The following is a 43,137-nucleotide window of genomic DNA, read 5'->3' as shown; positions in this document are numbered from 1 at the left end:
TTCTCCTCGCTTTTTGTTTTTTCTCTCCAATTTTACATAAAAATCGCCCCTAAACCCGCTATTATCCACAAAACTCCCCCCGCGCGCGGGGGGGCCGGGGGGCGCCCGCGGCAATGATTGCCGCGCTCGATGCCGCCGCCAACCCGTCGTCGGTCCATGCCGAGGGCCGCGCCGCACGGCGGCTGATCGAGAATGCACGGCGCGATGTGGCGGCGCTGGTCAACGCCAGCCCCGAGCATGTCGTGTTCACCTCCGGTGCGACGGAAGCCGCCTCGACGCTGCTGACGCCGGATTGGCAGATGGGGCGCGGCACTGTCCGCATGAGCCGGCTTTATGTCTGCGAGGCCGATCATCCTTGTGTGCTGAGTGGCGGGCGATTTCCGGCGGCCCTGGTGACACGCATCGGCGTCGATGCCGACGGCATAGTCAGGCTGGACACGTTGGCGGCGGCACTTGGCCGTCATGACAAGGCAGACGGCCTGCCGCTGGTGGCGATCCACGCCGCCAATAATGAGACCGGCATCATCCAGCCGGTCGAGCGCATCGCCGAAATCGTCAAGGCGGCGGGCGGCATTCTGATCGTCGACGCCGTGCAGGCGGCCGGTCGCATTCCGCTCGATATGTCAGAGGGTTACGCCGATTACCTGATTCTGTCTTCGCACAAGATCGGCGGTCCCAAGGGCGTTGGCGCCATCGTCGCCGCCTCGGACCTGATGATGCCTAGGCCCTTGATCGCCGGCGGCGGCCAGGAAAAGGGTCATCGTGGCGGCACCGAAAATCTGGCCGCGATCGCCGGTTTTGGCGCGGCGGCGCGGGAGGCCCTGATCGGGTTGATGAGCATCGATGCGGTCGGCAGCCGCCGCGACGAGATCGAGGCCATCGTGAAAACGCAGGCGCCGGATGCGAAAATCTTCGGAACCGGCGCGCCGAGGCTTGCCAATACGACATTCTTCGCTATTGCGGGCATCAAGGCCGAGACAGCGCAGATCGCCTTCGATCTGGCGGGCGTGGCGCTGTCGGCCGGATCCGCCTGTTCGTCGGGCAAGGTCGGCCCGAGCCATGTGCTGAAAGCCATGGGTTACAATGACAGCCTTGGCGCTTTGCGCGTGTCCATCGGCCACGCAACGAGCGCCGAGGACATCGAACTGTTCCGCACTGCGCTGGCAGGTATTGCCTCACGCCGCGCAGGCAGGGAAGAAGCCGCCTGAGCGCGGCAAACAAACGCAGGCTTTTGGCCTGGTAGAGCCGTGCGTTTCATGGTGGCCGGGTGAATTTCCGGCAGGGACGCACTATATGGAACTTACGCCGCCTCGGGTGCCTCGCGGGTACTCGTTTCGCGGTGCCATAGTTTGAAAACTGCCGGGCCTTGACCCCGGCGTGGATGGAGAACGCTAATGCCTGCTGTGCAGGACACGATCGATCGGGTTCGAAAGATCGACGTCGACCAATACAAATACGGATTCCAGACCGAAATCGCGATGGACAAGGCCCCAAAGGGTCTGAGCGAAGACATTATCCGCTTCATTTCGGCGAAAAAGGACGAGCCGTCCTGGATGCTGGAATGGCGTCTGGAAGCCTATCGGCGCTGGGTGACGCTGGACGAGCCGAAATGGGCGCGCGTCCATTATCCGAAGATCGATTTCCAGGACCTCTACTATTACGCGGCGCCCAAGAGCACGCCGGGACCGACATCGCTGAGCGACGTCGATCCTGAACTGTTGAGGGTCTATGAAAAGCTCGGTATCCCGCTGAGGGAACAGGAAATCCTCGCCGGCGTGCAGAAGACCGATGCGTCGGAACTCGAGGAGCCCAGCGACAATGTCTACAAGTCGGGCCGCGTCGCCGTCGATGCCGTGTTCGATTCGGTGTCCGTCGTCACCACCTTTAAAAAGGAGCTGGCGCAGGCCGGCGTCATCTTCTGCTCGATCTCGGAAGCCATCCGCGAGCACCCGGAGTTGGTGAAGAAGTATCTCGGCTCGGTCGTGCCGACCTCCGACAATTTTTACGCCACGCTGAATTCGGCGGTATTCACCGACGGCTCCTTCGTCTTCGTGCCCAAGGGCGTGCGCTGCCCGATGGAACTGTCGACCTATTTCCGCATGAACGAGAAGAACACGGGCCAGTTCGAGCGCACGCTGATCATCGCCGAGGAGGGGGCTTACGTCTCCTATCTCGAAGGCTGCACGGCGCCGCAGCGCGACGAGAACCAGCTTCACGCCGCCGTGGTCGAGCTGATCGCGCTCGACGATGCCGAGATCAAATACTCGACGGTGCAGAACTGGTACCCCGGCGACGCCGAGGGCAAGGGCGGCATCTATAATTTCGTCACCAAGCGCGGCGACTGCCGTGGCGACCGTTCGAAGATTTCGTGGACGCAGGTCGAGACCGGCTCGGCGATTACCTGGAAATATCCGAGTTGCATCCTGCGCGGCGACGATTCCAGCGGCGAGTTCTATTCGATCGCCGTGTCGAACGGCTATCAGCAGGTCGACAGCGGCACCAAGATGATCCATCTCGGCAAGAACACGTCGAGCCGCATCATCTCCAAGGGCATCGCCGCCGGTTACTCGCAGAACACCTATCGCGGTCAGGTCTCGGCGCACCGCAAGGCAACCAATGCCCGCAACTTCACCAACTGTGACTCGCTGCTGATCGGCGACCAGTGCGGCGCGCACACCGTGCCATACATGGAAGCCAAGAACGCGACGGCACAGTTCGAGCATGAGGCGACCACCTCGAAGATCTCCGAGGACCAGAAGTTCTACGTCATGCAGCGCGGCATTCCGGAAGAAGAGGCGATCGCGCTGATCGTCAACGGCTTCGTCAAGGACGTCATCCAGCAGCTGCCGATGGAATTCGCGGTCGAGGCGCAGAAGCTGATCGGCATTTCGCTTGAGGGGAGCGTGGGGTGAGTCAATCTCAACTGAAAGCCTCATTCGACGCCGCCTTCGCAGAAGGAAAGGAACTCGCACTCAAGCAGACTCCTAGCTATTCGGAGGTCCGAAACCGGTTGATCGAAAGCAATGATCGATTCCGGTCGGTGCTTTCGGCGGCGCTGTCGGACAATACGGCTTTCGCGGTCGTCCCTGCGGAGGTGTCGATTGGCACGTCCGTGTCTTTCAACAACAAGGTTGTGCTCACGGTGTTCCCAGCCAAGCACGGGGATACGGAGTACGTTGTGGGCGTAGACGATCGTCTGCTCGCCGAGAATGCCGGCATGGAGACAGATGCCATCCTCCAGAAAGACCTGCCTGGTGCGGTGAAGCTTGTTGGCTGGTACTTGGGCATCATTTCTACCGGAGCACAGGTCAGTCCAGATTGCCCGATGAAGCGGTAGAGAGAAAGTAAAACTGGTGGATTCTTGATATTGGAACGAAAAATGCTTGAAATCAGAAACCTTCATGCTCGCATCGTCGATGACGGCACCGAGATCATCCGCGGCCTGAACCTGACGGTCAGAGCCGGCGAGGTCGCCGCCATCATGGGCCCCAACGGCTCGGGAAAATCGACGCTGTCCTACATCCTCGCCGGGCGCGAGGATTATGAGGTCACAGAAGGCGACATCCTCTACAACGGCCAATCGATCCTCGAAATGGACCCGGCCGAACGCGCCACATCAGGCATTTTTCTCGCTTTCCAGTATCCGATGGAGATACCGGGTGTGGCGACGATGGAATTCCTGAAAGTGGCGATGAACGAGCAGCGCAAGGCGCGCGGCGAGGAGCCGCTGAAGATCCCCGAATTCCTGAAGCGCGTGAAGGACGCCGCCGCCTTGCTCGACATGGACATGGCGATGCTGAAGCGGCCGCTCAATGTCGGCTTCTCCGGCGGCGAGAAGAAGCGTGCCGAGATCCTGCAGATGAAGCTTTTGGAGCCAAAACTGTGCGTGCTCGACGAGACTGATTCCGGCCTCGACATCGATGCGCTGAAGATCGTCTCGGAAGGCGTCAATGCATTGCGCGCGCCAGACCGCGCTATCGTCATCATCACCCATTACCAGCGCCTGCTTCAGTACATCGTGCCGGATAGTGTGCACGTGCTCTACAGAGGTCAGGTGGTCAAATCGGGCGACAAGTCGCTGGCGCTCGATCTCGAGGCCAATGGCTATGCCGGCGTGATCGGCCAAGCCGCGTGAGATGCCAGAAGGCCCAGAAGGCAAGCCAAGCAAGGCGAGACTGATGAACATACACACGACACCCCAGCGGACGCCGGCCGAAACGGCGCTGATCGACATCTTCAGTGACCGGTTGTCGCTGCTGCCCGGCGACGGCACAGTGATGCTGAAGCGCGACGACGCCATCGAGGCGATCAAGAGCGGCTTGCCGACGCGGCGCATCGAATCGTGGCACTACACCGACCTGCGCCGCCTGCTGACTTCGGTTCCGGACTTCGATCCCGCAGCTGCCGCGAAAGCCATTGCGCCGATCGTTGAGGGCTCCGTCATTTTGCCGGTGCTGAACGGCGTGTCGAGCGCGAAAGTGCCTGTCATCGATGGCGTTGTTGTCCAGCGCCTGTCGGAGAAACTGACCGACGGCAGCATCGCACCTGGGCTCGATCCCTACGGCAGCGACGATGCCATCGGCGCGCTGAATACCGCTTTCGTTGCCGACGGCTATTTTGTCGACATCGCCGACGGCACCGAACTGGACAAGCCGATCGAACTTCAGAACCTGCAGGCCGGTGGCCAGACGCATGTGCGCCTGGCCGTCCGCGTCGGCGCCGGCGCCAAGGCTGTGATCGTCGAGCGCCAGGCGGGCGAGGGCGCCGCACTCGTCAGCTCGGTCAGCCAGCTTCTGCTCGACGAGGGTGCCGACGTGACGTGGCTGATTGTGCAGGAGCAGCCGGATACCGCGACGCATCTTGCCCAGTTCAAGGCGCATCTCGGCAAGAATGCGAAGCTGACGCTATTCGTGATGAATGCCGGCGGCAAGCTGGTGCGCCAGGAGGTCGTGGTCAGAACGACCGGGGAAGGCGCCGATTTCACGCTGCGCGGCATCAACCTGCTTGCGGGCGACACCCATACCGACGTGACCATGGTGCTCGACCATGCCGTGCCGCACACGGCCTCGACCGAGGTGATCCGCAACGTGGTGACGGGAAGAGCGCGCGGTGTCTTTCAGGGGCGCATCAACGTCCACCAATATGCGCAGAAGACCAACGCCAAGATGGCCTGCAACACACTGCTTCTGTCGGATGACGGCGAGTTCTCGACCAAGCCTGAGCTCGAAATCTTCGCCGACGACGTCGTCTGCGGCCATGGCGCCACCGTCACCGAGATCGACCATAGCCACCTGTTCTACCTGATGGCGCGCGGCATCGACGAGAAGTCGGCCCGTGGCCTGTTGGTGAAGGCGTTCGTCGCCGAGGTGATCGAGGAACTGGACGACGAGGCGATCGTCGAGGCGCTGGAAGCAAGGCTCGACGGCTGGTTCGTGGCGCACGGGTAAAAGTGGGTGAGGGTTTGGCGCTTCGGCCAACACCCCTCATCCGTCGCCTTCGGCGACACCTTCTCCCACAAGGGGAGAAGGAGGGCGCCTCTCCTTCTCCCCTTGTGGGAGAAGGTGGATTGGCGCGAAGCGCCAAGACCGATGAGGGGTGCTGGAAGGAACGCGGCGTCGAGCGGCAAGGACTTGGAAATGGACCAGAAAGTCGAAAACATCCCCTACGACGTCGAGGCGATCCGCCGCGACTTCCCGATCCTGTCGCGGGAAGTCTACGGAAAACCGCTGGTCTATCTCGACAATGGCGCCTCGGCGCAGAAGCCGCAGGCCGTGCTCGACGCCATCCAGCACGCTTATTCCCAGGAATATGCCAACGTCCATCGCGGGCTGCATTTCCTGTCGAATGCCGCGACCGATGCCTATGAGAAAGCGCGTGAGACGGTACGCCGTTTCCTCAACGCGCCAAGCACCGACAACATCGTCTTCACCTCGAACACGACCGCGGCGATCAACACCGTCGCCTACGGCTTCGGTATGCCCAATATCGGCGAGGGCGGCGAGATCGTGCTGTCGATCATGGAGCACCATTCCAACATCGTCCCGTGGCATTTTATCCGCGAGCGCCAGGGCGCCAAGCTGGTCTGGGTGCCGGTCGACGATCTCGGTGTCTTCCACATCGAGGAGTTCGAGAGGCGGCTGACGGACCGCACCAAGCTCGTCGCCATCACGCACATGTCGAATGCGCTGGGCACGGTGACGCCGATCAAGGAGATCGTCCGCATCGCGCATGCGCGCGGCATTCCGGTGCTGGTCGACGGCAGCCAGAGCGCCGTGCACATGCCGATCGACGTGCAGGATCTCGATTGCGATTTCTTCGTCTTCACCGGCCACAAGGTCTATGGGCCCTCGGGCATCGGCGTGCTCTATGGCAAGAAGGACATGCTGGAGCGCATGCGTCCGTTCATGGGCGGCGGCGAGATGATCGAGGAGGTGACGCAAGACTTTGTCACCTACAACGACCCGCCGCACCGCTTCGAGGCCGGCACGCCGCCGATCGTCCAGGCGATCGGGCTGGGTGCTGCTCTCGAATACATGGAAAAGATCGGCCGCGAGCGCATTGCCGCCCACGAGGCGGATCTGAAGGATTATGCCCATCAGCGGCTGCGCGCCATCAACTCGCTGCGCATCTTCGGCGATGCGCCGGATAAGGGCGCCATCATCTCCTTCGAGTTGCAGGGCATTCATGCCCACGACGTGTCGATGGTCATCGATAGGCAAGGCGTGGCCGTGCGCGCCGGCACGCACTGCGCCCAGCCGCTGTTGAAACGCTTCGGCGTAACCTCCACATGCAGGGCATCGTTCGGCATGTATAATACCAGGGCCGAAGTCGACGCTTTGGCCGATGCGCTCGAAAAAGCGCGCAAGTTCTTCGGATGACGATCATGGATGATGCAGGCCGCACCGCTGAGACCACTTCGGAAACGACTGCCAACGGTCTGGTTTCCGCCTCGGCCATTCCCGCCGACGAACTGGCGCGGCTGACCGACGACATCGTCTCGGCGCTGAAGACGGTCTACGACCCGGAAATCCCGGCAGACATCTACGAGCTCGGCCTGATCTACAAGATCGACATCGAGGACGACCGCTCGGTCAAGATCGACATGACGCTGACCGCGCCCGGCTGCCCGGTGGCCGGCGAAATGCCGGGCTGGGTGGAGAACGCCGTCGGCGCCGTCGAAGGCGTGTCCGGCGTCGAGGTCAATATGACCTTCGACCCACCCTGGTCGCCCGACCGCATGTCGGAAGAGGCCCAGGTCGCGGTGGGCTGGTACTAGCACTGGATATGACAAAGATTGGCGCACTTGCGCCAGGCAGAAAATTTCACCATTTTAGGTGAGGAATCATTCGGCAGGCCTTGAACCTGCACGCAATGGAGAAAGAAAAGATGGGACGCTTCGCCGTCATCACGATGACCGAAAAGGCTGCCGACCGGGTGTGCGAGATCGTCGCGACCCGTGAGAATGCGCATGGCATTCGCCTTGGCATCAAGAAGGGCGGCTGCGCCGGCATGGAATATACGGTCGACCTGGTGACCGAGCCCAACACCAAGGACGATCATATCGAGCGCGACGGCGCCCACGTCTATGTCGCGCCTGAGGCAGCGCTTTTCCTGTTCGGCACCGAGATGGATTTTGAGCAGACGACGCTGCGCACCGGCTTCACCTTCCGCAACCCGAACCAGAGCTCGGCCTGCGGCTGCGGCGAATCGGTTGAGCTGAAACCGGCCGATCTGAAGGCACTGGCCGAGGCGCGCGCGTCGGCCTGATTTTCCCTTCTCCCCGTTTACGGGGAGAAGGTGGCCCGAAGGGCCGGATGAGGGGCAGAGCCGGCTTCTGTGATGTTTGCGCCCCCCTCATCTGCCTGCCGGCATCTTCTCCCCGTAAACGGGGCGAAGAAATGCTAATCCACCCACATTCCCGTCCGCTTGTGCCAGTCGGCGATCGATTCCTCGGGATAGACGTCGAAGGTCTTGTCGTCCTTGCCGATCTCGGGCTCGACCCAGTTCGCCTTGTATTTCAGCATGAGGTGCACCTTTTCAGGCGGTTTCGGCAGGTCTGTGTCGATCGCCGAGGCGAAGGGGTGGACCAACTCCGGCCAGGTCGGATCGTAGAGCCAGAGTGCCGATCCGCATTTCCGGCAAAAATTCCGCTCGCCTGACGAGATCTCGCATTGCGGATGCTCGTCGTCCTCGATCTCGGCTTGGTAGACGCCAAGATTGCGCTTGCCCTTGATTTTCAGCGTCTCGAAATCGGCGCCGAGATTGATGGCAAAGCCACCGCCGCCCTGCTGCTTGCGGCAGATCGAGCAGTAGCAGAGCATGAACGGCACCGGCGTGTGGCTTTCCACCTCGAAGCGGACAGCATTGCACCGGCAGGACCCTTTGAGCAGAAGCGGCATGAAAAACTCCGACGAAATTGGCTTTCAACTTGTCAGGATGGTGCCGGTTGCGGCGATGACAAGGGGAAATCCGGGTGACATGATCGCGGCATGGACAATGAACGCATTGCCGAACTTTTCGAAGGCCTCGGCCCGGTCAGCATTCGCAAGATGTTCGGTGGCAAGGGCATCTATTTTGACGGCGTTATCGTCGCCATCGTGGTGCGTGGCGAATTGATGCTGAAGGCCGACGCGGAAAGCACGCCAGAATTCGAGGCCGCCGGCTGCCGGCAATGGACCTATACGGGATCGCGGCACGGCAAGCTAGTGTCCATGCCGTATTGGAGCATTCCCGACAGTGCTTTCGATGATCCGGATGAAATGGCGATCTGGGCACGCCGGGCCTACGAGGCGGGGCTGCGGGCCGGCAAATAGGCTGCCTCTCCGCTGGTCATCATCTCATGCCAATTTTCTGCGGCTCGGGCACAAGGGCCAGCGCGTCGGCAAAGTCTGCCGCCGTTAAGACCGGCACAAGCCCGGCACTTTCGATCGCGAGCATTGCTGCGGCAACGCCGTGACGCAGCGCCGCGCGCAGCGTCAGGCCGCGCAGCAGGGCGGCGACCGTTGCGCCCGCCAGCGCATCGGCGGCACCGTCCGCGACCTTTCTTGGCGGCAGGATCGAGAAGGCGCCGGCTTTGTCGAAACCCAGCACCGGACCGTCATCCGCCGTCACCACGCCGCCTTTGAGGCCGGCGCGCCTCAGGCAGTCGATGATATCTCGCTCCGCCGTGTCGATACCGACATCGGCGAGTGCGAAGGCCTCATGCCGGTTCATGAAGACCATCGCCAGACTGCCGAGCACCGGCGCGAGCCGCACCGCCTTGTCTGGTGAAGCGGCGAGGGCGAAGACCGGCTTGCCGGCCGCAAGCGCCACCAGCCGCTCCAGCGCCGTCGACGGCAGGTTGGCATCGCACAGGACCGCATCGGCGGTGCTGATCGCCTCGCGCACCTTGGCACGGCGGATTTGCTTGGGAAGCGCCAGGTCATAGAGCGCCATGTCGGCAAGGCCGACGATCAGCCCGCCGTCGCCGTCGACCAGCACCGTATTGCTCGGCGTTGTGCGATCGAGGAACACCACGGACAGATCGGCAATACCGGCCGCAGTGATGGCGCGCGAGACCGTATCGGCCAGAACATCGCCGCCGCGCACCGAAAGCAGCGAACCGGAGACGCCGCGGCGCACGGCGCTGCGCAGCGCGTTGAAGACGGCACCGCCGACAGCCTCGCGCATCGTGCCGGGATTTGACGCCGCCGGCACGAAGGCGCCCGAAACCTGGCCGCGCCGGTGTATATAGGCGCCGCCAACGGCCAGGATTGTCGGCGACTTCATCATGCCGGCGAGATGACCTTTGCTGTTGCCGGGTGGAGACTAGGTTGTCCCGCGGAACCCGGCAACCGGAGGCGCGATTCGGAAGATGCCAGCACGATCCTGCGGGGGAAACGGGATACATCCTGGGGTGAAAGCGCGAAACAAAAAAAGAACAAAATAGCATACCTTTTGTTTTTCAATGGCTTGTATCCTCTTGCCAGATGAGAACAAAAAAGGTACAAATTAATAAGGATTACGGATTGTCCGGCCTTCATTGACGACCAAGGGGTGATGTATCATGGCTCAGAATTCTTTGCGGCTTGTAGAGGACAAAGCAGTGGATAAATCAAAGGCTCTGGATGCGGCGCTGTCGCAAATCGAGCGTGCCTTCGGCAAGGGCTCGATCATGCGGCTCGGCGCAAACGAGCAGGTCGTCGAGATCGAAACGGTGCCGACCGGTTCGCTTGGCCTCGACATCGCGCTTGGCGTCGGCGGCCTGCCGCGCGGTCGCATCGTCGAGATCTACGGGCCGGAAAGCTCGGGCAAGACGACGCTGGCGCTGCACACTGTGGCGGAGGCCCAGAAGAAGGGCGGCATCTGCGCCTTCGTCGATGCTGAGCACGCGCTCGATCCGGTCTATGCCCGCAAGCTCGGCGTCGACCTCGAAAACCTGCTGATTTCGCAGCCCGACACCGGCGAGCAGGCGCTGGAGATCTGCGACACGCTGGTGCGTTCCGGCGCCATCGACGTGCTGGTGGTCGATTCGGTCGCGGCGCTGACGCCGCGCGCCGAAATCGAGGGCGAAATGGGCGATTCGCTGCCCGGCCTGCAGGCCCGCCTCATGAGCCAGGCGCTGCGCAAGCTGACCGCCTCGATCTCGCGCTCCAACACCATGGTCATCTTCATCAACCAGATCCGCATGAAGATCGGCGTCATGTTCGGTTCGCCCGAGACCACGACCGGCGGCAACGCGCTGAAATTCTACGCTTCGGTGCGCCTCGACATTCGCCGCATCGGCTCGGTCAAGGACCGCGACGAGGTCGTCGGCAACCAGACCCGCGTCAAGGTGGTCAAGAACAAGCTGGCGCCGCCCTTCAAGGTGGTCGAATTCGACATCATGTATGGCGAGGGCGTGTCCAAGACCGGTGAGCTGGTCGACCTCGGCGTCAAGGCCGGCGTGGTCGAGAAGTCGGGCGCCTGGTTCTCCTACAATTCGCAGCGTCTCGGCCAAGGCCGCGAGAATGCCAAACTGTTCCTGCGCGATAATCCCGACACGGCGCGCGAGATCGAGCTGGCGCTGCGGCAGAATGCCGGGCTGATCGCCGAGAAATTCCTCGAAAATGGTGGTTCCGAAGGCGGAGACGATGGTTTCGAGGACGAAGCGGGTGCCATGTAGGCTTCGGCTGTAATCGAGTTCTGCATTGTTGCGTTTCGAACCGCCGGCCTACGCCGGCGGTTTGCGTTTCGGCGAGGGCGCCGAGTGACCCGGCAAGCCCCGCAAATTGGCCCAATTCCGTGTTTCTGGACAGGGTGCAACGCGGCGGCTAAAAGGCCATGTCCATTTGCCGTCGGCCGGGCCGACGGCTCTCTCTAAAAGCTAAAAGGCAGTATTATTCATGAGTGGCGTGAACGAGATCCGGTCGACATTCCTCGACTATTTCCGCAAGGAGGGTCACGAGGTCGTCGCGTCGAGCCCGCTGGTGCCGCGCAACGACCCGACGCTGATGTTCACCAACGCCGGCATGGTGCAGTTCAAGAACGTCTTCACCGGCCTGGAAAAGCGGCCCTATTCGCGTGCCACGACCGCTCAGAAGAGTGTCCGCGCCGGCGGCAAGCACAACGACCTCGACAATGTCGGCTACACCGCGCGCCACCTGACCTTCTTCGAGATGCTCGGCAATTTCTCGTTCGGCGACTATTTCAAGGAGCGCGCCATCGAACTTGCCTGGAACCTGATCACCAGGGAGTTTGGGCTGAAGAAGGACAAGCTGCTGGTCACCGTCTATCACACCGACGACGAGGCGGGCGGCTACTGGAAGAAGATCGCCGGCTTTTCCGACGATCGCATCATCCGCATTCCGACCTCGGACAATTTCTGGGCAATGGGCGACACCGGACCTTGCGGGCCGTGCTCGGAGATCTTCATCGACCGTGGCGAGCACATCTGGGGCGGCCCTCCCGGCAGCCCCGAGGAGGATGGCGACCGTTTCCTCGAATTCTGGAACCTGGTGTTCATGCAGTACGAACAGGTGACGAAGGACGAGCGCATCGACCTGCCGCGCCCGTCGATCGACACTGGCATGGGCCTGGAGCGCATGGCCTCCATTCTGCAAGGGGTGGAGAGCGTCTTCGAGACCGACCTGTTCCGTCACCTGGTCGACGTTGCGTCATCCGCGCTCGGCCGCGGTCCGGATGGAGACACCGTCGCATCGTTCCGCGTTATCGCCGACCATTTGCGTTCGTCCTGCTTTTTGGTGGCCGACGGCGTGCTGCCGTCCAACGAAGGCCGCGGCTACGTGCTGCGTCGCATCATGCGCCGCGCCATGCGCCATGCGCAGCTTTTGGGCGCCCGTGATCCACTGATGTGGCGGCTGGTGCCGGCGCTGGTGCGCGAGATGGGCCAGGCCTACCCGGAACTGGTGCGCGGCGAACAGATGATCACCGAGACGCTGAAGCTTGAGGAAACCCGTTTCCGCAAGACCCTGGTGCGCGGCTTGGGCCTGCTTTCTGAGGCGACGGAAAAGCTGGGCTCCGGCGACATGCTGGATGGCGAGACAGCCTTCAAGCTTTACGACACCTATGGCTTTCCGCTCGATCTGACGCAGGACGCGCTGCGTCAGCGCAATATCTCGGTCGATCTTGCCGGCTTCACCAATGCGATGGAGCAGCAGAAGGCCGAGGCGCGCAAGAGCTGGGCTGGTTCCGGCGAGGCCGCGACCGAAACGGTGTGGTTCCCGGTGCGCGAGAAGAACGGCGCCACCGAATTCCTCGGCTACGAGACCGAGCAGGCGGAAGGCCTCATCCAGGCGCTGGTCAGGGACGGCAAGATCGTCGACAGCGCCGCCAGGGGCGACGCCGTTGCCGTGGTCGTCAACCAGACGCCGTTCTATGGCGAGTCCGGCGGCCAGATGGGCGATACCGGCGTTATTTCGGGCGAAGGGTTCTCGATCGAGATCTCCGACACGCAGAAGAAGGCCGATGGGCTATTCGTGCACCTCGGCAAGGTGGTCAACGGCACGGTCAACACGGGCGCGACTGTCGAGCTGAAGGTCGACCATGCGCGCCGCTCCAGGCTGCGCGCGAACCATTCCGCGACGCATCTGATCCACGAAGCGCTGCGCGAGGTGCTGGGCACCCATGTCGCGCAGAAGGGCTCCCTGGTCGCGCCCGAGCGTCTGCGCTTCGACATTTCGCACAACAAGCCGATCTCGCCCGACGAGCTCGAAGAGGTCGAGCGGATGGCGAACGAGATCGTCGTCCAGAACAGCTCGGTCACCACGCGGCTGATGTCGGTTGACGATGCCATTGCCGAAGGCGCCATGGCGCTGTTTGGCGAGAAGTATGGCGATGAAGTGCGCGTCGTTTCGATGGGCACGGGCTTGCATGGCGCCAAGGCCAACCGACCCTATTCGGTCGAGCTCTGCGGCGGCACGCATGTCAGGGCGACCGGCGATATCGGTCTGGTGCGCGTGGTGTCGGACAGTGCGGTGGCCGCTGGGGTGCGCCGCATCGAGGCGCTGACCGGAGAGGCGGCCAGAAAGCATCTCGACGAGCAGGAGAAGCGGCTGAAGGCGGTCGCGGCCGCGCTGAAGATTTCGCCAGCCGACGTGCCGGCCCGCGTCGAGGCGCTGCTCGACGAGCGCAAGAAGCTAGAGAAGGAGCTGACCGAAGCGCGCAAGAAGCTGGCGCTGGGCGACCGCTCGCCAGCCGGCGTGCCTGCCGAGAACGAGACCATTGCCGGTGTCGGCTTCCTCGGCAAGGCGGTCTCGGGCGTCTCGCCAAAGGATTTGAAACCGTTGGCCGATGCCGGCAAGAAGTCGCTCGGCTCCGGCGTCGTCGTCTTCGTTGGCGCCGGCGAGGACAACAAGGCCAGCGTCGTGGTCGGCGTCACCGACGACTTGACCAGCCGCTTCAGCGCGGTCGATCTGGTCCGCGTGGCGTCCGCGGCATTGGGTGGGCAGGGCGGCGGCGGTCGGCCTGACATGGCCCAGGCCGGCGGCCCGGATGCCTCGAAAGCCGAGAATGCGATCGCTGCGGTGAAGGCGGCACTGGAAGCTGCGTAAGGCGAAGCCGAAGTGGCAGCGGGGATGATGTGGCAACGTTGACCATGTATCAAGTCGACGCCTTTGCCGAACGGGCTTTCCAAGGCAACCCTGCTGCCGTTCTCGTTTTGGAGGATTGGCTATCGGACGATGTGATGCAGGCCATCGCAAACGAGAACAATCTTGCTGAAACCGCGTTTGCGCGGCCGAATGGCGAGGGTTGGGATTTGCGCTGGTTCACGCCGGTTCATGAGGTCGACTTCTGTGGTCATGCTACTCTTGCGACCGCCCATGTATTGGCCGCGGAACACAAGATGCCTGGTGACATGGTCTTTGCCACGCGGGTGGGTGAGCTACGGGTTTCCCAACGGGAAGGTGCCTACCAGCTCGATCTGCGGTGTTTTCCGCCGCAGCCGCTCGGCGGGGAGTTACCGCTGGCGCTGCAAGAGATATTTCCCCGGCATCCGGTTTCGAGCTTCCGCAATTTCGAAAACCTGTTTGTCGAGCTTGCCGACGAGGCATCCGTACGGTCATTCGTTCCCGATATGCTTAGGATAAGAACCCTTCATCCTCTTGGCCTAGTCTAGTCATTACCGCGCCCGGGCGAGCCCATGATTTCGTCTCGCGTTATTTCGTGCCCGGAGCCGGCATTCCCGAGGATCCGGTGACCGGCTCCACTCATGCGACGCTGGTGCCTTACTGGTCTGAAAAACTCGGCAAGACGCATCTGTCGGCATTCCAATGCTCGCAGCGCGGCGGGCATTTGCTGTGTGACCTGGCTGGAGATCGCGTGCTGATCGCAGGTCGTGCGAAGACCTTCATGAAGGCGGAAATCTACCTTCCCGAATGAGCATCTGGCATTCGCCTCACCCGGCCTTTTCAGTTCCGGAAAAGCTTGGACGCTGAGCGATGCGGGTCCACCAGTTGTGGATGTCGGCAAACTCCGCCAGCAGGTTTCGCCCTTCGGCGACCTTGACGAAGTAGCCGACGATCGGCGCGGCGTGCAGGTCGGCGAGTGTCAGTTGATCGCCCAGCAGCCAAGGCCCGGCGGCTTTCAGTGAGGTGAGCATGCGAAGCACCGTGGCCGCCTGGCTAAGTCCGGCGGCGATCAGCACCTCGTCGGGCGGCTCTTTCTCCAGCCGCTCAACGGCGACGTCCCAGACCATGGCCCGATAGGCATAGGCGTCGAGCATGCCGATGATCTGGTTCATACGTGCGCGAGATCGGGCTTCGGCCGGTTGCAACGCCGGTCCGTCGAAAGCCTCGTCGACATAGCGGGTGATCGCGCTGGTCTCGTAAAGCCGAAACCCGTCGTGCTCGAAGGCAGGAATCCGGCCGAACGGGTGATGGTCGAAATACCAGCCCGGAATGCCGTCCGCCGCAAAGATGTCGACCGGCACAAGTTCGTAGTCGATGCCTTTTTCCTCGAGCACGAGGCGGACGATGCGCACATAGACGCTGTAGTCGGCCCCGTAGACGATGGGTTTGCTCATGACGTTCGTCTGGTCAGGCCATTGCCTTCTGCAGATTCTCGTCGATCTTGTCGAGGAAGCCGGTGGTCGAAAGCCATGGCTGGTCGGGACCGATCAGCAGCGACAGATCCTTGGTCATGAAGCCGGCTTCGACGGTCTGGATGCAAACTTTTTCCAACGTCTCGGCAAAGCGCTTCAGTTCGGCATTTTCGTCGAGCTTGGCGCGATGGGTGAGGCCGCGCGTCCAGGCGAAGATCGAGGCGATCGAATTGGTAGAGGTTTCCTCGCCCTTCTGGTGCTGGCGATAGTGGCGGGTGACGGTGCCATGTGCGGCCTCCGCCTCCACCGTCTTGCCGTCCGGCGTCATCAGAACCGAGGTCATCAGGCCGAGCGACCCAAAACCTTGCGCCACGGTGTCCGACTGCACGTCGCCATCATAGTTCTTGCAGGCCCAGACATAGCCGCCCGACCATTTCAGGCTGGAGGCGACCATGTCGTCGATCAGCCGGTGCTCGTACCAGAGCTTTTTCGCCTTGAATTCGGCTTCGAACTCGGCCTCGTAGACTTCCTGGAAAATGTCCTTGAAGCGGCCGTCATAAGCCTTGAGGATGGTGTTCTTGGTCGAGAGGTAAACGGGGTAGTTGCGCAGCAGGCCGTAATTCAGTGAGGCGCGGGCGAATTCACGGATCGACTCGTCGAGATTGTACATGGCCATGGCGACGCCGGCGGCCGGCGCATCGAAGACGTCATGCTCGATCACCTTGCCGTCCTCGCCGACGAACTTGATCGTCAGCTTGCCTTTGCCGGGAAAGCGGAAGTCGGTGGCGCGATACTGGTCGCCGAAAGCATGGCGGCCGACGATGATCGGCTTGGTCCAGCCGGGCACCAGCCGCGGCACGTTCTTCATGATGATCGGTTCGCGAAAGATGGTGCCGCCGAGGATGTTGCGGATCGTGCCGTTCGGCGACTTCCACATCTTCTTCAGCTTGAATTCTTCGACGCGCTGCTCGTCGGGCGTGATCGTCGCGCATTTCACGCCGACGCCGTGTTTCTTGATGGCATTGGCCGCGTCGATGGTCACCTGGTCGTTGGTGGCGTCGCGGTGCTCGACGCCGAGGTCGTAATATTCAAGCTTAAGGTCGAGATAGGGGTGGATCAGCTTGTCCTTGATGAACTGCCAGATGATGCGGGTCATCTCGTCGCCGTCGAGTTCGACGACCGGGTTCGCCACCTTGATCTTCGCCATGGAAAGAATGCCTCATTGTTGGGGATCGGAACGGCCTTGCCCGCATGGCTTTCAGCCGGGGATGCGGCCCGTATATCAAAGCATTTTTGGCCGCGCAAACGGCGATCCGCGCCGGCGGGCTCGATCCAGGCATCGGGCGTTCCTTGCGAAAGCTTCATTTTCGCGGCCGGATGTGGCAGGGGACGCTGAAATGCCGCAAACAGCAGTTCATTGACACCATGCAAGCCAGCAACGACATCCTTCCTGCAACAGGCCCGGCGATCATTCTGGTCGAGCCGCAGCTCGGCGAGAACATCGGCATGGTTGCGCGCGCCATGGCGAATTTCGGTCTGTCGGAGCTGCGCCTCGTCAATCCGCGCGACGGCTGGCCGAGTGAAAAGGCGCGCGCTGCCGCGAGCCGCGCCGACCACGTCATCGATGTCGCTAGGGTATTTGACGATGTTGCCTCGGCGGTCGCCGATCTGAACTTCGTCTTCGCCACCACCGCGCGCGCACGCGATAATTTCAAGCCGGTGCGCGGACCGGTCGAGGCGGGCAGGGCGCTGAGAGCGCGCCAGCAAGCCGGGCAGCGCACCGGCATTCTGTTCGGCCGCGAGCGGTTCGGGCTCTACAATGACGAGGTCGGCCTGGCCGACGAGATCGTCACCTTCCCGGTCGATCCCGCCTTCTCTTCGCTCAACATCGCCCAGGCGGCCCTGCTGATGTCTTATGAATGGATGAAGTCGGGCTTGGAAGACGAGACGAAAACCAATTTTTCCAGCCCCGACATGATGCCGGCGACCAAGGCACAATTGCATGGCCTGTTCGCCTATCTGGAAGGCGCGCTCGAAGCGCGCGGCTATTTCCGCCCGGCGGCGAAGAAGCCGAAAATGGTCGACAATCTGCGCGCGGTGCTGACGCGCGCCGGCTTCGCTGAGCCGGAGCTCAAGGTGCTGCGCGGCATAATTTCATCGCTGGACAGGTTCTCGCCGGCCATGCCGCGCGGCGACGGATCGCCGGGCGATGACCCAAGGCGGCTTCCGGCAGCGGCGGCGCGGGTCCGCAACGCGAAAGGCAAAGACTAGGACCGATCGTCGTGAGAACGGCTGCGTCACCAGTAACTGAATGTTATTTGGTGTGATCCATTGTCCTGAAAACGATGGATCCTTGGATGTTTACCTCAAATATCGGCCGTCTTCGCTTCTTCTTCTATTCCGCGGCCATGCTGGTGGCGGAAGTCGTGGTAATTGTATTGTGCATCGCGTGGACCATCGGCTTCGATGGGTTGGCCAATTCGAAACCTGGCCCCTCCAGGGAAGGGCTGGCCGCGGCTGTTCTCGTCGCTTCGCTGGTGGTCGTGCTGTTCCGCGCGAATTTCGCCTGGCGTCGAAGCCGCGACGCGCAAGGATCCAAATGGATCCTTTGGTCGTACATTGTGTTCTCGACCCTGTTTGCGATTCTGCAGGCCGGCACTCTTCTTGTCGTGAAATTCGACGGCGAAGATTCGCATTCCGGCCTTAACCTGCTGGGACTCGCTCTCGTCGGCCTCTGGGCGGCCATCTTGACGGCCAAGCCGGCGGGTGGCAGCTCTGCGGATATGGCGTCCTCCCTGAGTTTCGATGATATCAAGCCTCCCAGGCCGTTGCGCGGCGGCCGGGCGCCCCATTCAGAGTCGGCCGCCGGCGTGACGGCCCAGGCTCCGGCCCACGCCATGCGCGCCGCACCGGCGCAGCCGAACCACCTTGCATCTCAACCTGCGTCTCTGCCAAACGGCCGGCCGCGGCCCGGCGGCTTTGGGAAGCGGGGCCTTGTGTGATCATCTCGCCGCATCAAGGCCATGATGGTTCCAGATAGAACCGTCGAGATAAACGCATCATTGGCCTAAGCACGGGCCAGCCGTCTCTCCCCAGCTCTCTTTCATAACCGATGACAATGACCGATCCCTCAAGCGCCCGCCCGATCCTGATGTTCGATTCCGGCATCGGCGGCCTGACGGTGCTGCGCGAAGCGCGCGTGCTGATGCCCGACCGCCGCTTCGTCTATGTCGCCGATGACGCGGCTTTCCCTTATGGAGCTTGGGAGGAACCGGCACTGAGGGCACACATACTGGAGCTGTTCGGCAAAATGCTCGACCGTTTTTCGCCGGCCATTTCGGTCATCGCATGCAATACCGCCTCGACGCTGGTCATCGATGCGTTGCGTGAAAGATTTCCCGGCCATCCTTTCGTCGGCACGGTGCCGGCGATCAAGCCGGCGGCGGAACGCACGCGCTCCGGGCTGGTTTCGGTGCTGGCGACGCCCGGCACCGTCAAGCGCCAGTATACGCGCGACCTGATCGGCAAATGGGCTCAGAAATGCCATGTCCGCCTGGTCGGCAGCGACAATCTGGCCGGGCTGGCCGAGGTCTACATGCGCGAAGGCTTTGTCGATGAAGAGGCCGTGCGCACCGAGATCGCGCCATGCTTCGTCAAACATGATGAACTGCGGACCGACATCGTCGTGCTTGCCTGCACTCATTATCCCTTTCTGGCCAACCGCATGCGCAAGACGGCGCCTTGGCCGGTCGATTGGTTGGACCCCGCCGAGGCGATCGCGCGACGAGCTCTCTCGCTGCTCGCGGGCACCGAGGCCAGCCACCGCGGCGAGGCGTTGCCGGAAGGCGCCGACCTTGCCGTCTTCACCTCGAAGCGGGTTGATTTCCCGACTCGCCGCCTGATGCAGGGGTTTGGGCTGGCGATTTCCTGATATCTGGGAACATCACCCGGACCGGTGCGTTTTTCCCTCGTTGCAAGACGGGAGAAACGATCATGCCAGCCACTTCAAAAGCCCAGCAAAAAGCCGCAGGAGCGGCACTGTCCGCCAAGCGCGGCGAGACCAAGAAGAGTGAGCTCAAAGGCGCTTCGAAGGGAATGTACAAATCGATGAGCGAAAAGCAGCTCGAGGAATTCGCGGAGACCAAGCGTAAAGGCCTGCCCGAAAAGAAGTCAAAGCACTAGCCGCTCGTCCGCAAGGAGGTTGGGTTCGATTCGATAGTTGGATAGCCGCGGTCCAGCACACAGCCCGCGGCTGAATGGTTATCCGCTTGCCATACCGATGCCAGCTGCAAGCTTGACACTGGTGAAATCTCCGTTTAATCAGCCCTCCAACACCGGGCCGCAACGCCCGGTGGTTTCTTTATGTGCGCAAGACGTTGGGAAGCGCTCTATTTTCCCAGGTCTTGTGTAAAATGACGTGTCCCGTGGGTTTTCCGCCGCGTTGCGTGGGAAAACCCTGTCAGGTCTCGAAAACGGGGGCCAGAGGAGGGCGCGTTTCCTTCACCCGGACCATTAGGTTCCGGGTGTACTGTTTTGAAAGGGAATGCGATGAGCAAGCGCGAATCCGCGAAATACAAAATCGACCGCCGTCTCGGCGAAAACATCTGGGGCCGCCCGAAATCCCCGGTCAACAAGCGCGAATACGGTCCCGGCCAGCACGGCCAGCGCCGCAAGGGCAAGCTTTCCGATTTCGGCCTGCAGCTTCGTGCCAAGCAGAAGCTGAAGGGTCACTACGGCGACGTTTCGGAAAAGCAGTTCCGCAAGGTCTATGAAGAGGCGGACCGCCGCAAGGGCGACACCTCGGAGAACCTGATCGGCCTGCTCGAGTCGCGTCTCGACGCGGTCGTCTACCGCGCCAAGTTCGTGCCGACCATCTTTGCCGCCCGCCAGTTCGTCAATCACGGTCACATCAACGTCAACGGCAAGCGCGTCAACATCGGCTCGTACCGCTGCAAGCCGGGCGACGTCATCGAAGTGCGCGAAAAGTCGAAGCAGTTGGTGATCGTCCTGGAATCGGTAGGCCTGGCCGAGCGCGACGTGCCTGATTACATCGAGGTCGACCACAACAAGATGACCGCGACCTTCGGGCGCATCCCCGGCCTGTCGGATGTTCCATTCGCCGTGCAGATGGAACCGAACCTGGTCGTCGAATTCTATTCGCGCTGATCGATTTCTTCATCTGCGACATCATCGAAGGCCGCCCCTCGAGGCGGCCTTTTCCTTTGGGCATCCGAAAATCGATTTCGATTTTCGGGCCGATGCGCTACTCCGGGGAGCAACAAGGACCTTTGAGGCCGACGCGCCATGAACATGCTGCCCGACGCCAAAACACTCGAACCGACCGTCGATGCCGACGGCGGCTTTCATCCGCTGTTTGCCGATGTGCCGTCCTCCGTCGAATTTAACAAGCTGCGCAAGCGGCTGCTGCGTCTCGCCCGTCAGGCGATCGATGATTTTTCGATGGTGAGGCCTGGCGATCGCTGGCTGGTCGCCTTGTCGGGCGGCAAGGATTCCTATGGCTTGCTTGCTTTGCTGCTCGACCTCAAATGGCGCGGGCTGCTGCCGGTTGACCTGTTGGCTTGCAATCTCGACCAGGGCCAGCCGAATTTTCCGAAACACATTCTGCCCGATTATCTCAACACATACGCCATTCCGCACCGCATTGAATATCAGGACACCTATTCGGTGGTGACCGACAAGCTTCCCGAGGGCAGCACCTACTGTTCGCTATGCTCGCGGCTCAGGCGCGGCCATCTCTACCGCATCGCGCGGGAGGAGGGCTGCTCGGCTTTGGTGCTCGGCCACCACCGCGAGGACATTCTCGAAACCTTTTTCATGAACCTGTTCCATGGCGGGCGCCTCGCCGCCATGCCGCCCAAGCTTCTCAACGACGACGGCGACGTTATGGTGCTGCGGCCGCTCGCCTATTGCGCCGAGGCCGATCTCGAAAAATTCGCCGGTGCCATGAAGTTCCCGATCATCCCGTGCGATCTGTGCGGCAGTCAGGACGGCCTGCAGCGCAATGCGATGAAGGCGATGCTCGACGACTTGGAAAAGCGCATGCCCGGCCGCAAGGACACGATGATCCACGCCATGACCAATGTGCGGCCCTCGCATCTGCTCGACAGAAAGCTATTCGATTTCGCCGCCCTCAACGAGACCCCTCACCACAAGGCAAAACGTCCCCGATGACATTTGACGATACCGCGATCGACTGGCTCGCCAAGCTTCTGTCCGACGCCGCCATTGCCGAGATCATGCCGCGCTTTCGCCGGCTGGATGAGGGCGAGGTCGGCCAGAAAACCTCGGCAGCCGACCTGGTGACGGAGGCCGACGTGAATGCCGAGCGGCTCATCACCGTCAGGCTGCGCGAGCGCTACCCTCAGGCGATGATCGTCGGCGAGGAAGCCTGCTCCGACGACCCGGCGCTGCTCCAGGGTCTCGGCGAAGCCGATCTCGCCTTCGTCATCGATCCGGTCGACGGCACCTTCAACTTCGCCTCCGGCGTGCCGCTGTTCGGCGTCATGCTCGGCGTCGTGGTGAATGGCGAGACCGTCGCCGGCATCATTTACGATCCCGTCGGCAAGGACTGGCTGATCGGCGCCAAGGGTGCTGGCAGCCACATACGGCACGCGCATGGCACTCTGGAGAAGGTGCATGTCGCCGAGCCTGCGCCGATCTCGCAAATGACCGGGGCGGTTTCCTGGCAATACATGCCCGAGCCGGAACGGTCACGGCTGGCGCGCAACCAGACGAAATCGTTGTCGCAATTCGGCTATCGCTGCGCGGCTCACGAATACCGCCTGCTGGCGAGCGGCCACGCCCACTTCGTCGTCTACAACAAGCTGATGCCGTGGGATCATCTGGCCGGTGTGCTGATCCATGCCGAAGCAGGTGGTTACGCGGCTCGTTTCGACGGCAGCGACTATCTGCCTTCGCATATCGGAGGTGGCCTTCTTGTCGCGCCGAACAAGGAAAGCTGGCGCGAACTGCGCCGCGAACTCTGGGCGGAATAGGCTGGCCGGGGATCATGCACTAGGCGGAGCTGACGCCCAGGTTTCCGCGATGGCGACTATGGCGGCGTTGATCGGTCCGCTCGGGATCGTCGGCATCACCGACGCGTCGACGATAAAGATGTTGTCAAAGCCGTTCAACCGCAAATCCGGGTCGACGACGGCGTCTGCATCCCCGCCCATCCTGCACGTGCCAGCAGGATGATGATGGGTGGAGGCAGCGCTGGCGATGAAGGCGTCAAGGTCGGCGTCCGACTGCACCGCTGATCCCGGCAGAACTTCCACGTCGCGCCACTCGTCGAGCGCTGCATGGTGACCAATCGCGCGCGCCGTCTTCAGCGCCGTCCGGAAAACCGCCCGGTCGTGTTCGGTTTCGAGATAATGCGGGTCGATGATGGGTGCATCGTTTCGGCCCGGCCCGCTCGGTGCGATGCGCCCACGGCTGGTCGGATGGGTGACGCCGCATAGAATGGTGAAAGCCGAGCCATAGGGTGGTGCATTCAAGCCCTCTGCGGCTGATGGAGCAACGACGCAGGCTAGCGCAATATCGGGGCTTCCCGTCGAACGGGTCGGATCAATACCGTGCAGGTACATCAACGATTCCGAGTGCTGCAGGCGCGACGGCGGCAGCGGCTTTTTCGTGCTGTAGACATTTCCAAGGGCCAGCAGATGATCCTGCAGATTGCGGCCGACATCGCGTCTGTCGGCGAGGCAGCGTATCCCCGCCCGCTTCAGTGTATCCGGATCGCCGATGCCAGACCGCATGAGGATGAGCGGCGACGACACCGCGCCGGCGCAAAGAACGATCCTGTCGGCGGAGATTGTCATGCTCGCTCCGTCGCACACGACAGCCACACCCGTGGCCCGCTGGCCTTCCAGCACGAGGTGCTCGACCTCATGGGCGGTTAGCAGAGCGAGGTTCGGTCGCGTCATGACCTCCGGCGGCAGATAGGCGTCGGCGACGCTCAGGCGCTTGCCGGCGCGGATGTTCAGCGAATTGGGGCTCGTGCCGGCGAGCTCGCCGCTGTTGTGGTCGGTCAGGACGGGGACCCCCATGGCCTGTCCAGCGGCCATGTAAGCGCGGACGACGGGGCTGACCTCCGCATCCGGCAGATAGACGTCCAACGGTCCGCTGCGGCCGCGTGACGGCGCATCGAACGCGGTGAAAGCTTCGCTGCGGACGAAGCCCGGCAACAAGCCCGAAAAGGACCAGCGCTCGCCGCCTGCTACTGCCCAGGGCTGGAAATCATCGGGATGGCCACGCACATAGGCCATCGCATGCAGGCAGCTAGAACCGCCGACGATCTTCCCGCGCGGCCATTCGTGGACGCGGTGTGCGGTAAAGGGTTGCGGCACCGTACGATAAGCCCAGTCATAGGCGCGGCCCTGCAGCATCGTCCATTTCAACGGGTCGGCGATATCGGGATCGGACGGCATGACCCCGGCTTCGATCAAGCCGACCTGGCACGCGCTGTCCTCGCTTAACCGGCTAGCCACCACCGAGCCGGCAGATCCGGCGCCGACGATCAGCACGTCGAAATGACGCATCAATTTAAAAGGTCCCGCGAGCAGGCTGTCTGGCTAGAATACGAGACGCTCATGCCGCAAAAGCGCCGGCGTTCGACCGTTCCGTGATTCGCCTTTGCACGGATAGCAAATGCGCGCGCATGGCCGCTTCGGCTGCTTCGGGGTCGCGTTTCGAGATCGCTTCGGCGATCAGACGATGTTCGCCGTCGCGCTCGGCGATCCGCTTAGGGCAGGTGGGTGCTGCGGTCCGTGCGACCTTGACCCGCGCATCGACCCCGACCTGGCGCAGCATCTTGTAGAATTCGGCGGCAAGATGGTTGCGAGCGGCAGCGACGATGGCGGAATGAAAAGCGAAATCGACCGCGCCAGACGAGGCATTCTCCGGCGTGTTTGCCGCATCGATGATCCGGGCCGTCTCAAACGAGGAGGCGCGCAGCGATGCCAGCCGGGCGAGGCCCGGCTCCATGAGCAGGCGCAACTCCAGAACCTCGATGGGGTTGGTTACCCTGACAAGTTCTTCGCCATATCGGGGCAGGGCGGTCGGCGCACGCCTGGCGCGCGTCGGTTTCAAATCACCTGATTGGCGCAGCATCTCGAGCGCCTTGCGAAGCTGATGACGTTTCACGTTGAGATGTTCGGCAAGGTCACGCTCGGAAGGAAGCTTGCCGCCGCCCTGCTGCAACTGGCGGACCGCTGCGATGATGTCGTCGAGATCCGATGATACGATCTGCGGCTCGAATGCGTTCAAAACCAAATCTCCTGTCTGATCGGCAGCCGCCGACTCAACGTCCTGACATCATAATTGTGACGTGGAATCGATGAACACGGCACTCAACCAACTCAACCAATCTACATCTGTGCCCAGTGGTTGACAACACCAGTTGCGCGATGGTTGAGTGCCCTATTGTTTCTTTGACGGCTCACATCTCGGTGGGGCCGTCCTTCTCCCGAGGACCGTGCATGCCGTTTGGGGAAACATTTGACTATGTCATCGTCGGAGCCGGGTCGGCCGGCTGCGTGCTGGCAAACCGCTTGAGCGAAGATCCTGATGTTTCCGTGCTGCTCCTCGAAGCCGGGGACTGGGATCGCGATCCAATGATCCACATCCCGCTCGGCTGGGGCAAGATCCTGACCGAGCGCCGTCACGACTGGATGTATTTCTGCGAGCCCGAGGCCAATGTCGGCGGGCGCAAGGTCGAATGCGCCCGCGGCAAGGTCATCGGCGGCTCTTCCTCCACCAACGCCATGGCCTATGTGCGCGGCAATCGCGGTGACTATGATCGCTGGGCGGCCAGCGGCCTGACCGATTGGTCGTTCGACAAGGTGCTGCCCTATTTCAAGAAGCAGGAGCGCTGGGAAAAGGGCGAGAGCGACTATCGCGGTGGCAGCGGTCCGCTGAACACGCAGTTCTGCCGCTACAAGGACGAGCTGATCGATGCCTTCGCTGCAGCCAGCCGGGATGCCGGATACCCCCAGACCGACGACTATAACGGCGCCGTGCAGGAAGGCTTTGGCCGCCTGCAGATGACGATCGCAAACGGTCGCCGCTGCTCGACCGCGTCGGCCTATCTGCGTCCCGCCATGCGCCGCAGCAATGTCAAGGTGCTGACCGGCGCGATGGCGACGAGGATCCTGCTGAAGGATGGGCGCGCGACCGGCATCGCCTACACCAGAGGCGGCGCGACCCACCAGGTGCTGGCGCGGCGTGAGGTCCTGCTTGCCGGCGGCGTCATCAATACGCCGCAGCTGCTGATGCTGTCGGGGATCGGCGATGGCGGCGAGCTCGCCGCGCATGGCATCGAGACGAAAGTCGACCGGCCGCAGGTCGGCAAGAACCTGCAGGACCACGTTTCGGTCATTTTGATGTATCGGCGCAATCAGCCAGGGCCATTCCTCAAGATGATGCGGGCCGATCGAATCGGGCTGGATTTCGTCAGGACCTATCTCACCGGAAAGGGCTTTTCGGGAGACGTGCCCGGCGGGGTCGTGGCGTTTCTGAAAAGCGATGCAAGCCGGCCGCTGCCGGATGTTCAGCTGCTTTTCACGGCTGCACCGCTTGCCGCATGGCCTTACATGTCGCCATTCAAGGCGCCCTTCGCCGATGGATTTGCGACGCGCATCGTCGCCGTCCAGCCGGAGAGCAGGGGGAGCGTCAAGCTGGCGTCGAGCGATCCGTTGGCGGCGCCGCTGATCCACCAGAATTTCCTGTCTTCGCCGCGTGACTGGCAGTCACTCCGCGCCGGCTTCCGCGTCGCGCGCAACCTCGCTGCGCAACCGTCGATGACGCCGTTCATCGCATCGGAATTCTTTCCGGGCTCACAATGCCAAAGCGACGACGAGATCGATGAGCATATTCGCAAGACGTCGATCACCGTGCATCATCCGGCCGGCACCTGCTGCATGGGTGTCGACGCCGGCTCGGTGGTCGATCCCGAACTGCGGGTGCGCGGCGTCGCCGGGCTCCGCGCAGTGGATGCTTCCGTGATGCCGGACCTCATTTGCGGCAACATCAATGCGGCGGTCATCATGATCGCTGAAAAGGCCTCGGATCTGATCCGCAGTCGTGCTGAACAAAGCATGGCGGCCTGATTGCTGTCGCCCTGCTTTCAACCAAAATCCTTTGGTTGAAAGAAAAAGTTTAGTTGGTTGGGCTGCCGTGGGAGGATTGCGGTCGTCGTGGCTCGATCTGCATCTGCTGGATCGGCTGTGTTTTTCCCGTATTTTGGCTCTTTCGTCTCTCTTTTGCGGCATTTGCCTTTCAAAAAAGCTTCTCAACCAAAAACTTCAAAAATTCTCAGTTTTGGGATTGTCGAGAAAAACCAATCCGAATACGGTTGAGTTGGTTAAATGCATTTTCTTCGCGAAGAGAGGTGTCAGACATGTCCATGGCGCAACCAGCAGACCTTACCGTTACCAACAAGAAGGCCGCGCTGAAGGGCCTGTATGACGCCCTCTACGAAAAGAACATGTTTCCGTTCTGGGCGACATCGGAAGGCGTCGATCACGACGAGATCAAGCAGCTCATGGCGACGTCGAAGGCGATACCCTTCGTCTGGTCCTATGCCGACATCGAGCCGCTGCTGCAGCGGGCCGCCGAACTGGTAACCATGGACGACAGCGAGCGCCGCTCGCTGATCCTGGTCAATCCGGGTCTGGCGCCCAAGCGCGCCTCGGTCAGCACGATGTACACCGCCTACCGCCTGAATGATCCAGACGAGATCATGCCGCCGCACAAGCATTCGCCGAGCGCTATACGTTTCGGCCTGACCGGCAAGGGCAACTTTACCGGCGTCGAAGGCGAGGATGTGGTATTCGGCCCTGGCGACATGGTGCTGACGCCGAACGACGCCTGGCACAATCACGGCACGGTCGGCGGCGAACAGGCAGTCAACCTTTCGGTTCTCGACCTGCCGCTGGTCGAGACACTGCACGCCGTGCATTTCGACCACAAATACACCGAGATGGTCGACGGCAAGGAAGTCGAGAAAAAGGTGCAGACCGCCCGTTTCCCGAGCGATTATTCGCAGCGCATCTATGGCGAGGGCGGCCTGATGCCGCGCTTCGTCGACCACAAGCGCGGCGGCGGCCTGTCATCGCCGATGTATGTCTATCGCTGGGAAAAGATGGAAGCGATCCTCGACGCGCACAAGGATTGGGACGGCGATCCGCACGAAGGCGTCGTCATCGACTATGTCGACCCCACCACTGGCGGCCCGGTCTTCCACACGATCAACTTCTACGTCCAGATGTTGCGGCCGGGCGAAAAGACGCTGCCGCAGCGAGAGACCGCCAGCCTGCTGCTGGCGCCGTTCCGCGGCAATGGCCATTCGATCATCGACGGCAAGCGCTACGACTGGAACCAGTTCGACACGATCGCCATACCAGGTGGTTCCTGGGTCGAGCATGTCAACGGCTCCTCGTCCGAGCCGGTCATCTTCTTCGGCGCGACCGATGCGCCGACCCAGAAGGCGCTGCTCCTCTACAAGCGCTGGGGCCGCAACCAGGCCGGCGATCTGCTCCGCATCGTCTAGTTTTTTGCAGCGGAAACTGTCCGCGCCGCCATAAGTGGCGCGGACGCCGAAAGAGACGTTTCAGCAGCAAGGGCTTATGCATTTGGTTTCGGCGTTCAACACAAAGCAGATCGGCCATGTCGACTGTCCGGGCGGTGGTCAGGTCTGGGTCGACGGCAACATTCTCTATATCGGCCACATGCGTCCGCCGAGCGGCACGACGCTGGTTGATATTTCCGATCCGCGCAATCCGAAGAAAATCGCGACGATCGACGTTCCGCCGGGTTGGCACTCGCACAAGGTGCGCGCCCAGGACGGTCTGATGATCATCAACCACGAGCGCTTCGGCGATGCGGGCCCGGCAGATTTCGGTGGTGGCCTGGCGCTTTACGACACGACCCGTCCGACAGAGCCGAAGCTGATCTCGAAGTGGATAACCGGCGGTCATGGCGTGCATCGCTACGACTATGACGGCCGCTATGCCTATATCTCGCCGACCGCCGACGGCTATGTCGGCAACATCGTGATGATCCTCGACCTGATCGATCCGGTGAATCCAGTCGAGGTCGGGCGCTGGTGGATACCGGGGCAATGGACCGGCGGCGGTGAAGAGTACCCGTGGCATGACTACGTCACGCCGCGCTGCCACCATCCGCTGCGCATGGGCGACCGGCTCTATGTCAGCTACTGGCATCACGGCCTGTTCATCCTTGACATTTCGGACATTTCGAAGCCGAAGCTTGTCTCGCATATCAATTCGAGCCCGAGTTTTCCGCATCCCACGCATACGTGCCTGCCAATCCCGCAGCCGCTAAAGGGCCGTAACATCATGGTGGTGGCGGACGAGGATGTCGCCAAGCTCCGACCTTCGCCGCCGGCCTTCACCTGGATCTACGACATCACCGACGAGACGAATCCGCTGCCGATCTCGACCTTCCAGGTGCCAGGCCTCGACCCGGATGGCGAACCACAACCGCCGATGACCGGATGCCATCAGCCTTCCGAGCGGTTCAAGGGCACCATCATTCCGTTCGCGTGGTTCGCGCAGGGGCTGCGGCTGGTCGACATCGCCGACCCGTTCGCCCCCAAGGAGGTCGGCCATTTCATGCCCGATGCGCCTGAAGGCGCCGAGCGCTCATCTTCCAACGACGTCACCATCGACGACCGCGGCATCGTCTACCTGATCGACCGCATCCGTGGCGTCGACATCATCGAAACCAGCGTTCTCTAGGGGGACAGGTTGAGCGACAGCACACGAAAATCCGCCAGTCACTACGCCATCGGCAAGAAGAATCCGAACCTGCCGTTTCATCCGGCGGTGCGTGCCGGTGATTTCATTTTCGTCTCCGGCCAGGTGCCGAAGGACGAGAACAACAACATGATCAGCGGCACGATCGAGGAAGAGACGCTGGCCACGCTGAAGACCATCGCGCGCGTCATTGCCGATGAGGGTGCAACGCTTTCCGATGTCGTGCGGATAACGACGTATCTCGAGGATACGCGCGACTTCGGCCGCTACAACAAGGCGTTCCTCGAAGGGATCGGCGACGCGGTGCTGGCACGCACGACCGTCGAGGCAAAGGCCGTCATCAACACCAAGATCGAAATGGACGCCATCGTCTATAAGCCGCTTCCGGCCGGCAAGTAGGCCACGACACAATCGAGGAGACGACATGTACAAGCTTTTGGGACGCCAGACATCGGGCAACGTTCAAAAGGTGCTCTTCATGCTCGAAGAGCTTGGTGCGCCATATGAGCGCGAGGACTACGGCCGCCAGTTCGAAAATACCCAGACGGCCGAGTACAAGGCACTCAACCCGACGTCGAAAGTCCCGACGCTGGTCGACGGCGACACCGTGATCTGGGAGTCCAACACCATCCTGCGCTATCTCGCGGCATCCGGCGGCGAACAGCTGAATGGCGCCACCCCTGCCGAAAAGACCGAGGTCGAGCGCTGGATGGATTTTCTGCTGGCGGCGGTCAATCCCGGCTATATGGCCGCCTTCAAGGGTGCCAAACTGACGCCCGAAGAGCAGACCGCCGAATACAAGGAACAGGTGAAGGACCTTGTGGCGCAACTCAAGATCGTCGACGGGCATCTGGCCGGCAAGGATTTCCTGGCGCTGGGCAAGCTGACTATCGCCGATATCGCCTGCGCGCCGATCCTGAAGCGCTGCATCGACTTCAAGATCGACCGGCCGTCGCTGCCGAATCTGGAGCGCTGGGTGGCCGCAATCGCCGCTCGTCCGGCCTTCAAAGCGGCGACCACCGCCGCCCCCGCAAAGGCGGCAAAATGATCAAGCGCGCCGCCCTCATCGGATTGGGAACGATGGGTCCGGGCATCGCCGCGCGGCTTTCGCACGGCGGGCTCGACGTGGCGGCGTATGATGTTTCCGACGTCGCGGTCGAACGCGCCCGCGGCATGCTCGACCTGGCCGGCGGGGTTCTGGACCGTCTCGACATCAAGGCGCCGACTACGGGCGCGGGCACGGTGCGGTTCGTCCGCACCCTCGCCGAGGCTGTCGATGGTGCGGAGCTGGTCATCGAGAATGTGCCTGAGAATATCGACATCAAGGCCGAAACCTATCGCGCCATCGACCCGCTGATCGGTTCTTCGGTGATCGTCGCCTCGGACACGTCAGGCATTCCGATCACCAAGCTGCAGGCCCATATCTCCCATCCCCAACGGATGGTCGGCATGCATTGGTCGAACCCGCCGCACATCATCCCGATGATCGAGGTGATCGGCGGCGAGAAGACCGCGCCTGAAACCGTGGCGACCATACGCGAGCTGATCCGCTCGATCGGCCTGTTGCCGGTGGTGGTGAAGAAGGACGTCCCGGGCTTCGTCGAAAATCGCGTGCTCTATGCGCTGCTGCGCGAGGCTGTCGACCTGGTCGAGCGCGGCGTCATCGAGCCGGAGGATCTCGATACCTGCGTTTCATGGGGCATCGGCTATAAGATCGCCGTCATCGGGCCGATGGCGCTGCTCGATATGGCGGGGCTCGACATCTACAAATCCGTGTCGTCGTTCCTGAACGCCGATCTCTCCAATCGGGATGATGTCGCGCCGATGGTTCTGGAGAAGACCGGTGCATCGAAGTTCGGCATCAAGTCGGGCGAGGGCATGTTCTCCTACACGCCCGAGCAGATAAAGACGCTGCAAGGCGAACGGGCGCGCAAGCTCGTAGCGGTGCGCCGCATCCTCGAAGGTCGGGAGTAGGCGATGGCACAAGTTGCGCGCAGCCGGGTTGGGGAGTTCTGCCGGTTGGTCGCTTGTGCGCACGGGGCCGGGATCACCGCCGTGAAGGCGGGTGTTCAAGCAACGAACGTGCATGGGACGACAAGCCATGCAGGTTGAAACCATTCGACCCGCCGGTGGCAGACCGACCCACATCCGCCACGACGACCTCATTTCCACCAAGGGTGTTTCGGTGGTCATGGGCACGGATCAGAACCGGCAACTGATCCTTAGGGATATTGACCTTTCGGTTCCGAAAGGGTCGTTCGTATCCCTCATCGGCCCTTCGGGTTGCGGCAAGAGTACATTGCTCAAAGTGCTGGCTGGGCTGGTCAGTCCGAGCAGCGGCAGCGTCTCGGTCGCCGGCGTTTCACCAGGCGAGGCGGCGCGCAAACGGATGATCGGTCTCGTCTTCCAGGACGCCAATCTGCTGCCGTGGAAAAACGCCGTCGACAATGCCTCGATGCTGCTCGGCATCGCCGACAAGTCGATGTCGCGCTCGGCGTTGCGGGCACGTGGGCAGGAGATGCTGGAACTGGTGGGACTTGGCGACGCCGCCCACAAGCGCCCAAACGAACTGTCTGGCGGCATGCGGCAGCGGGTCGCCATAGCCCGGGCTTTGGCGCTCGATCCGGCGGTCTTGCTGATGGATGAGCCGTTTGGCGCGCTTGACGCAATCACCCGCGATTCGATGGGCCAGTCGCTGCTCGAGATCTGGCAGAGGACCGGCAAGACAATTGTCTTCGTGACACATTCGATCGACGAAGCCATTCAGTTGTCCCGACAGGTTCACGTGCTGGGGATCAACCCTGGACGCATCACCCAGAGCCTGGACATTCCGCTGCCTTATCCGCGCGACGCTTCCGTGACCGAAGTCCCCGAATTTGTCCGGCTGGTGCTTCAGCTTCGGACGATGCTGCGCTCCAGCCATCAGCCGGGAGGCGCGACGTGAGCGAGCAACCTCTCATGAACCTCTCCCAGCCACAGCCTGTTTCCGGCTGGAACGCGGCGACAAGCAGCTGGCTTCCGGCGGTCATCCTTTTGCTGGTGACGATCGTGTTGTGGGAAGCCGCGGTGCGGATATTCTCCATTTCCTCCTTTATCGTGCCTGCCCCATCCGAGATTGCGAAATCGCTGGTCGCGCAATGGGGCACTCTCATGCAGGCGACAGTTGTCACGGCGGGCGAAATCCTGTTTGGCTTTCTTGTCTCGGTCATAGTCGGCATTGCGCTTGCTCTCGTCATCGTGCGTTTCGACTGGCTGGGCCGCGCTCTGTATCCGCTCGTCGTGTTGTTCCAGAACGTGCCGAAAGTTGCGCTGGCGCCGATCTTCATCCTCTGGTTCGGCTACGGGCTCGCCCCCAAAATCGGACTTATCCTGGTCATTGCCTTCTTCCCGGTGACGCTGTCGATGCTGGCGGGCATGCAGTCGGTCGACCGTTCGCTTCTGTCGCTGATGAATTCGGTCGGTGCCAGCCCTACCCAAATACTGTTCAGGATCCGCGTTCCCCACTCGCTTCCGAGCCTGATGGCTGGAACCAAGATCGCCGCAACCCTGAGTGTGATCGGCGCCATCGTCGGCGAATTTGCCGGAGCCTCGGACGGGCTCGGCTACGTCATCCAGTTCGCGTCGACCCAGCTCGATACGCCTCTGGTCTTTGCGGCGCTGCTGCTCGTTTCCGTGCTCGGCATCGCCTTCTACTACGCAGCCGAAATTCTCGAGCGTGTCGTGGTGCCGTGGGCACCGAAATTCAGCCAGGCCTAGGTTTTCTCGAACAACCAAGATCAAGAAGGGAACAAACAATGCTGAGACGCTCTCTTATCAAGGCAGCCACCTTCGCGGCGTTAGTCGGCGCGCTTGGTTTCTCGAACGCAGCTGAGGCGGCGGATAAGGTCAACGTTCAGCTCGACTGGGTGGTGCGCGGCAATCACGCCATGTTCTTTGTCGGCAAGGAAAAGGGCTTTTTCGCCAAGAACGACATCGATGTAAGCGAAGTCCGCAAGGGGTCCGGCTCGCCGGACGCCATGCGGCTGGTCGGCAACGGCAACGCTGAATTCGGCTTCGGCGATCTCCCCACGCTTGCCGTGGCAAGGTCGCAGAATGTTCCCGTCGTGGCACTGGCAGCGGTCAACCAGCAGTCGCCGCTCGGCATTATTTCGCTCGCCAAGACGCTCAAGCTGACCAAGCCTACCGATCTCAAGGGCCTGACCATCGGCATCCACCCGGCGGGCTCCACCTATATCTTCTTCAGGGGCTTCCTGGCTGCCAACGGCATGAGCGAGAAGGACATGACGCTCAACAGCGTCTCGCCGCCTTACGAGAGCTACCTACTGCTCGGGCGTGTGCAGACGGTGGTTGGCTATCTCGACGCAGAAGTGCCCGAACTAGAGGCCAAAGCCGGCGGCCCAGGGTCGCTGAGCATCATGCTCGGCGCCGACCACGGCTGGAAAGCCTATGGCTCGGGGTTGTTCACCTCTGAAGCGATGATCAAGGACAAGTCCGATGTCGTGAGGCGGTTCGTGAAGGCATACCGGGAAGCTTTCGACTATGTCGCGGCCCATCCGGAAGAAGCCGCCGAGATTACAGCCAAGGCGGTTCCTGGCTATGCCGAAAAGAAGGACGTGCTGCTGGCCCAGCTCAAGGCCGACATCGCCTCGACGTTCAACAGCCCGGCGACGAAGGAACACGGTCTCGGCTGGATGACGAAGGCCCAGTGGGAAGAGACCTTGAAGACGCTGACGGATCAGGGCGTGCTCAAAACGGCGCTGTCGGCAGACGACGTCTTCACCGACAAGTTCCTGGCGGCAGAGTGAAGGTTCAGGGCGGTGTCTGAAGTGGCAAACAGTCAGCGTCTACCGGCAGGCCAACCTGCCGTCCGCGCTGCCGCATGTCACCACCACTTGCCCCTTTGCGGCGCTGGCCCGGTCGAGCGCGACCTGCACGCGCGTGGCGTATGCCTGGCCGGCCAAGCCGCACCACAGCCGCTCGACGGGCAGGTTTTCGCGCTTGTCGTTGAGAATCGCAAACGTCCCGGTCTTTGGATCGAACCACAGCTCGACACGAGCGCTCTTGCCAGGCGCCGCGGTGGCGATCGTGGCCGAATACCAGTGGGCGAAGTCGGCGTTGCAGGAAAGCGCCTCGCGCCCCGCATTCGAGATCGTCAGCGGCACGGGATCGAGCCCTTCAGTGCCGGTTCGCACAGTGATGTGCCGCAATTCAACCGCGTTGGCGAACGACGTGAACGCCAGCGTTATCGGGAGGACATATCGCACAACCACCTTGCTTGAACTCCTGATAATTGTTCAGGCAGTCTACCTCGCTTTTGCGCAATAACAATAAGAATATCTTGGGTCAACCGAACAGAGAGGGTAACATGTCTAAGTTTCTGAAGAACAGCGTAAGCGCTGTTATATTAAGCGGCCTCTTGCTCGGCAACGCACTTGCCGCCGAGGTCAAGTCCATTGCCATCCTGACGCCGGAAGAAGGCACCGATTATGGCTGGAACCAGCAAGGTATCGACGCTGCCAAGGCGGCGGCGAAAGCTGCTGGTGTCGAGATAGTCGTGGCACAGGGGCTCGGCTATGGCGACGTGCGGCCGACATTGCGCGAATTGGCGGCTGACGGCGCCAGCCTGCTTATTGCCCATGCCAGCGGCTACAACACCGCCGCTCCCGAAATCGCCAAGGAAGCCAAGGTGCCGGTGGCAATCGTCGATACGCCGACCGGTCTGGAGAAGGGCCTCGTCGCCGACTACACGCTGAGCGGTCACGAGGGCGCGTATCTTGCCGGCCGTCTAGCCGCCAAGATGTCGCGCTCCAAGTCGGTCGGCATCGTCGTGTCCGGCGAGCCTCCGTCGTGGAACTCGCAGTCGGCGGCGTTCGCGCAGGGGGTGAAGGCCGAGAGCCCGGACGTCAAGGTTACCTATGCTGTGATCGGACCCGCCGCCTATAGCGATGCGGCCGGCGGCAAGCGCGTCACCGAAAGCGTGATCGCATCGGGCGCCGACATCATCTTCGGCCAGGGCAACGGCTCGAGCTTCGGAATGCTGCAGGCGGTCGAGACGACTAAGGCCGGCGACGGCGGCAAGGTCTATTTCATCGATGTCATCGGCGACAAGACGCCGATCGACAAAGGCTTCCTGCTGTCGTCGGTGGTCTGGAACATCGAGCCGGTCTATGCGGCGATGATCGCCGACCTGAAGGCCGACACGTTCGGCACCAAGAGCTACTCGATCGGCCTCAAGGACGATTCAGTCAAGCTTCTGAAAACCGCTGCGATCCCCGAGGATGTCTGGGCGCAGATCCAGGCGCAGCGCGAAGACATCATTTCCGGCAAGACCAAGGTCGATCCGGTCTATGATGCGGCCGCCGTCAGGGCGCTGATGACCAGCGTCGCCCAGTAAGGCGATCAACAGCAGGCTGCCGGAGGGGCGATCCGTTCGCCCCTCCGGACCGAATTCATATTTTCAAGGCCTTGGCTTTTATGAGCAGTGCTTCCTCATTGTCGGTCGCCAAGCGCGACATCGTCGCGCTTGAAGGCGTCACCAAACGGTTCCCTGGCGTCGTCGCTAACAACAGCGTCGATCTGGCGATCCGTCCAGGTGAAGTGCATGTGCTGCTCGGCGAAAACGGCGCCGGAAAATCCACCTTGATCGGCATGCTGTCGGGCCTCCAGCAGCCGGACGAGGGGCGCATATTGGTCGACGGCGAGCCGACCGCGATCACGTCGCCCCGCCATGCACTGGCGCTTGGCATCGGAACCGTATTCCAGCACATGATGCTGGTGCCGACGCTGACGGTGGCGGAAAACCTGCTGCTCGGCGGGCCATGGTGGCAGCGCCCCAAGGCCGAAGAATTGGAAGCGCGTGTCGCTGAAATCACCAGAACGCTTGGCATCACGGTCAAGCTCCATGCCAAGGTGTCCGAACTTTCGCTCGGCGAACAGCAGCAGGTCGAGATCCTGCGCGCGATGGTGCGCAACAGCCGACTGCTGATTCTCGACGAGTCGACCTCGATGCTGACGCCGAAGGGCATCGACGAGCTGGGCGCGTTGATGCGCCGCCTGGTCGAGCAGGGGTTGGCGATCGTCTTCATCACCCACAAGCTCAAGGAGGCGGCGGCCTTCGGCGATCGCATCTCGGTGCTGAAACTCGGCCGCAAGGTCGGCGAGATTCCTCCCGAGCGGTTTCGCGCGCTGGGCGAGCAGGCGATCATCTCTGAGATCGTGGAATTGATGTTCGGCAAGCAGAAGGACGACCCGGAAGCGGCCGAGTGTCCTATTCGTACAGTCCGCGCCGACGCGGCTCCGCTGCTTCAGGTCCATGATCTCGGCGTTGCGTCGACAGACGATGCACCGGGTCTGTCGTCGATTTCGTTCGATATCCGTCCAGGCGAGCTGCTGGGCATCGCCGGTATCGACGGCAATGGCCAGAAGCAACTGGCGGAGGCGCTGGCTGGCCAGCGTGCGACGGTGGGCGGTTCGGTGCGGCTGGAGGGAGCGCCCATCGAGGCGCTGAGCGTCGGCGAACGCCGCCAGAGAGGCCTTCGTTACCTGACCGACGACCGGCTCGGTGAGGGGACGGTCGGGACCTTCCCGGTCTCGATCAACTTCTTTCTCAAGCAGGTCGGCGCGGCGCCCTTCTGGCGCAAAGGCGTCGAGCAGCGCGCCGAAATCGACAAGCGCGCGGCCCAACTGGTCCGCGAATATGACGTGCGTACGCCAAGTCTGAAAACGCCGGTCGCCCGGCTCTCCGGCGGCAATATCCAGAAGGTGCTGCTCGCGCGCGAACTCGCCGAAGGCGCAAAAGTGGTGATCTTCAACAAGCCGACATACGGGCTCGATCTCGCCAACACATTGGCTTCGCGTCAGCGAATCCGCGATACGGCGGCTCGCGGCCTTGCCGTGCTGCTCATCTCCACCGATCTCGAAGAGTTGCTCAGCATGTGCGACCGCATCGCCGTCATCTCGAACGGGTCGCTCGTCGGCACCGTCGAGAATGCCGACGACGCCCGCACCAAGGTCGGTCGCTTGATGATCGGACTTGCCGCATGAGCATCGACACCGCCCCAGTCGCCAGCGCAACCGCACTCGATGCCACGGCTGCGATGGCTACGCGCCGCGACATCCAGCATCGGCTGCTGATGACGCTCGGCCCTATACTGGCCGCGCTGATCATCGCCGGCTGCATCCTGCTTGCCGTCGGCGTCGATCCGCTTGCCTATTATGGTTTTGTGCTCAAGCGAGGGCTTTTGTCGCCGCTCGGCATCCAGCAGACGCTGACGCGCATGGCGCCGCTGCTGTTTCTTGCCGCCGGCCTGATCGTGGCCTTTCGCGCCGGTATGTGGAACCTGGGCGGTGACGGCCAGTTCCTGCTCGGCGCGGTAACGGCGGCGGCCAGCGCTCCGGCTCTCGTGGAGGTCATACCGGCCTGGCTGGCGCTAATCTGCTCGTTCGTCATCGCCATGTTGGTCGCGATGATCTGGTCGCTGGTGCCGGCGCTGCTGCGCGCCTATCAGGGCGTCAACGAGATCATCACCACGCTGATGATGACGTTTCTGGGCACCTCGCTTGCCAATGTGCTGGTCAAGCTGATGTTTCGCGATCCGGGCACAACCGTGCCGCAGACCCGCACCTTGCCGGTCGAGGACCGGCTGCCGCGCCTGTTCGACACGACCATCACAAGCGGATTGCTTCTCGGACTGGTGGCGATCATCACCGTACATCTGGTGATGACGCGAACGGCCTTCGGCCTGAAGTTGAGGATCGTTGGGGCTAACCCACGTGCAGCCATCCATGCGGGGCTCGGCGTGCCGACGCTCACCATTGCCGTCTTCGCCATTTCGGCCGGTCTGGCCGGCCTTGCGGGCGCTGTCGATATCCTCGGCGTCCAGGGTAACGTCCGCGCCGACTGGAACCCCGCGTACGGGCTGGCTGTCATTCCGGTCGTGTTCCTCGCCCGCATGAACGGCTTTGCCGCGATCGGTTTCGTGTTCCTGCTTTCGGTGCTGTCGATCGGCGGCGAGAGCGCGGCCCGCCGGCTCGGCGTGCCCAACCATTTCACGCTGGTGCTCGTCTCCATCGTGCTGATCGTGCTCGCACTCGCCGAATACATTGATCACCGCTATAACCAGTCGCGAAAGGCCTGAAGCCATGACCGGGCTGTTCAGCGATGTCTTTCTCAGCGCGCTTTTGTTCGGCGCGGTCACCGCGGCGATCCCGCTGCTGCTGGCCGGCCTCGGCGAGCAGATGTCGGAAAAGGCCGGGGTGCTCAACATCGGCATCGAGGGCATGATGCTGGCCGGCGCCTATCTCGGTTTCGTCGGCGCCTTCTATTCCGGATCGCTGTGGCTGGGCTTTCTCACCGGCGCCGGCGGCGGTGTCGCGGTGGCGCTGGTCATGGCGCTGCTTTGCGTGCGCATCGGGCTGAACCAGATCGTCATTGGCATCGCGCTGACGCTCGGGCTGGAAGGCCTGACTGCACTGCTCCACCACTTTCAGTTTTCGCGCAGCTATCCCCGCCTGCCGGCGGTGGAGGTGACGGTCATTCCATTGTTGTCGGACATTCCGGTCATCGGGCCGGCGCTGTTCAGGCAGCATCTCATCGTCTATCTGGCGGTCGCACTGGTTTTCGCCATGGGCTACATCTACCGGCGCACGCAGCTTGGCCTCAACCTGCAGGCTGCGGGCGACAAGCCGGCCGCACTCGATGTTGCCGGCATCTACGTGGTGCGAACCCGCACCGTCGCCGTACTGACGACCGGAGCACTGGCCGGGCTCGGCGGCGCCTATCTTGCCAATGTCGGCGCCGGCCTGTTCATCCCGTTCATCACCAATGGCGCGGGCTTTCTCGGCATCGTGCTGGCCATGCTGGCGCGCGGTCGCCCGGTCTGGGTGCTGTTCGGCGCGCTGCTGTTCGGCGTCTGCCTGTCGCTGACGACGGCCATGCAGGTGGCCGGCATCAACATACCGACCGACGTCATCCAGATGCTGCCGTTCCTTGCGGTGATGATAATGCTGGTGCTGTTTGGCCGGCGGGCCAGCCTGCCGGCGGCGCTCGGCATTCCATACGAGCGCGGCGCGCGCTGATCACAGGTTCATGCGCGGACGGGACCCGCGCCAAAAGAGGAGACAAAAAATGTCGGATACCAAGGTCTACCTGCTCGACGGCGGCTCGCTCGTTCTCGACGGCTATCACGTGTTCTGGAATCGCGGCCCCGGTGGCGAAGTTCGCTTTCCCGTCTATTCGATCCTGATCGAGCATGCCGAGGGCCGGTTTCTCATCGACACCGGCTACGACTACGATCACGTGATGAAAGTGCTGCCTTTCGAAAAGCCGATCCAGGAAAAGCACCAGACCATTCCCGGCGCCCTGGCGCTGCTCGGCCTCGAGCCGAAGGATATCGACGTCGTCGTCAACTCGCATTTCCATTTCGACCATTGCGGCGGCAACAAGTATTTTCCGCATGCCAAGAAGATCTGTCACCGGACCGAGGTGCCGCAGGCCTGCAATCCCCAGCCTTTCGAGCATCTCGGCTATTCCGATCTGAGCTTCTCGGCGGAAGCCGCCGAAGCGCGTGGCGCGACCGCGCAATTGCTGGAAGGCACGACGCGGGCCAACTCGACCTTTGAGGGCGTAGAGGGCGATGTCGAGCTTGCCAGAGGCGTCAGGCTGATCTCGACGCCGGGTCATTCGATCGGCCATTACAGCCTGCTGGTCGAGTTTCCCAAGCGCAAGCCGATCATGTTCACCATCGATGCGGCCTACACGCAGAAGAGCCTTGAAACGCTATGCCAGGCGGCCTTCCACATCGACCCGGTGGCGGGCGTCAATTCGATGCGCAAGGTGAAGAAGCTCGCCGAGGACCATGGCGCCGAGCTGATGTATTCGCACGACATGGAAAACTTCAAAACCTATCGGACCGGCACGCAATTCTACGGCTGACCGCCGCCAATGCGGAGACAAAGACCATGCGCTATCTCGAACACGCCGAACCGGTCATCACGCTCACCGCGGGGCCGGTGAACGCTTATCCCGATGTGCTGCGCGGCCTCGGCCGCACCGTGCTCTACGATTACGACCCGGCGTTCCAGCTCTTTTACGAGGCTGTGGTCGACAAGGCGCAGAAGGCGATGCGGCTGTCGAACAAGCCGGTTATTCTGCATGGCGAGCCGGTTCTTGGCCTGGAGGCCGCCGCAGCCTCCCTGATCGCGCCCGACGACGTCGTGCTCAATCTCGTCTCCGGCGTATACGGCAAAGGCTTTGGCTATTGGGCGAAGCGCTATTCGCCGCATCTGCTCGAAATCGAGGTGCCCTACAACGAGGCGATCGACCCGCAGGCGGTTGCCGCAATGCTGGAAGCACATCCGGAAATCAGCATCGTTTCCGTCTGCCACCACGACACGCCGTCGGGCACCATCAACCCGATCGACGCCATCGGCGCGCTGGTTTCGGCGCATGGCGCCTATCTAATCGTCGATGCCGTTTCGTCCTTCGGCGGTATGAAAACGCATCCGCAGGATTGCAAGGCCGATATCTATGTCACCGGCCCGAACAAATGCCTGGGCGCGCCTCCCGGCCTTACGATGATGGGCGTCAGCGAGCGCGCCTGGGCCAAGATGAAGCCAAATCCACTGGCGCCACGCGCGTCGATGCTCAGCATCGTCGATTGGGAGCATGCGTGGTCGAAGGACCAGCCGTTTCCGTTCACGCCGTCCGTCGCGGAGATGAACGGGCTCGACGTCGCGCTCGACCTATACCTCAACGAGGGACCGGCGGCGGTGTGGGCGCGTCACGCGCTCACCGCCAAAGCCATGCGCGCGGGCGTCGCCGCCATGGGTCTGTCGATCTGGGCCGCCCGCGACAATATCGCGTCGCCGACCACGACCGCCGTCAGGACGCCCGAAGGCATCGACGAGAAGGCGCTTCGCCAGGCCGCGCGCGCCCGCTACGGCGTGGTGTTTTCGTCTGGCCGCGGTGAAACATTGGGCAAGCTGACACGCATCGGCCATATGGGCCCGACCGCCCAGCCGATCTATGCGATCGCGGCGCTGACGGCACTTGGCGGCGCGATGAATTCCTTGGGCCAGGAACTCGCGGTCGGCAAAGGCATCGACGCGGCGCTCGCCATTATCGACGCCGACGCGTGAACCAGAAAATAACCAGATCACAATCGAGGGAGCGTTTTCATGACTGAACGGCTTGCGGGAAAGACGGCCCTGGTTACCGGGGCCGCACAAGGCATCGGCAAGGCGATCGCCGCGCGCTTGGCCGCCGATGGCGCGACCGTCATCGTCAGCGACATCAACGGGGAAGGCGCCGAAACGGCGGCTGCGTCGATCGGCGGAAAAGCGAAGGCGATCGCCGCCGACATTTCCGATCCTGCATCCGTCAAGGTGCTCTTCGCCGAGATCCAGGCCCTGACCGGGGGCATCGACATTCTGGTCAACAACGCCAGCATCGTGCCTTTCGTCGCCTGGGACGATGTCGACCTCGATCATTGGCGCAAGATCATCGACGTCAATTTGACCGGCACCTTCATCGTCAGCCGCGCGGGAACGGACCAGATGCGTGCCGCGGGCAAGGCCGGCCGGGTGATCAACATTGCCTCCAACACCTTCTTTGCCGGCACGCCGAACATGGCGGCCTATGTCGCGGCCAAGGGCGGCGTCATCGGTTTCACCAGGGCGCTCGCCACAGAGCTCGGCAAATACAACATCACCGCCAACGCGGTGACGCCGGGCCTGATCGAGAGTGATGGCGTCAAGGCGAGCCCGCACAACGAGGCGTTCGGCTTCGTCGAGATGCTGCAGGCTATAAAAGGCAAAGGGCAGCCTGAGCACATTGCTGATGTGGTGTCGTTCCTGGCCTCGGATGACGCACGCTGGATCACCGGCCAGACGCTGAATGTCGACGCTGGCATGGTGCGCCACTAAAAGCGCGCCGCGTCCGAAAGGATTCATGTGACGCGCTGATATCGATGGAGGCTTTCGTCGAAAAATTCGCCTACATTATATTTATCCGCGCGAAACCGGAGACCCGAGATGAAACCTCGGTCCGCAATTGTCGCCCTTACCCTTGCCTTGGTTGCCAGTCCGAACGCGGCAACATCGCAGGAACGCGCATGTCGCAGTCCCGATCCCGTCGACACCATAAACGAGATGTTCTCCGCGATCGTCGCCTGTTGGGAGCCGCCGCCCGGAACCGCGGGCATGACCCTGACGCTGCAGTTCTCAATTCGCCGAAACGGCACACTTATCGGCAAGCCTCGCGCCACTTACTCCCGTCTAGGGAATGATGCCACCCTCAACCGGGCTTTCGTGGCTTCCGTCCTCGAGGCGCTCGACAAGGCTCTGCCACTGCCCGTTTCGGACAGCATGGGTGGAGCGATCGCAGGGCGTATGCTGTTCCCTCGCTTCACAGCACCGAGTGGGGGTGCATCCTAAAAAAACACGTCCGGCAATGGTGCATTAGGGGCATCGGCGCAGAGCCCCCCTAGAGCGTTCTGTTTTTAGGTAGACGCATATCCGGCGTTCTTGATGTAGTTGGCGCATTCCGCCGGCGTGTAATGATCAAGGATCTGGCCGATGGCGGCAGTGATGGCCTCGATGGTTCGCGCGGCTGCTTTTCGAAGAAGCGTCTTGAGCTTGGCGAAGACCTGCTCGATCGGATTGAGATCGGGAGAGTATTTGGGCAGGAAGATCAGCTTGGCGCCGGCCGCGCGAATGGCTCGGCGGATGGCCTTTGCCTTGTGCGAGCCAAGATTGTCCAGGATGACGATGTCGCCTGGCTGGAGAGTTGGGACGAGTACCTGTTCGACATAGGCCAGG

At 62.1% G+C, this 43,137-nt stretch carries 46 protein-coding genes; 38 read left to right on the top strand and 8 right to left on the bottom strand.

Going from position 1 to position 43,137, the window contains the following annotated elements:
- Positions 1–113: 113 nt before the first annotated feature.
- From AC0L25_RS12050 to sufA, 8 genes are all read left to right on the top strand, one after another.
- Positions 114–1,208: a cysteine desulfurase family protein gene (locus AC0L25_RS12050; RefSeq protein ID WP_473595689.1), complete on the top strand. Its 1,095-nt coding sequence runs from the start codon at positions 114–116 to the stop codon at positions 1,206–1,208.
- A 186-nt stretch (positions 1,209–1,394) separates the two neighbouring features.
- Complete coding sequence (sufB, locus tag AC0L25_RS12045) at positions 1,395–2,912, top strand: Fe-S cluster assembly protein SufB (protein WP_473595688.1); 1,518 nt, start codon at positions 1,395–1,397, stop codon at positions 2,910–2,912.
- Entirely contained in the window at positions 2,909–3,337 is a 429-nt protein-coding gene (locus tag AC0L25_RS12040) for a hypothetical protein (protein WP_473595687.1), read from the top strand. The genes sufB and AC0L25_RS12040 overlap by 4 nt, the downstream gene beginning before the upstream one ends.
- Before the next feature lie 42 nt (positions 3,338–3,379).
- Positions 3,380–4,135 (top strand): Fe-S cluster assembly ATPase SufC, encoded by a 756-nt coding sequence (gene sufC, locus AC0L25_RS12035; RefSeq protein WP_473529860.1) that lies wholly within the window; start codon positions 3,380–3,382, stop codon positions 4,133–4,135.
- Positions 4,136–4,178: 43 nt separating this feature from the next.
- The gene (gene sufD / locus AC0L25_RS12030; RefSeq protein ID WP_473595686.1) at positions 4,179–5,447 is read left to right on the top strand and encodes a Fe-S cluster assembly protein SufD; all 1,269 of its coding nucleotides are present in this window, start codon (positions 4,179–4,181) and stop codon (positions 5,445–5,447) included.
- A gap of 189 nt (positions 5,448–5,636) precedes the next feature.
- Positions 5,637–6,878 (top strand): cysteine desulfurase, encoded by a 1,242-nt coding sequence (locus AC0L25_RS12025; protein WP_473595685.1) that lies wholly within the window; start codon positions 5,637–5,639, stop codon positions 6,876–6,878.
- Between the two features lie 5 nt (positions 6,879–6,883).
- Positions 6,884–7,276 carry an SUF system Fe-S cluster assembly protein gene (locus AC0L25_RS12020; protein ID WP_095489690.1) on the top strand — a complete coding sequence of 131 codons (393 nt, stop codon included), beginning with the start codon at positions 6,884–6,886 and terminating at the stop codon, positions 7,274–7,276.
- Positions 7,277–7,386: 110 nt separating this feature from the next.
- Positions 7,387–7,767: a Fe-S cluster assembly scaffold SufA gene (gene sufA / locus AC0L25_RS12015; RefSeq protein ID WP_473595684.1), complete on the top strand. Its 381-nt coding sequence runs from the start codon at positions 7,387–7,389 to the stop codon at positions 7,765–7,767.
- A gap of 134 nt (positions 7,768–7,901) precedes the next feature.
- Here the strand turns inward: sufA and AC0L25_RS12010 are convergent, their stop codons facing one another.
- On the bottom strand, positions 7,902–8,399 hold the full coding sequence (locus AC0L25_RS12010; RefSeq protein ID WP_473595683.1) for a GFA family protein: 498 nt from the start codon (positions 8,397–8,399) through the stop codon (positions 7,902–7,904).
- A gap of 90 nt (positions 8,400–8,489) precedes the next feature.
- Here AC0L25_RS12010 and AC0L25_RS12005 point away from each other — a divergent pair, with 90 nt between their 5' ends.
- Positions 8,490–8,813 (top strand): TfoX/Sxy family protein, encoded by a 324-nt coding sequence (locus AC0L25_RS12005; RefSeq protein ID WP_473595682.1) that lies wholly within the window; start codon positions 8,490–8,492, stop codon positions 8,811–8,813.
- 19 nt (positions 8,814–8,832) lie between these two features.
- Here the strand turns inward: AC0L25_RS12005 and AC0L25_RS12000 are convergent, their stop codons facing one another.
- Positions 8,833–9,771, bottom strand: a complete 939-nt coding sequence (locus AC0L25_RS12000) for a carbohydrate kinase family protein (RefSeq protein ID WP_473595681.1) — start codon at positions 9,769–9,771, stop codon at positions 8,833–8,835.
- 274 nt (positions 9,772–10,045) lie between these two features.
- Between AC0L25_RS12000 and recA the strand changes: the two genes are divergently transcribed.
- The 4 genes from recA to AC0L25_RS11980 all read left to right on the top strand — a co-directional run bounded on the left by recA (position 10,046) and on the right by AC0L25_RS11980 (position 14,859).
- Entirely contained in the window at positions 10,046–11,143 is a 1,098-nt protein-coding gene (gene recA / locus AC0L25_RS11995) for a recombinase RecA (RefSeq protein WP_008875470.1), read from the top strand.
- Between the two features lie 220 nt (positions 11,144–11,363).
- A complete protein-coding gene (gene alaS, locus AC0L25_RS11990; RefSeq protein WP_473595680.1) occupies positions 11,364–14,030 on the top strand; it encodes an alanine--tRNA ligase in 2,667 nt (888 codons plus the stop codon).
- Positions 14,031–14,074: 44 nt separating this feature from the next.
- On the top strand, positions 14,075–14,596 hold the full coding sequence (locus AC0L25_RS11985; protein WP_473595679.1) for a PhzF family phenazine biosynthesis protein: 522 nt from the start codon (positions 14,075–14,077) through the stop codon (positions 14,594–14,596).
- Between the two features lie 2 nt (positions 14,597–14,598).
- The gene (locus AC0L25_RS11980) at positions 14,599–14,859 is read left to right on the top strand and encodes a PhzF family phenazine biosynthesis protein (RefSeq protein WP_473595744.1); all 261 of its coding nucleotides are present in this window, start codon (positions 14,599–14,601) and stop codon (positions 14,857–14,859) included.
- A 16-nt stretch (positions 14,860–14,875) separates the two neighbouring features.
- On the opposite strand, the gene AC0L25_RS11975 is transcribed toward AC0L25_RS11980, so the two are convergent.
- Both AC0L25_RS11975 and AC0L25_RS11970 read right to left on the bottom strand, forming a co-directional pair.
- A complete protein-coding gene (locus AC0L25_RS11975; RefSeq protein WP_473595678.1) occupies positions 14,876–15,502 on the bottom strand; it encodes a glutathione S-transferase family protein in 627 nt (208 codons plus the stop codon).
- A gap of 13 nt (positions 15,503–15,515) precedes the next feature.
- Positions 15,516–16,727: an NADP-dependent isocitrate dehydrogenase gene (locus tag AC0L25_RS11970; protein ID WP_473595677.1), complete on the bottom strand. Its 1,212-nt coding sequence runs from the start codon at positions 16,725–16,727 to the stop codon at positions 15,516–15,518.
- Between the two features lie 218 nt (positions 16,728–16,945).
- Between AC0L25_RS11970 and AC0L25_RS11965 the strand changes: the two genes are divergently transcribed.
- The 7 genes from AC0L25_RS11965 (at position 16,946) to AC0L25_RS11935 (ending at position 22,536) form a co-directional block, all read left to right on the top strand.
- On the top strand, positions 16,946–17,791 hold the full coding sequence (locus AC0L25_RS11965) for an RNA methyltransferase (protein WP_473595743.1): 846 nt from the start codon (positions 16,946–16,948) through the stop codon (positions 17,789–17,791).
- 74 nt (positions 17,792–17,865) lie between these two features.
- Entirely contained in the window at positions 17,866–18,522 is a 657-nt protein-coding gene (locus AC0L25_RS11960; protein WP_473595676.1) for a hypothetical protein, read from the top strand.
- Between the two features lie 116 nt (positions 18,523–18,638).
- Entirely contained in the window at positions 18,639–19,451 is an 813-nt protein-coding gene (gene murI / locus AC0L25_RS11955; RefSeq protein WP_473595675.1) for a glutamate racemase, read from the top strand.
- Positions 19,452–19,513: 62 nt separating this feature from the next.
- On the top strand, positions 19,514–19,702 hold the full coding sequence (locus AC0L25_RS11950) for a DUF3008 family protein (RefSeq protein WP_023717374.1): 189 nt from the start codon (positions 19,514–19,516) through the stop codon (positions 19,700–19,702).
- Positions 19,703–20,068: 366 nt separating this feature from the next.
- The gene (gene rpsD, locus AC0L25_RS11945; protein ID WP_029353615.1) at positions 20,069–20,686 is read left to right on the top strand and encodes a 30S ribosomal protein S4; all 618 of its coding nucleotides are present in this window, start codon (positions 20,069–20,071) and stop codon (positions 20,684–20,686) included.
- Positions 20,687–20,824: 138 nt separating this feature from the next.
- Positions 20,825–21,712: a tRNA 2-thiocytidine(32) synthetase TtcA gene (ttcA, locus tag AC0L25_RS11940; RefSeq protein WP_473595674.1), complete on the top strand. Its 888-nt coding sequence runs from the start codon at positions 20,825–20,827 to the stop codon at positions 21,710–21,712.
- Positions 21,709–22,536, top strand: coding sequence for an inositol monophosphatase family protein (locus AC0L25_RS11935; RefSeq protein WP_473595673.1), 828 nt, complete (start codon positions 21,709–21,711; stop codon positions 22,534–22,536). Before ttcA ends, AC0L25_RS11935 begins: the two co-directional genes overlap by 4 nt.
- A gap of 12 nt (positions 22,537–22,548) precedes the next feature.
- Here AC0L25_RS11935 and AC0L25_RS11930 read toward each other — a convergent pair whose 3' ends face one another.
- Together AC0L25_RS11930 and AC0L25_RS11925 are read right to left on the bottom strand one after the other, a co-directional pair.
- Positions 22,549–24,084 (bottom strand): GMC family oxidoreductase, encoded by a 1,536-nt coding sequence (locus tag AC0L25_RS11930; protein ID WP_473595672.1) that lies wholly within the window; start codon positions 24,082–24,084, stop codon positions 22,549–22,551.
- A gap of 46 nt (positions 24,085–24,130) precedes the next feature.
- On the bottom strand, positions 24,131–24,808 hold the full coding sequence (locus AC0L25_RS11925; RefSeq protein WP_473595671.1) for a FadR/GntR family transcriptional regulator: 678 nt from the start codon (positions 24,806–24,808) through the stop codon (positions 24,131–24,133).
- A 212-nt stretch (positions 24,809–25,020) separates the two neighbouring features.
- Between AC0L25_RS11925 and AC0L25_RS11920 the strand changes: the two genes are divergently transcribed.
- The 10 genes from AC0L25_RS11920 to AC0L25_RS11875 all read left to right on the top strand — a co-directional run bounded on the left by AC0L25_RS11920 (position 25,021) and on the right by AC0L25_RS11875 (position 34,124).
- Entirely contained in the window at positions 25,021–26,649 is a 1,629-nt protein-coding gene (locus AC0L25_RS11920; protein WP_473595670.1) for a GMC family oxidoreductase, read from the top strand.
- On the top strand, positions 26,624–27,007 hold the full coding sequence (locus AC0L25_RS11915) for a hypothetical protein (RefSeq protein ID WP_473595669.1): 384 nt from the start codon (positions 26,624–26,626) through the stop codon (positions 27,005–27,007). Before AC0L25_RS11920 ends, AC0L25_RS11915 begins: the two co-directional genes overlap by 26 nt.
- A complete protein-coding gene (locus AC0L25_RS11910; protein ID WP_473595668.1) occupies positions 26,946–28,091 on the top strand; it encodes a cupin domain-containing protein in 1,146 nt (381 codons plus the stop codon). The genes AC0L25_RS11915 and AC0L25_RS11910 overlap by 62 nt, the downstream gene beginning before the upstream one ends.
- Positions 28,092–28,167: 76 nt before the next feature.
- Positions 28,168–29,301 carry an LVIVD repeat-containing protein gene (locus AC0L25_RS11905; RefSeq protein ID WP_473595667.1) on the top strand — a complete coding sequence of 378 codons (1,134 nt, stop codon included), beginning with the start codon at positions 28,168–28,170 and terminating at the stop codon, positions 29,299–29,301.
- A gap of 9 nt (positions 29,302–29,310) precedes the next feature.
- The gene (locus tag AC0L25_RS11900) at positions 29,311–29,718 is read left to right on the top strand and encodes a RidA family protein (RefSeq protein WP_029353627.1); all 408 of its coding nucleotides are present in this window, start codon (positions 29,311–29,313) and stop codon (positions 29,716–29,718) included.
- A 25-nt stretch (positions 29,719–29,743) separates the two neighbouring features.
- Complete coding sequence (locus tag AC0L25_RS11895) at positions 29,744–30,367, top strand: glutathione S-transferase family protein (protein ID WP_473595666.1); 624 nt, start codon at positions 29,744–29,746, stop codon at positions 30,365–30,367.
- On the top strand, positions 30,364–31,293 hold the full coding sequence (gene fhmpcd1, locus AC0L25_RS11890) for a 5-formyl-3-hydroxy-2-methylpyridine 4-carboxylate 5-dehydrogenase (protein ID WP_473595665.1): 930 nt from the start codon (positions 30,364–30,366) through the stop codon (positions 31,291–31,293). The genes AC0L25_RS11895 and fhmpcd1 overlap by 4 nt, the downstream gene beginning before the upstream one ends.
- 127 nt (positions 31,294–31,420) lie before the next feature.
- Positions 31,421–32,263, top strand: coding sequence for an ABC transporter ATP-binding protein (locus AC0L25_RS11885; protein WP_473595664.1), 843 nt, complete (start codon positions 31,421–31,423; stop codon positions 32,261–32,263).
- Positions 32,260–33,075 (top strand): ABC transporter permease, encoded by an 816-nt coding sequence (locus AC0L25_RS11880; protein WP_473595663.1) that lies wholly within the window; start codon positions 32,260–32,262, stop codon positions 33,073–33,075. Before AC0L25_RS11885 ends, AC0L25_RS11880 begins: the two co-directional genes overlap by 4 nt.
- A 38-nt stretch (positions 33,076–33,113) precedes the next feature.
- Positions 33,114–34,124 carry an ABC transporter substrate-binding protein gene (locus AC0L25_RS11875; RefSeq protein WP_473595662.1) on the top strand — a complete coding sequence of 337 codons (1,011 nt, stop codon included), beginning with the start codon at positions 33,114–33,116 and terminating at the stop codon, positions 34,122–34,124.
- Positions 34,125–34,163: 39 nt separating this feature from the next.
- On the opposite strand, the gene AC0L25_RS11870 is transcribed toward AC0L25_RS11875, so the two are convergent.
- Positions 34,164–34,583 carry a hypothetical protein gene (locus AC0L25_RS11870; protein WP_473595661.1) on the bottom strand — a complete coding sequence of 140 codons (420 nt, stop codon included), beginning with the start codon at positions 34,581–34,583 and terminating at the stop codon, positions 34,164–34,166.
- Between the two features lie 101 nt (positions 34,584–34,684).
- Between AC0L25_RS11870 and AC0L25_RS11865 the strand changes: the two genes are divergently transcribed.
- The 8 genes from AC0L25_RS11865 (at position 34,685) to AC0L25_RS11830 (ending at position 42,753) form a co-directional block, all read left to right on the top strand.
- A complete protein-coding gene (locus AC0L25_RS11865) occupies positions 34,685–35,713 on the top strand; it encodes a putative B6 ABC transporter substrate-binding protein (protein WP_473595660.1) in 1,029 nt (342 codons plus the stop codon).
- 80 nt (positions 35,714–35,793) lie between these two features.
- Positions 35,794–37,362 (top strand): putative B6 ABC transporter ATP-binding protein, encoded by a 1,569-nt coding sequence (locus tag AC0L25_RS11860; RefSeq protein ID WP_473595659.1) that lies wholly within the window; start codon positions 35,794–35,796, stop codon positions 37,360–37,362.
- Positions 37,359–38,456: a putative B6 ABC transporter permease subunit 2 gene (locus AC0L25_RS11855; RefSeq protein WP_473595658.1), complete on the top strand. Its 1,098-nt coding sequence runs from the start codon at positions 37,359–37,361 to the stop codon at positions 38,454–38,456. The genes AC0L25_RS11860 and AC0L25_RS11855 overlap by 4 nt, the downstream gene beginning before the upstream one ends.
- 4 nt (positions 38,457–38,460) lie before the next feature.
- Positions 38,461–39,396, top strand: a complete 936-nt coding sequence (locus AC0L25_RS11850) for a putative B6 ABC transporter permease subunit 1 (protein ID WP_473595657.1) — start codon at positions 38,461–38,463, stop codon at positions 39,394–39,396.
- Positions 39,397–39,445: 49 nt separating this feature from the next.
- Positions 39,446–40,252 carry a 4-pyridoxolactonase gene (gene pldA, locus AC0L25_RS11845; protein WP_473595656.1) on the top strand — a complete coding sequence of 269 codons (807 nt, stop codon included), beginning with the start codon at positions 39,446–39,448 and terminating at the stop codon, positions 40,250–40,252.
- A gap of 26 nt (positions 40,253–40,278) precedes the next feature.
- A complete protein-coding gene (gene ppaT / locus AC0L25_RS11840; RefSeq protein WP_473595655.1) occupies positions 40,279–41,457 on the top strand; it encodes a pyridoxamine--pyruvate transaminase in 1,179 nt (392 codons plus the stop codon).
- A 39-nt stretch (positions 41,458–41,496) separates the two neighbouring features.
- Entirely contained in the window at positions 41,497–42,243 is a 747-nt protein-coding gene (gene pldH, locus AC0L25_RS11835) for a pyridoxal 4-dehydrogenase, SDR-type (RefSeq protein ID WP_473595654.1), read from the top strand.
- Between the two features lie 108 nt (positions 42,244–42,351).
- Positions 42,352–42,753: a hypothetical protein gene (locus AC0L25_RS11830; RefSeq protein ID WP_473595653.1), complete on the top strand. Its 402-nt coding sequence runs from the start codon at positions 42,352–42,354 to the stop codon at positions 42,751–42,753.
- Positions 42,754–42,818: 65 nt separating this feature from the next.
- Here AC0L25_RS11830 and AC0L25_RS11825 read toward each other — a convergent pair.
- Positions 42,819–43,137 (bottom strand): transposase (locus AC0L25_RS11825; protein WP_473595652.1); only part of this gene is annotated, 319 nt, incomplete at its 5' end.

Source organism: Mesorhizobium sp. WSM4813 (assembly GCF_055811555.1).
This window is presented reverse-complemented; position numbering and strand designations above follow the sequence as displayed.

What these genes read in the sequence shown, in the direction of transcription:
- recA (WP_008875470.1), top strand. Translation starts at nt 10,046, where the DNA reads ATGGCTCAGAATTCTTTGCGGCTTGTAGAGGACAAAGCAGTGGATAAA.
- AC0L25_RS11960 (WP_473595676.1), top strand. Translation starts at nt 17,866, where the DNA reads ATGGATCCTTGGATGTTTACCTCAAATATCGGCCGTCTTCGCTTCTTC.
- AC0L25_RS12010 (WP_473595683.1), bottom strand. Translation starts at nt 8,399, where the DNA reads ATGCCGCTTCTGCTCAAAGGGTCCTGCCGGTGCAATGCTGTCCGCTTC.
- AC0L25_RS11885 (WP_473595664.1), top strand. Translation starts at nt 31,421, where the DNA reads ATGCAGGTTGAAACCATTCGACCCGCCGGTGGCAGACCGACCCACATC.
- ttcA (WP_473595674.1), top strand. Translation starts at nt 20,825, where the DNA reads ATGAACATGCTGCCCGACGCCAAAACACTCGAACCGACCGTCGATGCC.
- AC0L25_RS11920 (WP_473595670.1), top strand. Translation starts at nt 25,021, where the DNA reads ATGCCGTTTGGGGAAACATTTGACTATGTCATCGTCGGAGCCGGGTCG.
- AC0L25_RS11855 (WP_473595658.1), top strand. Translation starts at nt 37,359, where the DNA reads ATGAGCATCGACACCGCCCCAGTCGCCAGCGCAACCGCACTCGATGCC.
- AC0L25_RS11875 (WP_473595662.1), top strand. Translation starts at nt 33,114, where the DNA reads ATGCTGAGACGCTCTCTTATCAAGGCAGCCACCTTCGCGGCGTTAGTC.
- AC0L25_RS12025 (WP_473595685.1), top strand. Translation starts at nt 5,637, where the DNA reads ATGGACCAGAAAGTCGAAAACATCCCCTACGACGTCGAGGCGATCCGC.
- AC0L25_RS12050 (WP_473595689.1), top strand. Translation starts at nt 114, where the DNA reads ATGATTGCCGCGCTCGATGCCGCCGCCAACCCGTCGTCGGTCCATGCC.
- AC0L25_RS11910 (WP_473595668.1), top strand. Translation starts at nt 26,946, where the DNA reads ATGGCGCAACCAGCAGACCTTACCGTTACCAACAAGAAGGCCGCGCTG.
- AC0L25_RS11935 (WP_473595673.1), top strand. Translation starts at nt 21,709, where the DNA reads ATGACATTTGACGATACCGCGATCGACTGGCTCGCCAAGCTTCTGTCC.
- ppaT (WP_473595655.1), top strand. Translation starts at nt 40,279, where the DNA reads ATGCGCTATCTCGAACACGCCGAACCGGTCATCACGCTCACCGCGGGG.
- sufC (WP_473529860.1), top strand. Translation starts at nt 3,380, where the DNA reads ATGCTTGAAATCAGAAACCTTCATGCTCGCATCGTCGATGACGGCACC.
- AC0L25_RS11975 (WP_473595678.1), bottom strand. Translation starts at nt 15,502, where the DNA reads ATGAGCAAACCCATCGTCTACGGGGCCGACTACAGCGTCTATGTGCGC.
- sufB (WP_473595688.1), top strand. Translation starts at nt 1,395, where the DNA reads ATGCCTGCTGTGCAGGACACGATCGATCGGGTTCGAAAGATCGACGTC.
- AC0L25_RS12020 (WP_095489690.1), top strand. Translation starts at nt 6,884, where the DNA reads ATGGATGATGCAGGCCGCACCGCTGAGACCACTTCGGAAACGACTGCC.
- sufD (WP_473595686.1), top strand. Translation starts at nt 4,179, where the DNA reads ATGAACATACACACGACACCCCAGCGGACGCCGGCCGAAACGGCGCTG.
- sufA (WP_473595684.1), top strand. Translation starts at nt 7,387, where the DNA reads ATGGGACGCTTCGCCGTCATCACGATGACCGAAAAGGCTGCCGACCGG.
- AC0L25_RS12005 (WP_473595682.1), top strand. Translation starts at nt 8,490, where the DNA reads ATGGACAATGAACGCATTGCCGAACTTTTCGAAGGCCTCGGCCCGGTC.
- pldH (WP_473595654.1), top strand. Translation starts at nt 41,497, where the DNA reads ATGACTGAACGGCTTGCGGGAAAGACGGCCCTGGTTACCGGGGCCGCA.
- AC0L25_RS11865 (WP_473595660.1), top strand. Translation starts at nt 34,685, where the DNA reads ATGTCTAAGTTTCTGAAGAACAGCGTAAGCGCTGTTATATTAAGCGGC.
- AC0L25_RS11830 (WP_473595653.1), top strand. Translation starts at nt 42,352, where the DNA reads ATGAAACCTCGGTCCGCAATTGTCGCCCTTACCCTTGCCTTGGTTGCC.
- AC0L25_RS11905 (WP_473595667.1), top strand. Translation starts at nt 28,168, where the DNA reads ATGCATTTGGTTTCGGCGTTCAACACAAAGCAGATCGGCCATGTCGAC.
- alaS (WP_473595680.1), top strand. Translation starts at nt 11,364, where the DNA reads ATGAGTGGCGTGAACGAGATCCGGTCGACATTCCTCGACTATTTCCGC.
- AC0L25_RS12000 (WP_473595681.1), bottom strand. Translation starts at nt 9,771, where the DNA reads ATGATGAAGTCGCCGACAATCCTGGCCGTTGGCGGCGCCTATATACAC.
- AC0L25_RS11950 (WP_023717374.1), top strand. Translation starts at nt 19,514, where the DNA reads ATGCCAGCCACTTCAAAAGCCCAGCAAAAAGCCGCAGGAGCGGCACTG.
- AC0L25_RS11965 (WP_473595743.1), top strand. Translation starts at nt 16,946, where the DNA reads ATGCAAGCCAGCAACGACATCCTTCCTGCAACAGGCCCGGCGATCATT.
- fhmpcd1 (WP_473595665.1), top strand. Translation starts at nt 30,364, where the DNA reads ATGATCAAGCGCGCCGCCCTCATCGGATTGGGAACGATGGGTCCGGGC.
- AC0L25_RS11895 (WP_473595666.1), top strand. Translation starts at nt 29,744, where the DNA reads ATGTACAAGCTTTTGGGACGCCAGACATCGGGCAACGTTCAAAAGGTG.
- AC0L25_RS11850 (WP_473595657.1), top strand. Translation starts at nt 38,461, where the DNA reads ATGACCGGGCTGTTCAGCGATGTCTTTCTCAGCGCGCTTTTGTTCGGC.
- pldA (WP_473595656.1), top strand. Translation starts at nt 39,446, where the DNA reads ATGTCGGATACCAAGGTCTACCTGCTCGACGGCGGCTCGCTCGTTCTC.
- murI (WP_473595675.1), top strand. Translation starts at nt 18,639, where the DNA reads ATGACCGATCCCTCAAGCGCCCGCCCGATCCTGATGTTCGATTCCGGC.
- AC0L25_RS11985 (WP_473595679.1), top strand. Translation starts at nt 14,075, where the DNA reads ATGTATCAAGTCGACGCCTTTGCCGAACGGGCTTTCCAAGGCAACCCT.
- AC0L25_RS11860 (WP_473595659.1), top strand. Translation starts at nt 35,794, where the DNA reads ATGAGCAGTGCTTCCTCATTGTCGGTCGCCAAGCGCGACATCGTCGCG.
- AC0L25_RS11970 (WP_473595677.1), bottom strand. Translation starts at nt 16,727, where the DNA reads ATGGCGAAGATCAAGGTGGCGAACCCGGTCGTCGAACTCGACGGCGAC.
- rpsD (WP_029353615.1), top strand. Translation starts at nt 20,069, where the DNA reads ATGAGCAAGCGCGAATCCGCGAAATACAAAATCGACCGCCGTCTCGGC.